The organism is Streptomyces gottesmaniae (assembly GCF_031845845.1).
In the GTDB taxonomy this organism is placed as follows: domain Bacteria; phylum Actinomycetota; class Actinomycetes; order Streptomycetales; family Streptomycetaceae; genus Streptomyces; species Streptomyces akebiae.
In genome coordinates this window covers 1-57,671 of record NZ_JAVRFJ010000022.1, presented here as the reverse complement: position 1 = coordinate 57,671, position 57,671 = coordinate 1, and the positions used below count along the sequence as shown (strand labels likewise).

At 71.9% G+C, this 57,671-nt stretch carries 47 protein-coding genes and 3 tRNA genes (1 of these 50 running past the window's edge); 29 read left to right on the top strand and 21 right to left on the bottom strand.

Annotated elements, in window-relative coordinates; genetic code table 11:
• Together RM704_RS24275 and RM704_RS24270 are read left to right on the top strand one after the other, a co-directional pair.
• On the top strand, positions 1–3,385 hold the 3' portion of the coding sequence (locus RM704_RS24275; protein WP_033526690.1) for an nSTAND1 domain-containing NTPase. The gene continues 404 nt to the left of window position 1, outside the view; 3,385 of the gene's 3,789 nt are visible here — the last part of the coding sequence; its start codon lies off the left edge, out of view; it ends in the stop codon at positions 3,383–3,385.
• Between the two features lie 174 nt (positions 3,386–3,559).
• On the top strand, positions 3,560–4,417 hold the full coding sequence (locus RM704_RS24270; RefSeq protein ID WP_033526691.1) for a hypothetical protein: 858 nt from the start codon (positions 3,560–3,562) through the stop codon (positions 4,415–4,417).
• Positions 4,418–4,530: 113 nt separating this feature from the next.
• On the opposite strand, the gene gap is transcribed toward RM704_RS24270, so the two are convergent.
• The 3 genes from gap to RM704_RS24255 all read right to left on the bottom strand — a co-directional run bounded on the left by gap (position 4,531) and on the right by RM704_RS24255 (position 7,125).
• The gene (gap, locus tag RM704_RS24265; RefSeq protein WP_033526692.1) at positions 4,531–5,541 is read right to left on the bottom strand and encodes a type I glyceraldehyde-3-phosphate dehydrogenase; all 1,011 of its coding nucleotides are present in this window, start codon (positions 5,539–5,541) and stop codon (positions 4,531–4,533) included.
• Positions 5,542–5,644: 103 nt separating this feature from the next.
• A complete protein-coding gene (locus tag RM704_RS24260; RefSeq protein ID WP_033526693.1) occupies positions 5,645–6,604 on the bottom strand; it encodes a GlxA family transcriptional regulator in 960 nt (319 codons plus the stop codon).
• Between the two features lie 77 nt (positions 6,605–6,681).
• Entirely contained in the window at positions 6,682–7,125 is a 444-nt protein-coding gene (locus tag RM704_RS24255) for a hypothetical protein (protein ID WP_033526694.1), read from the bottom strand.
• Positions 7,126–7,508: 383 nt separating this feature from the next.
• On the opposite strand from RM704_RS24255, the gene RM704_RS24250 reads away from it, so the two are divergent.
• Entirely contained in the window at positions 7,509–7,994 is a 486-nt protein-coding gene (locus tag RM704_RS24250) for a cation:proton antiporter regulatory subunit (RefSeq protein WP_033526695.1), read from the top strand.
• 135 nt (positions 7,995–8,129) lie between these two features.
• The gene (locus RM704_RS24245) at positions 8,130–9,380 is read left to right on the top strand and encodes a cation:proton antiporter (protein ID WP_033526734.1); all 1,251 of its coding nucleotides are present in this window, start codon (positions 8,130–8,132) and stop codon (positions 9,378–9,380) included.
• Between the two features lie 116 nt (positions 9,381–9,496).
• Here RM704_RS24245 and RM704_RS24240 read toward each other — a convergent pair whose 3' ends face one another.
• Entirely contained in the window at positions 9,497–10,390 is an 894-nt protein-coding gene (locus RM704_RS24240; RefSeq protein ID WP_033526696.1) for an NAD(P)-dependent oxidoreductase, read from the bottom strand.
• A gap of 223 nt (positions 10,391–10,613) precedes the next feature.
• Between RM704_RS24240 and RM704_RS24235 the strand changes: the two genes are divergently transcribed.
• Complete coding sequence (locus RM704_RS24235; protein ID WP_033526697.1) at positions 10,614–11,591, top strand: TauD/TfdA dioxygenase family protein; 978 nt, start codon at positions 10,614–10,616, stop codon at positions 11,589–11,591.
• Positions 11,592–11,713: 122 nt separating this feature from the next.
• On the top strand, positions 11,714–12,610 hold the full coding sequence (locus RM704_RS24230; protein WP_033526698.1) for a DUF72 domain-containing protein: 897 nt from the start codon (positions 11,714–11,716) through the stop codon (positions 12,608–12,610).
• Between the two features lie 18 nt (positions 12,611–12,628).
• On the opposite strand, the gene RM704_RS24225 is transcribed toward RM704_RS24230, so the two are convergent.
• The 4 genes from RM704_RS24225 to RM704_RS24210 all read right to left on the bottom strand — a co-directional run bounded on the left by RM704_RS24225 (position 12,629) and on the right by RM704_RS24210 (position 18,897).
• Complete coding sequence (locus tag RM704_RS24225) at positions 12,629–14,785, bottom strand: copper resistance CopC/CopD family protein (RefSeq protein ID WP_033526699.1); 2,157 nt, start codon at positions 14,783–14,785, stop codon at positions 12,629–12,631.
• Positions 14,786–15,205: 420 nt separating this feature from the next.
• Positions 15,206–15,715: a cupin domain-containing protein gene (locus tag RM704_RS24220; RefSeq protein WP_033526700.1), complete on the bottom strand. Its 510-nt coding sequence runs from the start codon at positions 15,713–15,715 to the stop codon at positions 15,206–15,208.
• A gap of 28 nt (positions 15,716–15,743) precedes the next feature.
• Positions 15,744–16,307: a GNAT family N-acetyltransferase gene (locus tag RM704_RS24215; protein WP_052145968.1), complete on the bottom strand. Its 564-nt coding sequence runs from the start codon at positions 16,305–16,307 to the stop codon at positions 15,744–15,746.
• A 109-nt stretch (positions 16,308–16,416) separates the two neighbouring features.
• The gene (locus tag RM704_RS24210) at positions 16,417–18,897 is read right to left on the bottom strand and encodes a penicillin acylase family protein (RefSeq protein WP_052145969.1); all 2,481 of its coding nucleotides are present in this window, start codon (positions 18,895–18,897) and stop codon (positions 16,417–16,419) included.
• A gap of 79 nt (positions 18,898–18,976) precedes the next feature.
• Here RM704_RS24210 and RM704_RS24205 point away from each other — a divergent pair, with 79 nt between their 5' ends.
• The 5 genes from RM704_RS24205 (at position 18,977) to RM704_RS24185 (ending at position 23,318) form a co-directional block, all read left to right on the top strand.
• A complete protein-coding gene (locus RM704_RS24205; RefSeq protein WP_033526701.1) occupies positions 18,977–19,885 on the top strand; it encodes a siderophore-interacting protein in 909 nt (302 codons plus the stop codon).
• Between the two features lie 106 nt (positions 19,886–19,991).
• A complete protein-coding gene (locus RM704_RS24200; RefSeq protein ID WP_033526702.1) occupies positions 19,992–20,585 on the top strand; it encodes an HhH-GPD-type base excision DNA repair protein in 594 nt (197 codons plus the stop codon).
• Positions 20,586–21,257: 672 nt separating this feature from the next.
• Complete coding sequence (locus RM704_RS24195; protein WP_157856674.1) at positions 21,258–21,644, top strand: hypothetical protein; 387 nt, start codon at positions 21,258–21,260, stop codon at positions 21,642–21,644.
• A 574-nt stretch (positions 21,645–22,218) separates the two neighbouring features.
• Positions 22,219–22,515: a type II toxin-antitoxin system VapB family antitoxin gene (locus RM704_RS24190; RefSeq protein ID WP_003999914.1), complete on the top strand. Its 297-nt coding sequence runs from the start codon at positions 22,219–22,221 to the stop codon at positions 22,513–22,515.
• Positions 22,516–22,664: 149 nt separating this feature from the next.
• Complete coding sequence (locus RM704_RS24185) at positions 22,665–23,318, top strand: LytR C-terminal domain-containing protein (protein WP_033526705.1); 654 nt, start codon at positions 22,665–22,667, stop codon at positions 23,316–23,318.
• 74 nt (positions 23,319–23,392) lie between these two features.
• On the opposite strand, the gene upp is transcribed toward RM704_RS24185, so the two are convergent.
• A complete protein-coding gene (gene upp, locus RM704_RS24180) occupies positions 23,393–24,028 on the bottom strand; it encodes a uracil phosphoribosyltransferase (protein ID WP_033526706.1) in 636 nt (211 codons plus the stop codon).
• 313 nt (positions 24,029–24,341) lie between these two features.
• On the opposite strand from upp, the gene RM704_RS24175 reads away from it, so the two are divergent.
• The 8 genes from RM704_RS24175 to RM704_RS24140 all read left to right on the top strand — a co-directional run bounded on the left by RM704_RS24175 (position 24,342) and on the right by RM704_RS24140 (position 29,480).
• The gene (locus tag RM704_RS24175) at positions 24,342–24,575 is read left to right on the top strand and encodes a hypothetical protein (protein ID WP_052145970.1); all 234 of its coding nucleotides are present in this window, start codon (positions 24,342–24,344) and stop codon (positions 24,573–24,575) included.
• 398 nt (positions 24,576–24,973) lie between these two features.
• Complete coding sequence (locus RM704_RS24170) at positions 24,974–25,498, top strand: tRNA adenosine deaminase-associated protein (RefSeq protein WP_033526707.1); 525 nt, start codon at positions 24,974–24,976, stop codon at positions 25,496–25,498.
• Between the two features lie 148 nt (positions 25,499–25,646).
• Positions 25,647–26,078 carry a tRNA adenosine(34) deaminase TadA gene (gene tadA / locus RM704_RS24165; protein ID WP_033526708.1) on the top strand — a complete coding sequence of 144 codons (432 nt, stop codon included), beginning with the start codon at positions 25,647–25,649 and terminating at the stop codon, positions 26,076–26,078.
• 77 nt (positions 26,079–26,155) lie between these two features.
• Positions 26,156–26,240, top strand: a tRNA-Ser gene (locus RM704_RS24160).
• A gap of 147 nt (positions 26,241–26,387) precedes the next feature.
• The gene (locus RM704_RS24155; protein ID WP_033526709.1) at positions 26,388–26,564 is read left to right on the top strand and encodes a hypothetical protein; all 177 of its coding nucleotides are present in this window, start codon (positions 26,388–26,390) and stop codon (positions 26,562–26,564) included.
• A 62-nt stretch (positions 26,565–26,626) separates the two neighbouring features.
• Positions 26,627–26,920, top strand: coding sequence for a Dabb family protein (locus RM704_RS24150; RefSeq protein WP_033526710.1), 294 nt, complete (start codon positions 26,627–26,629; stop codon positions 26,918–26,920).
• A 238-nt stretch (positions 26,921–27,158) separates the two neighbouring features.
• On the top strand, positions 27,159–28,034 hold the full coding sequence (locus RM704_RS24145; RefSeq protein WP_033526711.1) for an RNA polymerase sigma factor SigF: 876 nt from the start codon (positions 27,159–27,161) through the stop codon (positions 28,032–28,034).
• A 525-nt stretch (positions 28,035–28,559) separates the two neighbouring features.
• On the top strand, positions 28,560–29,480 hold the full coding sequence (locus RM704_RS24140) for an RNA polymerase sigma factor SigF (RefSeq protein WP_033526712.1): 921 nt from the start codon (positions 28,560–28,562) through the stop codon (positions 29,478–29,480).
• A 321-nt stretch (positions 29,481–29,801) separates the two neighbouring features.
• On the opposite strand, the gene RM704_RS24135 is transcribed toward RM704_RS24140, so the two are convergent.
• Complete coding sequence (locus RM704_RS24135) at positions 29,802–30,002, bottom strand: hypothetical protein (protein ID WP_033526713.1); 201 nt, start codon at positions 30,000–30,002, stop codon at positions 29,802–29,804.
• 173 nt (positions 30,003–30,175) lie between these two features.
• On the opposite strand from RM704_RS24135, the gene RM704_RS24130 reads away from it, so the two are divergent.
• The 4 genes from RM704_RS24130 to RM704_RS24115 all read left to right on the top strand — a co-directional run bounded on the left by RM704_RS24130 (position 30,176) and on the right by RM704_RS24115 (position 34,776).
• Positions 30,176–30,646, top strand: coding sequence for a MarR family winged helix-turn-helix transcriptional regulator (locus tag RM704_RS24130; RefSeq protein ID WP_033526714.1), 471 nt, complete (start codon positions 30,176–30,178; stop codon positions 30,644–30,646).
• 150 nt (positions 30,647–30,796) lie between these two features.
• Positions 30,797–33,253 carry an MFS transporter gene (locus tag RM704_RS24125; RefSeq protein WP_033526738.1) on the top strand — a complete coding sequence of 819 codons (2,457 nt, stop codon included), beginning with the start codon at positions 30,797–30,799 and terminating at the stop codon, positions 33,251–33,253.
• Between the two features lie 86 nt (positions 33,254–33,339).
• Positions 33,340–34,221, top strand: a complete 882-nt coding sequence (locus RM704_RS24120; protein WP_033526715.1) for a YceI family protein — start codon at positions 33,340–33,342, stop codon at positions 34,219–34,221.
• A gap of 84 nt (positions 34,222–34,305) precedes the next feature.
• Positions 34,306–34,776 (top strand): PPOX class F420-dependent oxidoreductase, encoded by a 471-nt coding sequence (locus RM704_RS24115; protein WP_033526716.1) that lies wholly within the window; start codon positions 34,306–34,308, stop codon positions 34,774–34,776.
• Between the two features lie 40 nt (positions 34,777–34,816).
• On the opposite strand, the gene RM704_RS24110 is transcribed toward RM704_RS24115, so the two are convergent.
• The 8 genes from RM704_RS24110 to RM704_RS24075 form a co-directional block, all read right to left on the bottom strand.
• On the bottom strand, positions 34,817–35,578 hold the full coding sequence (locus RM704_RS24110) for a TetR/AcrR family transcriptional regulator (protein WP_033526717.1): 762 nt from the start codon (positions 35,576–35,578) through the stop codon (positions 34,817–34,819).
• Positions 35,579–35,642: 64 nt separating this feature from the next.
• The gene (locus tag RM704_RS24105) at positions 35,643–37,154 is read right to left on the bottom strand and encodes an MFS transporter (protein ID WP_078937067.1); all 1,512 of its coding nucleotides are present in this window, start codon (positions 37,152–37,154) and stop codon (positions 35,643–35,645) included.
• A 107-nt stretch (positions 37,155–37,261) separates the two neighbouring features.
• Positions 37,262–39,499 carry an ArnT family glycosyltransferase gene (locus tag RM704_RS24100; RefSeq protein WP_033526718.1) on the bottom strand — a complete coding sequence of 746 codons (2,238 nt, stop codon included), beginning with the start codon at positions 39,497–39,499 and terminating at the stop codon, positions 37,262–37,264.
• Complete coding sequence (locus RM704_RS24095; protein WP_033526719.1) at positions 39,496–41,040, bottom strand: bifunctional glycosyltransferase family 2/GtrA family protein; 1,545 nt, start codon at positions 41,038–41,040, stop codon at positions 39,496–39,498. The genes RM704_RS24100 and RM704_RS24095 overlap by 4 nt, the downstream gene beginning before the upstream one ends.
• 26 nt (positions 41,041–41,066) lie before the next feature.
• Entirely contained in the window at positions 41,067–42,758 is a 1,692-nt protein-coding gene (locus tag RM704_RS24090) for a sensor histidine kinase (protein ID WP_078937068.1), read from the bottom strand.
• Positions 42,755–43,495 (bottom strand): response regulator transcription factor, encoded by a 741-nt coding sequence (locus RM704_RS24085; RefSeq protein ID WP_033526721.1) that lies wholly within the window; start codon positions 43,493–43,495, stop codon positions 42,755–42,757. The genes RM704_RS24090 and RM704_RS24085 overlap by 4 nt, the downstream gene beginning before the upstream one ends.
• 325 nt (positions 43,496–43,820) lie before the next feature.
• Positions 43,821–44,708 (bottom strand): DUF2797 domain-containing protein, encoded by an 888-nt coding sequence (locus tag RM704_RS24080; RefSeq protein ID WP_063774472.1) that lies wholly within the window; start codon positions 44,706–44,708, stop codon positions 43,821–43,823.
• A gap of 177 nt (positions 44,709–44,885) precedes the next feature.
• Positions 44,886–45,107, bottom strand: coding sequence for a hypothetical protein (locus RM704_RS24075; RefSeq protein ID WP_033526723.1), 222 nt, complete (start codon positions 45,105–45,107; stop codon positions 44,886–44,888).
• 532 nt (positions 45,108–45,639) lie between these two features.
• On the opposite strand from RM704_RS24075, the gene RM704_RS24070 reads away from it, so the two are divergent.
• The 4 genes from RM704_RS24070 to RM704_RS24055 all read left to right on the top strand — a co-directional run bounded on the left by RM704_RS24070 (position 45,640) and on the right by RM704_RS24055 (position 48,808).
• Positions 45,640–46,059, top strand: a complete 420-nt coding sequence (locus RM704_RS24070; protein WP_157856675.1) for a hypothetical protein — start codon at positions 45,640–45,642, stop codon at positions 46,057–46,059.
• A gap of 241 nt (positions 46,060–46,300) precedes the next feature.
• On the top strand, positions 46,301–46,906 hold the full coding sequence (locus RM704_RS24065; RefSeq protein ID WP_052145971.1) for a SigE family RNA polymerase sigma factor: 606 nt from the start codon (positions 46,301–46,303) through the stop codon (positions 46,904–46,906).
• 64 nt (positions 46,907–46,970) lie between these two features.
• Complete coding sequence (locus RM704_RS24060) at positions 46,971–47,279, top strand: hypothetical protein (RefSeq protein ID WP_033526726.1); 309 nt, start codon at positions 46,971–46,973, stop codon at positions 47,277–47,279.
• Between the two features lie 671 nt (positions 47,280–47,950).
• Positions 47,951–48,808 carry an SCO4651 family lipoprotein gene (locus RM704_RS24055; protein ID WP_311591188.1) on the top strand — a complete coding sequence of 286 codons (858 nt, stop codon included), beginning with the start codon at positions 47,951–47,953 and terminating at the stop codon, positions 48,806–48,808.
• Positions 48,809–49,607: 799 nt separating this feature from the next.
• Here RM704_RS24055 and RM704_RS24050 read toward each other — a convergent pair.
• The 3 genes from RM704_RS24050 to RM704_RS24040 form a co-directional block, all read right to left on the bottom strand.
• Positions 49,608–50,207 carry a hypothetical protein gene (locus RM704_RS24050; protein WP_157856676.1) on the bottom strand — a complete coding sequence of 200 codons (600 nt, stop codon included), beginning with the start codon at positions 50,205–50,207 and terminating at the stop codon, positions 49,608–49,610.
• A 522-nt stretch (positions 50,208–50,729) separates the two neighbouring features.
• Positions 50,730–50,802: transfer RNA gene (locus RM704_RS24045), tRNA-Arg, on the bottom strand.
• A 201-nt stretch (positions 50,803–51,003) separates the two neighbouring features.
• Positions 51,004–51,094 (bottom strand) — tRNA-Ser (locus RM704_RS24040).
• A gap of 212 nt (positions 51,095–51,306) precedes the next feature.
• On the opposite strand from RM704_RS24040, the gene RM704_RS24035 reads away from it, so the two are divergent.
• Together RM704_RS24035 and RM704_RS24030 are read left to right on the top strand one after the other, a co-directional pair.
• Positions 51,307–51,822, top strand: a complete 516-nt coding sequence (locus tag RM704_RS24035; RefSeq protein ID WP_052145973.1) for an SSI family serine proteinase inhibitor — start codon at positions 51,307–51,309, stop codon at positions 51,820–51,822.
• Between the two features lie 299 nt (positions 51,823–52,121).
• Complete coding sequence (locus tag RM704_RS24030; RefSeq protein WP_311591185.1) at positions 52,122–57,554, top strand: PAS domain-containing protein; 5,433 nt, start codon at positions 52,122–52,124, stop codon at positions 57,552–57,554.
• Positions 57,555–57,671 lie beyond the last annotated feature (117 nt).

Genomic DNA, 57,671 nt, shown 5'->3' with positions numbered 1-57,671 from the left:
GTTCGCGGTCGTGTTCGGGCCGTCCGGCAGCGGCAAGTCCTCGCTGCTGCGGGCCGGGTTGATACCCCGGATGCGGGAGGAGATCGCGGAGCAGGGCGGCCCGGCGGTGCTGCGCATCCTCACCCCGGGCCCACGGCCCGCCACCACGTACGGCCATCTGCTCGCCCCGGCCGAGGACGAGCCGGACAGCTGGGTGGTGGTGGACCAGTTCGAGGAGGTCTTCACCCTCTGCCGGGACCGGGAGGAGCGCGGCCGGTTCATCGACCTGCTGCTCGCCGCCCGGGTTCCGGGCAGCCGTGTGCGGGTGGTGATCGCCGTACGCGCCGACTTCTACGCCCGCTGCGCCGAGCACCGGGAGCTGGCGGACTCCCTGAGCCGCGCGTCCCTGCTGGTCGGTCCGATGAGGGCGGAGGAGCTGCGTGAGGCGGTCGTCAAACCCGCCCAGGCGGTCGGCCTGCTCGTCGAGCGGGAGCTGACCGCGCGGCTGGTCGAGGAGGTGCTCGACGAGCCCGGCGGCCTGCCGATGCTCTCGCACGCCCTGCTGGAGACCTGGCGGCGGCGCCGGGGCCGGATGCTCACCCTCGCCGGGTACCAGGCGGCGGGCGGGGTGCGCGGCGCGATCGCGGCGACCGCGGAGGCGGTGTACGGGCAACTGTCACCGGAGCAGGCCCGCACCGCCCGGCACCTGCTGCTGCGGATGGTCGAGCCGGGACTGGGCACCCCCGACACCCGGCGCCCGCTCACCCGGGCCGACCTGGCGGAGTGGGCCGCGTCCGACGTACCGGTGGTCGTGGACCGGCTGACCCGCGCCCGGCTGCTGACCGCCGACGAGGACGGCGTGCAGCTCGCCCACGAGGCGCTGATCACCTGCTGGCCGCGGCTGCACGGCTGGATCGAGGAGGACCGCGAACGGCTGCGCCACCACCGCCGTCTCGCCGAGGCCACCCGCGCCTGGCTGGAGCACGACCGCGACCCCGGCGCCCTGTACCGGGGCACCCGGCTGGCGCGCGCGGAGGAGCTGTTCGCGGACGACGACAGCATGCTCACGACGACGGAGCGGGCCTTCCTCACCGCCGGGCTGGACGGCCGCGAGGCCGAACTCCGCGCCGCCGCCCGGGCCGCGCGGCGGTCCCGGGCGCTGCTGGCCACCCTCTCGGCCGTCCTGGCCGTCGCGCTGGTAGCCGGTCTGGCCGCCTGGGCGGAGCACCACGACAACCAGCGGCGTCGTACCGACGCGGCGGCCCGCCGTGTCGCGGAGGTCGCCGAGTCCCTGCGCACCACCGACCCGCGCACCGCCCAACTGCTCGGCGTCGCCGCCTGGCGCGTCGCCGAGTCGCCGGAGACCCGCCGCGCCCTGCTCGGCGCCCTCGCCCAGCCCGAGACGGACGCCTTCACCGACCCGACCCCCGGCAGCGACCCCGCCCGCTTCCTCACCCGCTCCGGCCGCACGCTGCTCAGCACGGACGGCGACACCTGGCACGCCTGGAACGTGACCACGCACCGCCCGCTCGCATCGGACCGACTGCCCGACGGGATGCTCGTCGGAGCCGGCCCCGACGGGCGGCTGCTCGCGATCGCCGGGGACGACGGCGTACGGCTGTGGGACAGCTCCGCCGGGCGGTGGACCGGGCCGGCCCTCCCGGTCGACGCCACCGTGGACTTCGGCGCCGACGGGCGCAGCTACGCGGTGAGCGGCCCGGACGACGACCTGGTGCGGCTGCACTCGGCCGCCGACGGCACACCGCTGTTCGAGACCCGGGTGACCGGCCTCGCGAACGTCGCGCCGAGCACCGACGGCCGCCTGACGGCCGTCTGCCCCGCCGGCCGCGCACCCCAGGTGTGGGACACCGCCCGCCACCGCACCCTGCCCGGCGCCTGGGAGGACGCGGGCGCCTCCTGCGACGACTACTCGACGCTGGTGTTCGGCGGTCCGGGCGACGGCGCCGACCGGTTCGCCGTGGCCTCCGCCGGCGGCGTCCACGTCTGGGACGCCGCGTCCGGGCGCCTGATCGCCGACCTCCCGGGCCCTCGCGTGCACAGTCTCGCCTTCAGTGCGGACGGGACGTTCCTGGCGACCGCCGACGACGGCGAGATCAGGGCGTGGCGCCTCACCTCGTCCACGACGGACGACCCCGCCCCGGTCTTCCGCCACCCCCTGCACAACGAGCGCCTCTACGGCGGCCTCGCCTGGGACCCCGACCGGCCGCTGCTGCGCTACCTCGAAGGCGGCACCGTCCACACGCTGGACCTCGCGGGCGCCGTCAGCCCCACATGGCGCGAGCGCCCCCTGGACGCGGTACTGCTCAGCCCGGACGGCCGTGTGCTCGCCACCGCCGAAAGCACCAGGGACACCGCCTACCGCTTCCAGCTCCTCGACACACGCGACGGGCGGGTGCTGTGGACGCCGCCGCCGGTGCCCCTGCCCGTGTCGCGCGACCCCGAGCTGCCGGTCGTCGCGCGGGACACCATGGCGCTGATGGCGTTCAGCCCCGACGGCGGCACCTTCGGCTACGGCGTCTCCGCACCCGGCCGTCCGGTCGCGCCCCAGCGGTTCGTCCTCTGGGATCTGGCGCGCGGCCGCGCACGCACCACGCTGGACCTGACGACACCGCGGTCCGACGGAGCGGTCGTCACACTCGCCCTGGGCCCCGGCGGCCGCACCCTGTACGCCGCGCGCACCTCCGGCATCGGCGGACTGAGCGACGAGGTGTGGGACACCGCACGGCACCGGCGGGTCGCCGTGTACCCGGACGCGGCCGGTCCAGGGCTGGCCGTCCGCCCCGACGGACGGCTCCTCGTCGCCGACGACCGCTCGCTGCGCCTGCCCTCCGGCACGTCCCCCAAGCTCTCGACCTCGCCCTACCGGGAAGCCGCCCCCGTCGCCCACGGCCTGGTCCAGGGCGACGAGATCGGCGCCCTCGCCTTCGCCCCCGACGGCTCCCGGCTCGCGGCGGGCGACGAGACCGGGCGGGTCACCCTGTGGGACGGCGACCTGAAACACCGCCTGGGCACGCTGCGCAGCGTCTTCCCCACCGCGCCCGGCGACACCGCCGAGGCGGTCGGCGCCCTCGCCATCAGTCCCGACGGCCGCACCCTGGCCGTCGGCGGCGACGCCGGCACGCTCCAGCTGTGGGACATCGCCACCCAGCAGCCCCTCGGCGGCCCGCTGACGACCCCCGGCGACGCCATCACGTCCCTCGCCTTCAGCCCCGACAGCACCACCGTCCACGCGGCCGGCACCCATGTCCCGCTCCAGCGCCACACCATCGACCCCGCCCGGGCCGTCACCCGGATCTGCGCCCGCACCGGCGACGCCGACCTGACACCCGCCCAATGGCACACGTACGTACCCGACGTGCCCTACCGCGAAGTGTGCGGCCACTGATTCCGGGGGCGCCGGGCCGGGCCGCCGGGGTCCCGGACGAGTTGATTCCTCCCTCGGACCGGGTTGGGCACCAACGCGCGCCGCCAAAAGACTGCTCGCAGCCGGTCCCACGGCTACCGACCGCCCGGCCCGCACACGGTGGTCCCGCAACCAACGCGCAAGGACGTAAGAATCATGCCCACCATCAAGAAGTGCCTCGTGACAGGCGCCGCCTTCGGCATGGCGATCAGCGGCCTGACCCTCGCCTCCGCCCCGGCCGCGACCGCGTCGACGGACGTCAACGGCGCACACGACTGGCTGCTCCCGAACATGTGCCAGAACGGCTCCAACCGGAGCGGCCAGAGCCTCTGGTACTACAACGTCGACACCAAGCAGCTGCTCGACAGAAGCCGTGGAAGCGTGGGGAAGACGCCCGTCTGGCGGTACATCGGCGGCAGCAAGGCGGGAAACCGCTACGCCATGAACCCGGGCTGGCGCGAGATCAAGGGCCACTGCTACTACCCCGCGTCGTCCTCCTGGACGTATGAGGGGAAGCAGACCGCGTACTCCGACGAGGTGGTCAACTGCTCGAAGGGCGGCAACGCCACCGAGCGGGTCGACCAGGCCTACAGCACGACGACGACCACCACGAAGACGGTGAACGGCAGCCTCAGCGTCAGCCCCAACATCAGCAAGATGTTCGGGGTCGGCCTCGGTGCCGAGTTCTCGTACTCGTGGTCCTACGCCAAGACCGTCGGCTGGGGCCGTTCCGTGAGCATAGACGTCCCGCCCGGCCGGGTCGGGTGGCTCACCGCGGCGCCCATCAAGCGCGTGGTGCGCGTCAACCCGCACTTCTGGATCGACGAGTACAACTGGTACGACGGGACCGAGAAGAAGGGCCACGACAAGTGGGGCATCTACGGCACCCAGCGGGACATCGTGGACCGCAACTACTACTACGACGGCACGTCCGACGTGCTCCGCAACGGTCAGCCGGTGTTCAAGTTCTACAAGCACGACCGTGCGATCAGGTCGGGTGAATGCCGGCGCTGAGCGCCGCCGCGTCCACCTCACCAGGCACGATGCCGAAGGGCCCCACCGTTCGCGGTGGGGCCCTTCGCGTGCGTGGCGGGGCACGGCCCGGGGTCGGCCCGTCCTCGCCGTCGTCAGCGGGTGGCGAGGAGGTCGAGGGTGTCTATCACTCGGTTCGAGAAGCCCCACTCGTTGTCGTACCAGGCGACCACCTTGATGTGGCGGCCGTCGACGCGGGTGAGGGCCGAGTCGAAGATCGACGAGGCCGGGTTGCCCGTGATGTCGGCGGACACGAGCGGGTCGTCCGAGTATTCGAGGACGCCGGCGAGCGGGCCCTCGGCCGCCGCGCGGTACGCCGCCAGCACCTCGTCGCGCGTCACGTCGCGGGCGACGGTCGTGTTGAGTTCGACGATCGAGCCGACCGGGACGGGAACCCGGATCGAGTCGCCGGACAGCTTGCCGTCCAGGTTCGGCAGGACCAGCCCGATCGCCTTGGCGGCGCCGGTCGTGGTCGGCACGATGTTGACGGCGGCGGCGCGGGCGCGGCGGGCGTCGCGGTGCGGGCCGTCCTGCAGGTTCTGCTCCTGCGTGTAGGCGTGCACCGTCGTCATGAAGCCGTGCTCGATGCCGGCGAGCTCGTCGAGCACCGCGGCCAGCGGCGCGAGCGCGTTGGTCGTGCACGAGGCGTTCGAGACGATGGTGTGCACGTCGGGGTCGTACGCGTCGCTGTTGACCCCGAACGCGAGTGTGACGTCGGCACCGTCCGACGGTGCGCTGACGAGCACCTTCCTCGCACCCGCGTCGAGGTGCGCCCGGGCGGCCTTCGCCGAGGTGAAGCGGCCGGTGGCTTCCAGGACGATGTCGACACCCAGGTCGGCCCACGGCAGCCGCGCGGGCTCGCGCTCGGCCAGCACCGTGATCCGACGGCCGTCGACGACGAGGGTGTTCCCCTCGACGGTCACCGGACGCCCGAGACGGCCCGCCGTGCTGTCGTAGGCCAGCAGCCGGGCGAGGGTGGCGGGCTCCGTGAGGTCGTTGACGGCGACGATGTCGAGATCGCCGGCGCTGTCGCCGTCACGTTCGAGCAGAGCGCGGAGCACGTTGCGTCCGATGCGGCCGAATCCGTTGATCGCGATGCGAGTCATGAGTGGTGTCCCTTCGATTCGCCACCAGCGTCGCGTGCGGCACACGGCCCTGACAGCGGCGTGATCGCCACGGTTCAAAAGGATCGCGCCACGTGGCGGCGGGCTACTCGCCCCGGGTGAAGGTGCGCCGGTACTCGCTCGGCGTGGTGCCGAGGATGCGCTGGAAGTGCGTCCTCAGATTCGCGCCGGTGCCCAGGCCGACATCGGCGGCGATCTGCTCGACGCTGCGCTGCGAACGCTCCAGCAGCTCACGGGCCAGGTCGATACGGGCGCGCATGACCCACTGCATCGGCGTGTACCCCGTGTCCTCGACGAAGCGCCGCGAGAACGTACGCGGCGAGACCGCCGCATGCCCGGCGAGAACCTCGAGGGTGAGGGGCTCCCCGAGCCGGTGCAGCGCCCATTCGCGGGTGGCGGCGAACCGCTCACCGAGCGGCTCGGGCACGCTGCGCGGCACGTACTGTGCCTGGCCGCCGCTGCGATACGGGGCCGCGACCAGCCGCCGGGCCGCGTGGTTCGACGCGGCCACTCCGAGGTCGCCGCGCAGGATGTGCAGGCACAGGTCGATGCCCGAGGCGGCACCCGCCGACGTCAGCACGCTGCCCTCGTCGACGAACAGGACGTTCTCGTCGACCCGGACGAGCGGATGCTTCGCCGCGAGCGCCCGTGCGTAGTGCCAGTGCGTCGTGGCGCGCCGGCCGTCGAGCAGGCCCGTGGCGGCGAGCGCGAAGGCGCCCGTCGAGATGGCGGCGAGCCGCGTGCCCCGGGCGTGGGCTTCGATCAGCGCGTCGACGACGGCCCGCGGCGGGTCGTCCCGGTCCGGGAACCGGTAGCCGGGGATGAAGACGATGTCGGCCCACGCGAGCGCGTCGAGGCCGTGGGCGACGTAGTACGACAGGCCGTCGCCGCCGGTCACGAGACCGGGGGTCGCCCCGCACACGCGCACCTCGTACGGCATGCTCGCGCGCGTCGTGAACACCTGCGCGGGAATGCCGACATCGAGCGGCTTCGCACCCACGAGCACCAGGACGGCGACGCGGTGCAGGCGGGAGGACGACGGCACGGGGACAGGGTACGAGGATCACCGGGCAGTGCGGTGACGCTTGCGCCCTGGCCGCAGGACCGTGGGCGTAGTCGTGGTCAGAGGGTGTGCGGCCAGTCCGGCGGCTCCGGCGTGGGGTCGGGGTGAGCCGTGGTGAGGCGGCGGTAGGCGGCGCGGGCCTGGAGGAGGCGGGCCAGGGTCGTGCCGGTGAGGGCGGCGGTGAGGAGGCAGACCAGCCAGAAGGTGTCGCGAGGGTTGGCCCAGGTCAGGACACCCGCGGGTGGGATGGCGAAGCCGTTGAGGAACAACCAGCACAGGGCGGCCGTGCCGGGCGCCGCGATGAAGCGGGCGTAGACGCCGAGCAGTGCGGAGAGCAGGGACAGGGCCGCCAGGGCGAGGCCGGGGCGGTCCGTGCCCACCAGTGCGTTCAGGACGGCCACCAACGCCATCGCGCCCCCGAAGGCCGTCGCCCACACCAAGGGGGTGGCCACGGGCTGGGGGACGGGGCGCGGGCCGCTCCCCAGAGACACCCACTGGATCACGGGCGCGCTCCCTGGGTGCGGGGGCCTCCGGCCTCGGGCGGCAGGGGTATCCGCGCGGTGTGGAGTCTGCCTGCCCCACTTCTCGGGTGGGCGGTCGGTTCGCTGGTGGTGAGGGTCATGGCAGTGCTGGTGCCGGTTCGGGAGGACGTTCCGTGTGCCGTCGGGGTGCCCGCTGTGCGGGGCGTGGGGACACCCGTGGGAGTCATGGCGGTGGTTCCTTTCGGTCAGCCCTCGGTGCCGGGGTGGGTGGGCCGGTCCCGGGATTGAAGGGGATTGTTCCATCGGAGGGCCAACCTGGCGGTCGGACGCCGGTTTTCGAGGTCTCGTTAGGGTGGCACCGACGGTTGTCCGATGACATAGCCGATTCAGACAGGGGGCCAGCCGTGGGTGCTCCACGCCTCAGTAGTACGCCGTTGCCGGGGATCGGGGTCCGGTACGACCTCACGACCAGGGAGCAGCGGCGGATCTCGGTGGTCGCCCATCGGGACGGTGCGCGGACGTTGAGCGCGTACCGGCAGGACGATCCGGACGCGTGCGCGCTGTCGGTTCGGCTCACGTCCGGTGAGGCGACCGCCCTCGTCGACGCGCTCACGCCGGACCACCACAGCCCGAACCTGTTGTCCACCACGGAGTTGGGACTGGTGGCGGAGCGGATCGAGCTGGCGTCGACGTCTCACTGGAACGGACGGGTGCTGGGCGACACCCGGATGCGGACCGAGACGGGCGCGTCGATCGTGGCCGTACTGCGGCGGGCCGAGGCGATCCCGTCCCCGACTCCGGACTTCCGGCTGGCCGGCGGTGACACGCTCATCGTGATCGGCACCCGGGAGGGCGTGGACACCGCCGCCGCGATACTCGGGCGGGAGTGAGCGGTCGTGCACGTCTCCGCTCAGGCGGCGGCCCAGTGGGGCGGGGAGGCCGCGGCTCGGTCGGCAGGGCAGGCCGACGAGTCCGTCGGACGCTTCCTCGCCGAGTCGGCCACCACGCACTCCTCCGCCGTCTTCCTGATCGAGTTCGGCGCGATCATCCTCGGACTGGGGCTGCTGGGGCGGTTCGCCGGGCGGTTCCGGTTGTCGCCGATACCGCTGTATCTGCTGGCCGGACTCGCCTTCGGAGAGGGCGGGTTGCTGCCGCTCGGCACGAGTGAGGAGTTCGTGGCGATCGGCGCCGAGATCGGCGTGATCCTGCTGCTGCTCATGCTCGGCCTCGAATACACCGCCAGCGATCTCGTCTCCAACCTCAGGACCCAGTACCCCGCCGGACTCGTCGACACCGCCCTCAACGCCCTGCCCGGCGCCGCCATGGCACTGCTGCTCGGCTGGGGACCCGTCGCCGCCGTCGTCCTCGCCGGCGTCACCTGGATCTCCTCCTCCGGCGTCATCGCCAAGGTCCTCGGCGACCTCGGACGGCTCGGCAACCGCGAAACCCCCGTCATCCTCAGCATTCTGGTCCTCGAAGACCTCTCCATGGCCGTCTACCTGCCGATCCTCACCGCGCTGCTCGCCGGCACGAGCCTCGCCGCCGGAAGCGTCACCCTGGCCGTCGCCCTCGGTACCGCCGGGCTCGTGCTGCTGGTGGCCGTGCGCTACGGCCGGCACATCTCGCGGTTCGTCTCCAGCGACGACCCCGAGAAGCTGTTGCTGGTCGTGCTCGGTCTGACGCTGCTCGTCGCCGGGCTCGCGCAGCAGTTGCAGGTGTCTGCGGCGGTCGGCGCGTTCCTGGTGGGCATCGCGTTGTCGGGTGAGGTCGCCGAGGGGGCACACAGTCTGCTGGCGCCGCTGCGGGACCTGTTCGCCGCCGTGTTCTTCGTCTTCTTCGGGCTGCACACCGATCCCGCCAGCATTCCGCCGGTGCTGCTGCCCGCGCTCACCCTCGCCCTGGTCACCGCGCTGACGAAGATCGCCACCGGGTACTGGGCCGCGCGCCGGGCCGGTGTCTCCACCAAGGGGCGCTGGCGGGCGGGCGGCACGCTCGTCGCACGCGGCGAGTTCTCCATCGTCATCGCCGGCCTCGCCGTCACCGCCGGCATCGAACCGTCCCTCGGGCCGCTGGCCACGGCCTACGTCCTCATCCTGGTGATCGTCGGCCCGCTGACCGCCCGGTGGACGGAGCCGGTGGCGATGTGGGTGACCGGCCGACTGCGCGGGCCCGCGCCGGCCGGCCCGGGAGAGGGAGGCGCTTCGTCGGAGACGAGCCAATCGGCGCCGCGAGCGCACGAGGCGTTGGACGAGCAGAGCGCGGCCGATCGGGCCTGAGGGGCCGGAGCGGCCGCGTCAGCCGCGTCCACGTTCACGTTCACGTCCACGTGCGAATCCTCCGGTGCCCACACCCTCGCCCCTCCCCCTCCCCCTCCCCCTTCCTCTCACCCTTCCTATTCCTCGCTGCCGCCCTCCTCGAAGCTGGCGAAGTACGCGGCGGCCATGTCCTCGTCGGCGTGGCCCTGGGCGGCGGCGCGGGCGAGGCGGTCGGCACCGGCGGCGGCCACGTCCAGGCGTACGCCGTACCGCTGCCCGGCCTCGACGATCAGGCGGGCGTCCTTGGCGGCGGTGGAGACCGCGAAGGAGGCAGGGGAGAGGCGGCCGTCGAGGATGAGCGCGGACTTGGCCCGCAGATAGCCCATGTCGAGCGGGCCGCCCTCGATGATCTCGAAGAAGGACCGCGGGTCGACGTCGAGGGCCTTGGACAGGGCCAGAACCTCTCCGGCCGCGTTGGTGGCGGCCAGCACCCAGCTGTTGGCCACCAGCTTGAGCCGGGTCGCGGTGCCCGCCGCGCCGTCCTCGCCCGTCCACACCGTACGGGCGCCCACGGCGTCGAACACCGGCGTCACCGTGCCACGGCCGGCGACCGGCCCCGCCGCCAGCACCGTCAACTGCCCCGCCTCCGCGGGCTGCCGTGTGCCGAGGACCGGGGCGTCGTAGAAGACCAGGCCGTGTTCGTCGGCCAGCGCGGCCAGTTCGGCGACGGCCTCCACCCCGGCGGTGGTGGACTGGACCCAGGCCGTGCCGCGGCTCAGCGCGGGCCCCGCCTCACCCATCACGTCCCGGGCCGCGGCCCCGTCGTACAGCACCGTGAGCACCACGTCGGCGCCCCGCACGGCCTCGGCCGGGCTTCCGGCGACCTGGGCACCGTCGGCGGCGAGCGGCTCGGCCTTCGCACGGGTGCGGTTCCACACCCGCACGGTGTGACCGGCGCGGACCAGGTTGCGGGCCATCGCGGCCCCCATGATGCCGGTACCCAGGACACTTACGGTGAGCTTGTCAGTCATGACGTCAACTTCCTGCCGCGTACAGTGCGTTGGCATTTTCGCAGCTCGGGGAGGGGCGGGGGCGCCACGACACCGGCCGGGGAGTCACTTCGCGGCCGCCGTGACGCGGCCTTCGGGCCGGTCGGGTACCGCCGGGTCCGGGCCGTCGGAACTCCGATGAGGGATCAGGACAGGTCCCGCCCGGGCCGCATGCCCGGCCGGTGCCGTGGGAAGACCGGGCCACGTGAGCATCGACACGCACTGGTCCTCGACGGGACCCACGGGCGGCCTGGACGTCCGCCCGGCCTCCGGGTACATCGGCGCCGACATCCACGGCGTCGACCTCGCCGCCCCGCTCGACGACGAGACGGTCGCCGGTATCCGGGCGGCGCTGCTCCGCTGGAAGGTCGTGTTCTTCCGGGGGCAGCGGCTGGACCACGCCGCGCAGATCGCGTTCGCGCGCCGCTTCGGCGAGCCGATCCGGCTACGGTCGCGGGGCTCGGTCTCCCCCACCGGACACCCCGAGATCGAGACGACGGCCGACCGTCAGGAACTGGGCCGCAAGCACGGCATGGACCAGGCCGAGTGGCTGGAGCGCCGCCGCCACTCGACCCTCCGGGGCTGGCACGCCGACCACACCGCGCGCATCGACCCGCCCGCCCTGACCCTGCTCCGCGCCGAACGCGTGCCGCCGTACGGCGGCGACACCACCTGGGCCAACCTCGCGACCGCCTACGCGGGCCTGTCCGAACCGGTCCGCCGGTTCGCCAACGGGCTGCGCGCCGAGCACCGGCTCGGCGTCGGCTACCTCGCGCGTTCCGGGCCCGACCCCTACCTCCGCCACCTCCAGGACCACCAGGTCGCGTCCGTCCACCCGGTCGTCCGCGTCCACCCCGAGACCGGCGAACGGGTCCTGTACGTCAACCCGTACTACGTCGAGAACATCGTCGACGTGACCAGGGCGGAGAGCCGGCTCCTGCTGGAGATGTTCGTCGAGCAGATCACCCGCCCCGAGTACACGGTCCGCTTCCGCTGGGAGCCGGGGTCGGTGGCCCTCTGGGACAACCGCGCCACCGTCCACCTCGCCCCCAACGACACGGCCCACCTGGACTTCCCACGCATCATGCACCGGGTCATGGTCGCCGGGGACCCGCCGGTCGGCGTGGACGGCACCCCGTCCAAGTCCCTGTGCGGCGCGCCGCTGCACGACCGGAGCGCATAGCCGCGGCCGGTGCGCGGGCCGCGACGGACAAGCCGGCCCGACCGGTGCGCGGGCCGCCGTCGTCGGCAGGTGCCCACCGGTCGACGCGTGGTCAGAACCCGATTCCGGGTAACCGGCACCCCATGGGTGATCTACTCGTCGGAACCTGCTCCTGGACCGACCGCGCGTTGCTGGCCAGCGGCTGGTACCCACGCGGCCACCGCGACGCCGAGCCCCGACTCCGTTACTACGCCGACCGATTCCCGGTCGTCGAGGTGGACTCCGGCTACTACGCCCTGCCCAGCCGCCGCAACAGCCTGCTGTGGGCCGAGCGGACACCACCCGAATTCCGCTTCGACGTCAAGGCGTTCTCCCTTCTCACCGGCCACCCGACCCGCCCGGCGGCCCTCCCCGCGGATCTGCGTGAATCCCTCGGGGCCGACCTGCGCCGCAGGGCTCCCGCCGCCGTACTGGACCGGGTCTGGGACCGGTTCGCCCACGCCATCGAGCCGTTGCGGGAGGCGGGCCGGCTGGGTGCGGTCCTGTTCCAGTTCCCCCCGTGGTTCGCACCGGGACGGCGGACGGAGGGGGCGGTGGACGGGAACGGGTCGGAGAAGACGCTGGAGGAGTGCGCGGCGCGTACGGCCGGCTGGCCCGTCTCGGTCGAGTTCCGGCACCCGGCGTGGTGGCGGGGCGAACAGGCCGACCGCACGGCGGCGTTACTGTCCCGGCTCGGCTTCGTCGCCGTGGGGGTCGACATGGCCCAGGGCCTGGAGTCCTCCCTGCCGCCGCTCATCCCCGTCACCTCCCCGGAGCTCGCCGTCGTACGGTTCCACGGCCGCAGCCCCGTCTGGGGCACCGGCAGCAAGGAGGACCGCTTCCGGTACGCGTACTCCGAGCCCGAACTCGCCGCGTGGGCGCCACGGTTGCGGGAGGCCGCCGAACAGGTCGACGAGTTGCATGTCCTCTTCAACAACTGCTGCGCCGACGCGGCCGTGAGGGCGGCGGAGACGATGCGGCGGATACTCGACACGAGGTGACCCCCGGCACGACAACTCCTAGCTCACCCGTACCGACTTCTCCACCGTGACCTGGTCGATCTCCGTCGTACGGACCGTGAGCTTCATCGTCCACTTGCCGGGCAGGGGGAGTTGGAGGGTGTCGGTGGCCCAGTAACCGCCGCGATCGGTGAGCTTCGCGTCGATCGGGCCGATCTTCTGGGACTCCAGGGTGAACGTGAGCCGCAGTTCCGGGACGGTGGCGATGCCGTCGTCGGGGCCGAAGACCACGGCCTGCACGGAATTCTTGCCCACCCGCCCCGGGCCGAGGTCGATCTGGACCTTGCCGTGACCGTTCGGGGTGCCGACGTCGAAGGGGACCGTCGACGAGGAGGCCGTGACCCCGCCCGCCGCCTGGCCAGCGCTCTCCTCGGCGATCTCCGCCGCCGCGCGCCCCGGCAGGGTGCCCGTCAACACGGTGGTGATCACCAGCACGACGACCGCGACGGTGAACTCCGCGAGCACGGAACGCCTGAGTCCCTGGCGCGGTAGATCACCGGGGGAGTTGTTCGACGTGTTCGACGTGTTCGAAGCGTCATCGCCCTCACCCTCGTCGCCCGCGTCCCCGGAGGGCCGGTCGGCGGTGGGGTCGGCGGTGGGGTCGGCACTGCGGTCGGAAGCGTCGGCTTCGACGGCTCCCGCCCGCTCGGGCACGCGCGCCGTCACCGCCACAGCCGCCGAGGACGCGGGCGAGGGCGAGGGCGAGGATGAGGACGCCACAGCCGCCGGCACCGCCGCGCTCGCCCGCTCGCGGACCTCACCCCGCTCCCTGCCCTCGGCGACGACCTCACTGTCCTCGGCCACCGACTCACTGCCCTCGGCCACCGACTCACTGCCCGCGGCCACCGACTCACTGCCCGCGTCAGTCAATTCACCGGCCTCGGCGGTCAGCTCACCGGCCTCGGCAGTCGACTCACCGGCCTCGGCAGTCAGCTCACCAGCTGCGGCAGTCGACTCACCGGCCGAAACGGCCCGCCCGGCGGGCTCCGCCGCCCCCAACCGCCCCGTCCAACGCCGCGAGAACGCCGCCGCCGCCAGCAGGAGCAGCACCGCGACCAGCTTGGCGACCAGGACCTCCCCGTACGCCGTGGAGGTGAAGGCGGACCAGGATCCTAGGCCGCGCCACGACTGGTAGGCGCCGGTGACGACGAGGACGACCACCGAGGCGAACGCGAGCCGGGAGAACCGGTGGACCACGGCGGCCGTCAGGGTCCTCGGTTCCCGGTACAGGACGGTCAGCAGCGCGGTCAGCCCGCCCAGCCAGACGGCCATGGCAAGCAGGTGCAGCACGGAGGAGGTCATCGCGACCGGCACCTGGATGCCGGCGGAGGCGTGCTCGGCGGCCGCCCAGGTCCCGGCGAGACCGACGGAGAGCAGCCCCCCGCACACGAGCGCGCCCTTCCCCCACTGCTGCCGGTCCCCCTGGCGGCGTACGCGTACGAGGAGGAGGGCCGCCCCCGCGAGCAGACCCAGCCGGGCCAGCAGCGCGAGTCCCGGCCGGCTGACCAGGGTGTCGCGCAGGACGGAGAGGTCGAGGGCGGCCCCGATCCCGCTGCCCCGCTCGTACGGTCCACGGAGCAGCAACAGGGCCGCCGAGGCCAGCAGCAGAGCCAGCCAGCCGGCGAGCAGCAGCTTGCGCAGCACCTCGCTGGGCCCGCCGAGCACGACCGCCAGGAAGAAGGTCACGCCGATGAGCAGGGCGAGGGCGCCGTACGCGAAGTAGCGGGTGATGTCGTAGAGGGAGGCGGTGAGGGGGTCCTCGGCGAGGTCGGCCGGGAGGACCGCGGCGGTCGCGGAGGGCTCGCCGACGGAGAAGATCAGGGCACCCGAGATGGGGTGGCTGTCGGCCGAGACCACTCGCCAGGCGATCGTGTACGTGCCGTCGTCGAGGCCGGTGGGGAGGGTGATCCGAGCCGTGTCGGCCCGGCCGTCCGCCCGCCCGGGTCTGCCCGTGTCGACCGCCCGGTTCTCCGGGTCGACGACGCGGATGGAGTCCGCCAGGAGGCTTACCGACTCGGTGAAACGGAGGGTGACGTCCCGGGGAGCGGTGTCGAGGACGCTTCCGTCGACGGGATCGCTTCCCTTGAGAGCGGCGTGCGCGGACGCGGTACCCGCCCCGCCGAGGAGGAACAGGACCAGCACGGTGCCCAACAGCACCAGGCGCTGAACCCCTCGCCCCCGCCCGCCGGCCCGCCCTGCGGAGCGGACTGCGAAGCGGCCCGCGGGTCGACCTCCGAGGCGACCTCCGAGGCGACCTCCGAGTCCGCCGGTGGCCCCGCCGGTTCCGTCATGTCGCTTCGCGCCTCTGTCCTCGCCGCGGGTCTCGACCCGGTCCCGGGTTCGACCCCTGCCTTCGTCCCAGCCCCCGATCCCGTCGTCGACTGGGTCGCTGTACCTGCCTCGGTCCACGTAGTGCTCCGGATCCACGGTCGCCGGCTCTCGGACTCCTCGAACAGGTACGCACACCACGAACGCCGCGTTCAATGCGATCCCCGTCCCTACCGGCCGCTCCGGCCCCGGCCACGTCCTGCCCGGGCACCCGCCGCGGGCACCCGCCCGGGCTCCCGGCCGCCGTCCCTACGCCCGCCCGAGCTCGCCTATCTCCGCTGCCCGGTCCGGGTACAGCCGCGCCAGCTCCGCGGCGTCCCCGTGCTCGTACCCCTCGAACGTGAACCCCGGCGCCATCGTGCACCCGAACAACGTCCAGCCCTCACCGCCACCCCCGGGCTCACCCGCACCGGGCCCGCCCAGAACCCGCGCCCCCATCCAGGTCCCCGCGGGCACGACGTACTGCACGTGCTGGCCGCCGAGCACGTCCGGCCCGAGGACGACGATCCGCGAGGACCCGTCCGGGGAGAGCAGCAGCATCCGGAGCGGGTCACCGAGGTGGAAGTGCCAGATCTCGTCGCCGGGCAGCCGGTGCAGGGCGGAGTAGTCGCCGGGTTCGGTGGTGAGCAGGGCGACGATCGCGGTCCCCTCGGGCCGCCCGTCGCCCCGCTCGGGCCCGGCCCACGTCTGACGGAAACGTCCGCCCTCGCGCGGTATGGGCTCCAACTCGTAGTGCGCTATGAGGTCTTCGGGAGTCATCCGCCCGAGGCTACGCCCACCACCTGAACTATTGACCGAACACGGCCTCCCGCCGCAGAAACGCCAAGCGGGCCCGCTTCTCGGGGAGATAGACCTCCGGCAGATCGATCTCCGGCAGGACGACGACCGGCCCGGACTCGAACCCCTGGCGGGTGAACCGCGCGATCGCCCTCTCGTTCCGCTCGTCCGGATCCACGACGACCCGCCGCCGGTCCAGCCCGACGAACACGTACGACGTGAAAGCCGCCAGCACCATGGACGACCACCCGGGCCGCGCTCCCCCGTCCCCGGCGGGCGCCAGCAGCACATGGACGCCGATGTCACCGGGCTCGACGTCGTAGCACTCACCGACCCGGTCGGCCTCCGGCTCGTACGTCTGCAGCAGTCCGACGGGCTCGCCGTCGCACACCGCGAGATAGGCGTGGTGGGTGTCGAAGGCCTCCAGTCCCTCGTAGACCTCCCGCACCTGCTCCTCCGTGAGCCCGTTCATGCCCCAGAACGCGGCCCTCGGTTCCCGGACCCAGCCATGCACCACCCCGGCATCGGCCTTCGCGTCCAGCGGCAGGATCCGCACGGTCCCGAACCCGTCCACGACCTGCTCATGAACGGCCGCACGACCGGCGTACGGCGGACAGGACCCCTGCGCCCCCTGAACGTCAGGGCGTCCTGGGAAGTCCTGCTGCCCTCGGGGCCTCCGGGACTCAACGGTCATGGCGCTTCTCCTCGCTGGTGTGGTCGGTGTCGTCGTCCTTGGTGAACCGGTCCCAGTCGGTGACGACCGGTACGAGATCCCCCCTGAGCCACAGGGGCAGTTGATCGCGTTGGTGAGCCGAACCGCCGACGCCGGAGGCCCCGAACGGCACCACCCAGAGGCTGTCCTCGCGCCGGGCCAGATCCCAGACGTACCGGGCGGCGGGCCCGCGAGCGCTGAGGTCGGTGATGCCGGGGACGGCGGAGGTGCAGAGCACGCAGTCGTGGTCACCGGCGAGCCCGGTCTCGGGCGCGGGAGCGGGAGCGGGAGCGGGGGCGACGTGCGGACGACCGTCGGAGCCGCCGGTGCCGGTGCCGATGCCTGCGCCGGGGCGCTCGTCCGCACCGTCGTCCAAGCCGTCGTCCAGGCCGTCGTCCGTGCCGTCGTCCAAGCCGTCATCCAGGCCGTCGTCCGTGCCGTCGTCCAGGCCGTCGTCCAGGCCGTCGTCCAGGCCGTCGTCCGTGCCGTCGTCCGGAAGCGCGCGCCACGGCACGAGCTTGTGGCTGTCGCCCCAGCGCCCGGTCTCGCGGCCGGCGACTTCCTCCAGCGCCTCCCGCACCAGGGCGACCCGGTCGATCCCGTACAACTCCTCGGCCCTGAGCAGATGTTCGAGGGCGAACCCGATCCGCACGGTGAGCGACAGCCACGGGCGAAAGACCTCGGGGTACAACGGCGGCACGGCGAGCGCGGCGAAGGCGGGCTCCGCGGCGAGCCGCCGGACGACGGCCCCGCGCAGCGCCGCGTACTCCGCCGCGTCGACGCTGTCGGCCGCCATCCGCCGATCCCAACGCAGCAGCCGCGCGCGGAGCGCGGCCGCGGCCGGGGTCAGGGCCGGGCCCTCTCCCGGGTCGCCGTTCGTACGGCCGATCGCGTGGTCCACGGGAGCTTCGGCGAGGGCATCGGAGGCCACGATCTCCAACAGAGGTGTGGCGGAGGCCAGATGGGTGTCCATGTGGATCGTGGGCATGTCACCGGCGGACCACACCGGCTTCTCGTCCAGCATCGCGCGGATGCGTTCCGCGCGATGCGGCGGGGCGAACTCGACGCCCAACGGGGCCGCCGGTCCACGCTGGTTGGCCATCACCGCGACACCGTCCTCGAACGTGCCGTACGGCGTCTCGTGCCATCCCTCCCACTCGTGCCCCGGCTCCCAGGCCGCGACGACACGCGTCCGGTTGTCCCGGCTCCGCACCGGAACCCGGCCCGCCACCCGATGCAGGACCCCACCCCGCGTGTCCGCGGCCTGGACGACGTTCACCGGCTCGGCCCACCGGTCGAACGCCCGGTCCACGTCGGCGACTTCACGGGCCCGGAGGAGGGGCAGCAGCGCCCCGATCCCGAGGTCCTCGGTGACCCGGGGCGGATACCGGAGACTGAGGGGACCGACCGGGTCGGGTCCGCCGACGTCACAACCGGGCCCAGACCTCTCCCCAGCGGCGCTGTCCAGGCCCCCGATGACGACCGGACCCCGAGCGGTCTCGATCACCTCCACCTCGACGGGATCCGCGCCCGCGACCTCGATGACCTCCACATGCCTGTGCGCGGCCCGCCACACCCCGTCGGGGTCGAGCGCCTCGACGACACCTGGGCCCCCCTCCCCGTCCCGGTGCCGCAGCCGCTCCCGGTACAGGTCCTGGTAGTCGGCCATGGCGTTGGTGATGGCCCAGGCCACGTCGCCGGTGTGACCGAAGTGGGCGATGCCGGGCATCCCCGGGACGGCGAGGCCGACGACGTCGAACTCCGGGCACGAGAGGTGGATCTGCTGGTAGACCCCGGGCTCCTCGATGAACCGGTGCGGATCACCGGCGATGACGGCCTGTCCGGTGGTCGTCCGGGACCCGTCGACGAGCCACCCGTTGCTGCCGGAGGTGGCGGGCCCGTCGGTGGCGAAGAGCCCGATCGCGTCCGGGCCGAGGTGCCGTACGGCCTCCTCGCGCCAGAGCTTGGCGGGGAACCCGGCGAACAGGATGTGCGTGGCGAGCCAGACCCCGAGCGGGTGCCAGGCCTCCCAGCGCCCGGGCACGAGCCCGACGCGATCGAACTCGGGCGCGCGCCGACCGCCCTCGACGAGTCCGTCGTTGACGCCCTCCACATACGCGCGGACCCAGTCGGCGCTCTCCGGGTCCGTGCTCTCCAGCCGGGCGAAGCATCTTCGGGCCGTGTCCTCCAGACGGGCCCGTCTCGCGAACCGGTCCCAGCCGAGGGAGTCCACGCCGAGGAAGGCGGCCGAGGTGCCCTGGACACGGTGGCGCTCGACCTCCAGCTGCCAGGCCCGGTCGAGGGCGGTCACCCGACCCTGGGCGTGGGCGAGGGCCCGGGCGTCGGCGGCGCGCAGGTGCGGAATGCCCCAGGCGTCACGGAAGATCCCGTACGTCGTCCGGCTCGAATTGCTCCCCCGCGCCTGCCCCTGCGCACCACTGATGTCCCGCATCCCTGTATCCCGCCTGTGATTTAGGTTAGCCTCACCTAAGCAATCTGTGATCAAAGCGTACGTGAAGGGTGCAGAAGCCATGGGGCAGGGGCACGGTTGGGAGGGGGCGGTCCTCAAACTGCTCCGCGGGAAGGACTTCGTCCTCACGGTGACCGGTGCGGAACAAGTCACCGAGCACTATCGCCGGATCCACCTCACCGACGGCGGCATGCTCGCGGTGACCGGCGTCCACCCGACGATGTGGGTCCGCCTCTGGTTCGACGCCGCCGGCAAGCCGCACCAGCGGGCGTACACGCTGGTCGACCCCGATCCGACCGCCGGCACCTTCAGCCTGGAGTTCGCCCTCCACGACGGTCACGCCAGCGACTGGGCGCGCGCCGCGAAGCCGGGCGACACCATCGAGGCCACGGTCCAGGGCACCGCCTTCACCGACCCCGACCCGGCCCCCTCCCACATCCTCGCCATCGGCGACCCGGCCTCCCTCCCCGCGATCAACTCCCTCCTCACCGCGCTCCCCTCGATCCCGACGACGCTCTGGTTCGAGACACCCACGGAAGCGGGGACGGCGACCGAGGTGCGGGCCCCGGAGTCGGTGGGGGCACCTGAGTCGGTGCGGGCCCCGGAGTCGATGGGGGCCCCGGAGTCGATGGGGGCCTCAGAGCCGGTGGGGGCCCCTGAGCCGCCAGGGGCGTCGGGGTCAACGGCCGCACCGGTCGGGGCGTCCGCCCCCGTCCCCGGCGCGGGTGGCCTCCCCCTCCGTCTCGATCCCTCCCACCACGACTTCCGCCCGATCCCGCGCCAGGGCGCCGGCGCCCACCTGATCGCCCAGGTGAAGGCCGACGCCCCCGCACTCCTCGCCGACACCCCCGACCCCTACGTCTGGATCGCCTGCGACACGGCGACGACCCGGTCCCTGGCGGCGTACTTCCGCAAGGAGCTGGGCCTGCCGAAGCAGCGCATGCACGCTCTGGGCTACTGGCGCCCGTGACGACGCCCGACCACGCCACCCGCACCGGCACGGGCACCGCCCGTGCCGAGAGCCGGGGGCCGGGGGCCGGGCTGCGGCTCGGCGGTCGACGGGTGATCATCGGGGCATGAACGTCACTCTTCACCTCGCCCAGGACCCGGAGGCGGACGACCTCCTCGGCCGCAGTCCGCTCGCCGCGCTGGTCGGCATGCTGCTGGACCAGCAAGTACCGATGGAGTGGGCGTTCAAGGGCCCCTGGACCATCGCCCAACGCCTCGGCGCGACCGACCTGGACGCCCACGAGATCGCGGCGACCGACCCGGAGTCCTTCGTCGCGCTGCTCTCCACCAAACCGGCCGTCCACCGTTATCCGGGCTCCATGGCGAAGCGGATCCAGCAGCTGTGCCAGTACCTCGTCGAGCACTACGACGGCGACGCGAGCGCGGTCTGGCAGGACGTGAAGACCGGCAAGGAACTCCTCTCCCGCCTCGAATCCCTCCCCGGCTTCGGCCATCAGAAGGCCCAGATCTTCCTGGCCCTCCTCGGCAAGCAACTCGGCGTCCACCCCACCGGCTGGCGCGAAGCCGCCGGCTCCTACGGCGACCCCGACTCCTTCCGCTCCGTCGCCGACATCAAGGGACCCGACTCCCTGGCCAAGGTCCGCGCCCACAAACAGGAGATGAAGGCAGCAGCCAAAGCGGCGAAGGCTTCCGGCAAGTAACGCCGGACCACTGGGCGGCCCGGCGGCCCGGAGCACGGCCCAGGGGGTCAGGGGGAGGCGGTGGGGGGCCTGCGACGGGAGAGGGAGCCTGGCCGGGGCCGGTCCAGGAGGGCCGGCTCCCTCCAGCCACCCCGCAGACCGTCGAACCGACGGAACTCCACGGGGCCCGTACCGGGAAAGCTGTCTGGGCTCCGCCTCCGGGGCCTTGAGGTCCGTCCTGATGGCCTTGACCGGGGGCCGTTCCGAGGACCCTCGGGCCCCCTGCCGGTCCGTCCGAAGCCCCGCCCAAGGGCCTCGCCCCCCAGCACCGGTCCGCCCGAAGCCCGCCCCCGGTGGCTCCCCGACCTGTCCGACCACCCGCAGCCCCGTCCCGGGGTAACGCCCCGACCTACCCGTCCGTCCGGGACGCCTCTGCCTGCGGGCCCATCCCCGAAGCCTCGGCGCGCGGGGGCGGGGGCGGGCTCGGCGGCGCGCCGCCAGGCCAGGGCCGACTCGCCGAAGGCGCTGCGCCGCGCCTATCCGGATACCCCCGACAACGACGTCGTCCGTCAGGCCTGATCCTCGGGTTCCGACCCGAGAGCCCTGCCCAGAGCCCTGCCCCCTCGTACGCCGAGCGAGCGGATCCCCCGCCTCAGCCGGTGCGCGGACCTCCGCCTCGGGAAAACATCCCCCGTGCACCCCGTCGCCCGCTCCCGCCCCACGGACACCCCCCGTGCCCGAGCGAGGCGGTACGCCCGGCGCAGAACCTGGCTGCGGGCGCTCGCACTGACCATCGCGCTCCTCGTCCCCACCGCGCACGCCGCCACGCACGCCGCCGCCTCCCTCCCACCCACGCTCTCGAGCGAACTCCCCACGACCGAGTACGACCTCCTCGAGAACGCCCCCCGCCCCCAGGCCCGCCACACCCACCGCCCGGTCGCCCCACCGCGCTCCACCCCGGCCGTGTCCCCCCTCCCCACACCGACGGCCCCGCACGGTCGCCCCTTCGCCCCCACCCCACCCTGGCCCCGGCCCCCGCACGCCCTGCACGCCCTGCGCTCCGTGGTCCTGCGCTGCTGAGAGAGCCCCTGCTCGCTCACCCAACCGACCACCCCCAGCACAGGACAGGAGACCCCCATGCCCGCAGACCCCTATACGGTCCTACGCGCGCTCCTCCAGGCAGAGGCCCTACGCAGCGCCCACAATTCCGAATCCGAACGAACGTCCGATCGCCCCCACGCCTCGGACACGGACGAGCAGCCGCGGCAAGACCCGAACCACACCTGATCCACCCGCACCAACCCCCCTCACCCACCTATGGTGAAGCGCCCTGGACCCCACCGGTTCGAGGGCGTTTCACCCTCCACCCCACGGCCCCACGGCACCCCGACCGACGAAGCCCAGCGGGAGCCGCACACAAGTGCGCCGGAAGTGCACCAGAAGCCCGGCCGAAGTCCGGACGACGGCCCGGAGAACCCCCGACGACACCTCGTGGCGAACTCTTCGCGCCCCCAAAAGCACCCCACCGAGCGCCCACGACCCCCACCGGACCCCCACAGAATCACCTTTTCGCCCCACTTTGAGGCACCTTTTCCGGGGTCGCACTCCGTCGCCATGGCTGCGCCCGGAACGTCTCGACCGGTAGGCTTTCCGTGTGATCTTCAAGCGCATCGGAAACGGCCGGCCGTACCCCGACCACGGCCGGGAAAGCACCCGGCAGTGGGCGGACGTCGCGCCGCGCCCGGTCCGCCTCGATCAGCTCGTGACGACCAAGGGGCAGCTGGACCTGGAGACCCTCCTCGCCGAGGACTCCACCTTCTACGGCGACCTCTTCGCGCACGTGGTGAAGTGGCAGGGCGATCTGTACCTGGAGGACGGCCTCCACCGCGCGGTCCGCGCGGCCCTCCAGCAGCGCCAGGTGCTCCACGCCCGCGTCCTCGAACTGGACTAGCCCTTCACCGCGGGCGGCTCCCACCCGCGCCCGACCGATGGCCCGTTGGCCCTTTCGGGTTGGACTGCAGCGCGGTGAATGATCATCTAGTAGGCATCGTCGTCCAACGGCACTACGCTGCGCCCATGAGCATGCTGACTCCTCCTGGCATGGGCGGCCAGTACCGGATCACGGGGGACAAGTACCCGAGGCTGCGCCGGCCCAAGAGGCGTCGCAGGCTCGTCCTCGCGGTCGTCGCGTCCGCGACCGCACTCGGCCTCGTCGGCTGGGGAACCCTGCAGCTCATCGACGTCTTCACCGGCGACGAGGACCAGGCCGCCGCAGCCGGCCCCAAGGCGGACTGCGCGAGCCGGGTGAGCCCGTCCCCGAAGGCGAGTGGATCGGCCGGGAAGTCCGGCAAGGCCGGTGCGTCGGCGAAGGGCTTCCCCGCCCCCGGCAAGATCACCGTCAACGTCCTCAACGCCACGCCCCGCGCGGGCCTCGCCAAGGACACCGCCGACGAGCTGAAGAAGCGCGGCTTCCGCATCGGGAACGTGGGCAACGCGACCAAGGAGTACGACAAGAAGGTCAAGGACGCCGCGATACTGCTCGGCGCGAAGGCCGCCGAGGGCGCGGCGCTGCAGGTTCTCAACACGCAGCTCACCGGGGCGCGGCAGAAGACCGACGGTCGCACGAAGGCGACCGAGGTGGACCTGATCATCGGTACCGGCTTCAAGGCCCTCAGCAAGCGGAAGGACGCCGACAAGGCACTGGCCGACCTGACCAGTCCCAAGCCGACGCCCTCCACGACGAAGACCTGCTGAGCCGCGACGGAACCCGCTGAGGATGAAACGTGGGCGCCGCGCGCTCCCGTGGACTCCCGTACGGGTTCCGCCGGCTACTCGGCGGCGCCGTACAGCCGGTCGCCCGCGTCCCCCAGGCCCGGCACGATGTAGCCGTGCTCGTTGAGCCGCTCGTCGACCGCGGCGGTCACGACCGTCACGGGGGTGCCGGCCAGCTCGCGCTCCATGACCTCGACGCCCTCGGGGGCGGCGAGGAGCACCACGGCGGTCACGTCGTCGGCGCCGCGGGCGATCAGCTCACGGATCGCGGCGACCAGGGTGCCGCCGGTCGCGAGCATGGGGTCCAGGACGTACACCTGGCGCCCGGAGAGGTCCTCCGGCATGCGGGTGGCGTACGTGGAGGCCTCGAGCGTCTCCTCGTTGCGGATCATGCCCAGGAAGCCCACCTCGGCGGTCGGCAGCAGCCGGACCATGCCGTCGAGCATGCCGAGGCCCGCCCGGAGGATCGGCACGACGAGCGGGCGCGGGTGGGAGAGCTTGACGCCGGTCGTCGCGGAGACCGGCGTCGTGATGTCGACGAGTTCGGTGCGCACGTCCCGCGTGGCCTCGTAGGCGAGCAGGGTGACCAGTTCGTCGGCGAGACGACGGAAGGTCGGGGAGTCGGTGCGCCGGTCGCGCAGCGCGGTGAGCTTGTGAGCGACCAAGGGGTGGTCGACGACGTGGAGACGCATGTCCACAACAGTAACGGGGGTGACACCCGTGAGCGCCCCCGCATGGTCCGTCCCTCCCGATGGCATCAAACCCGCCATCGGAGGGAAAGTGGGATGAACGGAGCGGCGCCTGAACGAGCCGAGGCCTGACGTTCGCCCACTCGGAACCGCCGCCGATCAACAGCCGACGGCCGAGCGGGGGCACATGATCGACAAGCCAGTACGAACGGCGGGCGGAGCCGCGAGGACCAGGAGCGGACCGGCTGGAGCACCCCGCAGGGCCGAGCGGGCGGCGGGCCGTGCGCCGCAGAGGGTTCCTCAGGAGGTTGACGACGTGGCGGGGACGGCCGAGGGGACCCGCGAGACCGGACGGGAGACCGGACGGGACAACGGACCGGAGACCGGTCGGGAGGCCGGACGGGAGACCGACGCGGCGCGACGGCGACGGCGGGCGCAGTTCCTGCGGGAGCTGACGGAGGCGCGCGAGTTGCGTGACCGCGTCCAGCCCCGTCGCGCCAAGGCCGCACGCCTTCGCCACGCCATGCGCATGCGTACGTTCCGCTGGTGAAACCCGAGGCCCCGAGGAACCGACCCACCTCCACCGGTGGACCCCTCGTACGCCTCCTCGCCCCGCCTCACCGGGCGTCTCCGGACCGCCTCGGACGCACCCACGGGGACCCATGTGCCGGGTTCGTGGGGTATGTGTGGGGCGTTCACGGGGTGGTCGTGCATATGCGGCAAGGAACTCCGCGTACGATCCGCTGGTGGCGGCAACAGGTGCGCAGGTGAACGGCGGACCCACCGGCGATCAAAAGAGCCGGACACAGGGAGCCGAAGACGTCCCCTGTGCGCTCTGTTTCTGCCACGATTCCGAGTGGGTGGGGCTCGGACCGCAAGCCTCCCCATCCGCAACCTCCGCCGGGGGGACCCCCAACCGGCACACCTATGACCAGTGGGAGAGTCACGGTGTACTTCGCCGCACTGCTCGCGCGCACCGAAGACGGGTGGGAAGCGAGCGACACAGAGCTCGACGATGTGGAAACCCTGTCGGATCTGGCCGACCTGGCCCGTGAAGCCTCGCCCGACGACGACACGGTGCTGGTGCTCATCGAGCAGGAGGACGCGTGGTTCGGCGTCGTCCGCATCGATGGCGAGGAAGACCCTCGTATCTACGTCTCGGACGCCGCAGCCGCTGCCCGCAGCAGCTACGGCGAGATCCTGCTCACCGACGAGCTGCTCGGGAGAGAGCCCGGCGACGACGAGGCCGACCTGGACGCCCTGGACCTGGACGGCACGGAGGACGGGGAATCGGACGACGATGACGACGACACGAGCGCCGAGGCCGTGCCGCACAGCCCGGTCGGTGACACCGAGATCCTCGACGACCTGGGGGTGAGCGAGAAGGAGCTGCGCGCTCTCGACGCCGACGACGCCCTCGGCTCGATCGCCGACGCCCTCGGAGCGTCGGAAGTCCTGGAGACGGTCCGCTGACTCCGCTGACTTCCCTGACTCCGCCGAATCCGTCCGCTCCGCCGCCACGACCGCCTGGGGCCTTCCCCCGGTGACCGAGGCAACCGGCGCGACGGACGCAGAGGCATCGGACGGAACCGACCCCGTACGCGACCCGTGGCGGGCCGCGATGCGGCTCGCCCTGGTCGAGGCCGGGCGGGCCGCCGAGGGCGGGGACGTCCCCGTCGGCGCGGTCGTCCTGTCCCCGGACGGCACGACCGTACTGGCCACCGGTCACAACGAACGCGAGGCGACCGGCGACCCCACCGCCCACGCGGAGGTGCTCGCCGTCCGCCGCGCCGCCGCTGCACTCGGCGAGTGGCGACTGACGGGCTGCACCCTGGTCGTCACCCTCGAACCCTGCACGATGTGCGCGGGCGCCCTCGTGCAGTCGAGGGTCGACCGCGTCGTCTACGGCGCGCGCGACGAGAAGGCCGGAGCCGCCGGCTCCCTCTGGGACGTCGTACGCGACCGTCGCCTCAACCACCGCCCCGAGGTCGTCGAGGGCGTCCTGGCCGATGACTGCGCCCGTCTCCTCACGGACTTCTTCCGCACCCGCTGACACCTGTCGGCACCGGCCTCCGGCCCCGCCCGATACCGATTTCAAACCACGCCGCACCTTGCTGTAAGGTCTCCCTCGGTAGCGTGTCCGAGCGGCCGAAGGAGCTCGCCTCGAAAGCGAGTGTGGCGCAAGTCACCGAGGGTTCAAATCCCTCCGCTACCGCTGAAGAAGGGCCCCGTCGTCAGACGGGGCCCTTCCTGCGTTCCCCGGCTCCGCCGCCTCTCCTACGAACGCATGATCGGGTTACACTCGCCGCCGACAAAGGGGACCCATGCGGCCCACAGGGCACAAGAGGCGGGGGAGGCCGCGGTGGCGGTGCAGGGGAAGAAGATCGCGCTGTACGTGCTCGTGGTCTTCGTGCTCTACGTGATCATCACGGACCCGGCCAAGGCCGCCGACTACGTCCAGATAGGCTTCGAGGGCGTCTCGAACGCCGCCCAGTCCATCGGCGACTTCTTCACCTGGATCGCCGACGGGGCCGAGTAGGGCCCTGGGCCCTGGCCTCTGGCCCCTCTCCCAGCACCTCGTACGACCATTCCGGAGCGCCCATGATCCGCCACCTGGTCCTCTTCAAGCTCAACGAGGGCGTCGAGCGTGACGACCCGCGGGTCGTGAAGGGCGTGGAGGCCTTCCGCGCGCTCGACGGCACGATCGAGGAGATCCGCTCCTGGGAGCTGGGCTGGAACCTCAGCGACCGCCCCATCGCCTACGACTTCGCGATCAACTCGGCGTTCGACGACGTGGACGCGCTGCGTACGTACGTCGAGCACCCGGACCACCAGGCGGGTGTGGCGCTGTGGGGCCAGTTCGCGACGTGGATCATCGCCGACTACGAGTTCTGAGCCGCGCGCCCATCCCACCTCCGCCCCCTCCCGCCCCCTCCCGCTCCCTCCGCCCCTCCGCCCCTCCGCATCGCCCTCCCCTCACTTTTCTCGTCGCCTTCCCCGCGTTCACTCCACGCGTCTTCTCCGCCCCGCGCTCTCGCAGCCCGGGGCGTTTTTTCTCAACACGGCTATATGTGGTGCTTGATCACAGTGCACATGTCTTGTGATGCTATGACCGCTTTTGACGGTTGAGTTGATGGATGAAGAGGTGGCGTTGACCGTGTCGGCCAGTACTGCGCCTCCCCAGGAAGACGTCCCCGCTCCCGATGCCGCACCGGCCCAGGTCACGGCCCCCGTCCCGGAGAAACGTCGCGGCGCCGACACCCGGGCCCTCACCCAGCTCCTGTTCGGCGAGCTGAAGCATCTGGCGCCGGGCACTCCGGAGCACAACCGCGTGCGCGGGGCGCTCATCGAGGCGAACCTTCCGCTCGTGCGCTACGCGGCCGCCCGCTTCCGCTCCCGCAACGAGCCCATGGAGGACGTGGTCCAGGTCGGCACCATCGGACTGATCAACGCCATCGACCGGTTCGATCCGGACCGTGGCGTCCAGTTCCCGACCTTCGCCATGCCGACCGTCGTCGGGGAGATCAAGCGGTACTTCCGCGACAACGTCCGCACGGTCCACGTCCCGCGCCGACTGCACGAGTTGTGGGTCCAGGTGAACAGCGCGACCGAGGACCTCACCACCGCCTTCGGCCGCACGCCCTCCACCGCGGAGATCGCGGAGCGGCTGCGCATCACCGAGGAGGAGGTCCTGTCCTGCATCGAGGCGGGCCGCTCGTACCACGCGACCTCGCTGGAGGCCGCCCAGGAGGGCGACGGGCTACCGGGTCTGCTCGACCGGCTCGGCTACGAGGACCCCGAACTCGACGGCGTCGAACACCGCGACCTCGTACGGCATCTCCTCGTCCAACTCCCCGAACGCGAGCAGCGGATCCTGCTGCTCCGCTACTACAGCAACCTCACGCAGTCGCAGATCAGCGCGGAGCTGGGGGTCTCCCAGATGCATGTGTCGCGGCTGCTGGCCCGGAGCTTCGCGCGGTTGCGGTCGGCCAACCGGATCGAGGCGTAGGAGCTCCGCTCGGGGCGCCGGGGATCCGCGGGTTCGCGGTACCCGCCTCGGAGTGGCTTCGGAGTGGCTTCGTAGGGGCTCCGCTCGCGCGGTTCCCACGCGTCTTTCGGGTCGCCGACCCCGGGCAGGACGGGTGACCGTCGGTAACCAGAACCCCTGGCGCAGGCGTGGATGGACCATGGGGCACACGGGGCGCACGATGGCAGGCGGGGCGCACAGAATTGGCCATCGGTACGCGTGTGCAGGCCATGGGCGTGACCGAATGCGCTGTCGAGATATCACCGGTGAGAGCGAATCGCTCATCGAGGTCCGTTCAGGATGATCTGCGCTGAAACCCTGTCAGAACGTCTGTTTCCAGGGCCTATTCACCCTCTCCATGTCGACATGTCACTACATCGCGTTGCCGACGTGTGACATTCTTCCCCCAGCGCGTTTGCCGTGGCCTCGCCGCCGGTATTCAGGTGGAGGCTGCGTTCCTTACGACGGAGCGTCCGCCGCGACCGTCCGCGACCCAAAGGGGGTGGCATGTCCGCAGACCAGGGCAGCTCGAAGGTGCTCACACTCGCCAAGAGCGAGACCGCGCCCGACGCTATCCAGGCCCCTCAGGACCTTCAGACGCTTGAGGACCTTCCCGGTCCCCAGGCTCCGCCGGCGTCTGAGTTCCCGGCCTTGTCGGCCTCGGCGAACATCGACACCCGCACCCTGTCCCGCTCCCTGTTCCTGCGGCTCGCCGCGTTGGACGAGAACAGCCCCGAGCGCGCCTACGTCCGGGACACACTGATCGAGCTCAACCTCCCACTGGTGCGTTACGCGGCCGCCCGTTTCCGGTCGCGCAACGAGCCGATGGAGGACATCGTCCAGGTCGGAACGATCGGCCTGATCAAGGCGATCGACCGCTTCGACTGCGAACGGGGCGTCGAGTTCCCGACGTTCGCGATGCCGACGGTCGTGGGCGAGATCAAGCGGTTCTTCCGCGACACCTCATGGTCGGTCCGCGTCCCGCGCCGCCTCCAGGAGCTGCGGCTGGCCCTCACCAAGGCCAGCGACGAGCTCTCCCAGAAGCTCGACCGCTCTCCGACGGTCACCGAACTCGCCGCGGTCCTGGGCGTGTCGGAGGAGGACGTGGTCGACGGCCTCGCCGTCGGCAACGCCTACACGGCGTCCTCGCTCGACTCCCCGGCCCCCGAGGACGACGGCGGCGAGGGCTCCCTCGCGGACCGCCTCGGCTACGAGGACACGGCGTTGGAGGGCGTGGAGTACCGGGAGTCCCTGAAGCCGCTGCTGGCGAAGCTGCCGCCGCGCGAGCGCCGGATCATCATGCTCCGCTTCTTCGCGAACATGACGCAGTCCCAGATCGGCGAAGAGGTCGGCATCTCCCAGATGCACGTCTCCCGCCTCCTCACCCGAACCCTGGCCCAGCTGCGGGAGGGCCTGATCTCCGACTGAGGGGCCATCGGCCTCGCGTTGACACGTGACCGCCGGGTTGCCCAGCTCTGGGGCAGCCCGGCGGTGGTCGTGTGCGCGTGCGCGCGCTGGACGGGGTACTTGCTGCTGGTGCGTGGGCGGGTGCAGGTGCGGGTGCGTCGTGGGTGCTCGCGCAGTTCCCGCGCCTCTCAGAAACCGGGGCTGCGCCCGCGCCTTCAACCCCGCTGGGAGCCGGGTCCTTCAGGGGCGCCAGGACAGCGCGAGCAACCCCCACCGGAGCCGCACCCGCCGAACCCACAGCACCCGGCAGTCGGGTAGGCGCTCAGAAGCCGCCCCGCGGGCTCACGCCAGCGCGAGCCATACCACCGCGGCCACGACCGCCACCGCCGCGATCACACCGACGATCACACCGACCCGCGGGCCGGACGACCCGGTCGCGGCGGCCTGTCGGCCCCCCGCCGGCGTCTCGTCGACGAAGGCGCGGAACATCTGCGTGCTGCCCGCGGGGTCGTAGTTGCCCTGGGGGCCCTGGTTGTCAGCCATGGCCCGAGACCTTAGCGAATCCGGGAGGACGGACCCAAGCGGGGTGGTCCGCCCGAGACGCTCCGAACGTTCTCCTTTGCCAAGACTTGGGCCGCCCCCACCCCGTTTTCATTTGCCTGTAGCAACCATCCAGACCTATGGTTGCCCTAAGCAACAAACGCGGGAGGGACTCCATGGCCGGGCAAGCGCACTACGAGGAGCTGGCCCGTCAGCTCAGCGCCATCGGGGCCGTCAAACGGGAGATCGCACGGATGCTCCCCCACGAGTGCCCCGGCGGATCGGCCGGAGTGTTGACGCTGCTCGGCCGGCACGGCGAGATGCGGATGAGCAGGCTCGCCGAGCTGCTCTCCGTCGACATGTCGGTGACCAGCCGACACGTCGCGCACGTCGCCGAGCGGGGCTGGATCGAACGCCTCCCCGACCCGGCGGACAAACGCTCACGCATCCTGCGCCTGACCCCCGAGGGACGGGCCGTGGTCACCGAGCTGTACCGGCGCACCAGTCGGCTGATGGCCGCCCGGCTGAGCGACTGGTCCGACGACGAGGTCGGACAACTGGCCCGGCTCCTGGGCCGGCTGCGGCAGAGCTTCGACGCTCCCGCGCCGCCCCGGACGCCCGCCCCACCGACCCGCACGTCCGTGTAGCGGCCAGCCCCACAACCCGTACACCCGCAAAGACCCGTAGGAAAAGGAAGCCCCATGGCAACGACCACACCAGCCGGTGTGCGGGCTCACGCCAAGCACGGAGGAGGACCCGCCAAGGGTGCCCCCCACAGCGGTGGCGACCACGCCCCGATGACACACCGGCAGATCATGGAAGCGCTGACCGGGCTGCTGCTCGGCATGTTCGTGGCGATCCTGTCGTCGACGATCGTGTCGAACGCGCTGCCGGACATCATCAAGGACCTGGGCGGCGGACAGAGCGCGTACACCTGGGTGGTGACCGCGTCGCTGCTGGCGATGACCGCGTCCACCCCGCTCTGGGGCAAGCTCGCCGACCTGTTCTCCAAGAAGCTGCTGATCCAGCTCGCTCTCGTGATCTTCGTGCTCGGATCGGCCGCCGCCGGACTCTCCCAGAACGCCGGGATGCTGATCGGGTTCCGCGCGGTCCAGGGCATCGGCATGGGCGGGCTCTCCTCGCTGGCCCAGATCATCCTCGCGGCAATGATCTCCCCGCGTGAGCGCGGCCGGTACAACGGCTACCTCGGCGCCACCTTCGCGACCGCCATGGTCGGCGGTCCGCTGGTCGGTGGTGTCATCACCGACACCAGCTGGCTGGGCTGGCGCTGGTGCTTCTACGTCGGCGTGCCCTTCGCCGTCATCGCCCTCGTCGTGCTCCAGCGGACACTGCACCTGCCGGTGGTCAAGCGCAAGGTCAAGGTCGACTGGGCCGGCGCCTTCCTCATCACCGCCGCGGTCTGCCTGCTGCTGGTCTGGGTGACCTTCGCCGGTGACAAGTACGACTGGGTGTCGTGGCAGACGTACACGATGGTCGGCGGCACGGTCGCGCTGCTCGCGGTGTTCCTGCTGGTCGAGTCGAAGGCGAGCGAGCCGATCATGCCGCTGCGGCTGTTCCGCAACCGGACGATCGCGCTGGCGTCGCTGGCCTCGCTCTTCGTCGGTGTCGCGATGTTCGCGGGCACGATCTTCTTCAGCCAGTACTTCCAGCTGGCCCGCGACAAGTCGCCGACCATGTCCGGCGTCATGACGATCCCGATGATCGCCGGTCTGTTCGTCTCCTCGACCGTCTCCGGGCAGGTCATCACCCGCACCGGCCGCTGGAAGGCCTGGCTGCTCGCCGGCGGTGTGCTGGTGACCTCGGGCCTCGGCCTGCTGGGCACCCTGCGCTACGACACCGAGTACTGGCACGTGGCGATCTTCATGGCGCTGCTCGGGCTCGGCGTCGGCATGATGATGCAGAACCTGGTGCTGTGCACCCAGAACCAGGTCGCGCCGGGTGACCTCGGCGCCGCCAGCTCGGTCGTCACCTTCTTCCGCTCCCTCGGCGGCGCGATCGGCGTCTCGGCGCTGGGCGCGGTGCTGAGCCACCGGATCACGCACTACGCCGAGGAGGGCCTCGCCAAGCTCGGGGTCTCGGGCTCCACGACGGGCCACGGCGAGATCCCCGACCTGGACGCGTTGCCCGCGCCGATCCGCACGGTCATGGAGAGCTCCTACGGCCACGGCATCGGAGACGTCTTCCTCTACGCCGCCCCCTTCGCCGTCCTCGCGCTCGTCTTCTCCATCTTCATCAAGGAGGTCCCGCTGCGGACCACCGGGGCGCTGGCCCAGGCGAGCCAGGCGAACCAGGAGACCGAGGCGATCCCGGTCAGCCCGGTCAGCCCGGCGGAGACGCCGGCCATGGTGTCCGCCGACTCCGCCGACTCCGCCGCGACCGCCGCGCCCGAGGCAGCGGTCACGGCCTCGGGCGCGGCCTCGGCCGCCGCCCCGGTGTCGGGCGTCGGCGGCGGTGCCGGTGGCCGTGGCGGCACGGGCATTCCCGTCCGGGGGCAGGTCCGCGGGGCCGAGGGCGTGCCCGTGCCGCGGGCCGCCGTCACCCTGATCTCGCTCGGCGGGCGGCAGCTCGGCCGTTCGGTCGCGGGGGCCGACGGGGCCTACGCGGTGGACGCGCCCGCCGCCGGGTCGTACGTCCTGATCGCGGCCGCCGACGGCTTCCAGCCGCAGGCCTCCACGGTCGTCGTGAACGACGAGCCGGTGGCCTACGACATCCTGCTCAGCGGGACGAGCGGGCTGAGCGGTGTGGTGCGGGTCGCCGGTGCCGGGCAGGGCGTGAAGGACGCCATGGTCGTGGTGACCGATGTGCGCGGCGATGTGCTGGCCAGTGGAGTCACCGGTGAGCAGGGTGAGTTCGGCTTCGGCGAGCTGGTGCCGGGCGGGGTGACCGTCGCGGTGAACGCCGCCGGGTTCCGCCCCCGCGCCCTGCCCGTCGAGGTCGGCGGCACCGGGGTCACCCGGATCGAGATCGACCTGGAGGCCGGGGCCCGGCTCCAGGGAGTCGTACGGGCGCCGGGCGGGGTGCTGGCCGACGCCCGCGTGACCCTCGTCGACGCGGCGGGCAACGTGGTCGGCACGGCCACCACCGGCGTGGACGGGGCGTACGCCTTCGCCGACCTGGACGGCGGCGAGTACACGGTCATCGCGACCGGCTACCCGCCCGTGGCCACGGCCCTGACGGTCAGCGGCCCCGGCGTCGACGGCCACGACATCGAACTCGCCCACCCCGGCGAGTAGTTCGCACCGAGACGACAGTTGAACCACCGGCCGGTGGAGCCTCCCCCCGCTCCACCGGCCGGTCGCACGCTGAGGAGTTGACGGAGATGGCACCGACAGGACGGACCGGGCTGACCGCGAGGATCCGTACCCGGGACGGCTGGGCCGTGTCGCACGCGGTCGTCACGGTGACCGACATGACCGGTACGCAGGTGCTGCGGGCCGAGGCGGACGCCGAAGGGGACGTGCACGACCCCACGCCACTCGCGCCGGGCGCGTACACGGTGATCGTCACGGCGGTCGGCTACACGCCGATGGCCTCCACCGCCCTGGTGACGGATGGGGGTACCTCCCGCTCGAGCGAAGCCGAGAGTGGGGGAGGACGGGCGGAGATCGGCACGGTCACGCTGGCCAGGCTCGGCGGCACGGAACTGCCCCCGCCGGGGCCGTGGACCGTCGACCCCGCCCACTCCACCGTCGCCGCCGTGGCCCAGCACCTCGGCATCTCCAGCGTCCACGGCCGCTTCACCGACTTCACGGCCTCCATCGAGATCGCCCCGACCCCCGACGAGGGGACCAAGTCCCGGGTGGCGGCGGTGATCCGGGCCGCCTCGATCGACACGGGGAACACGGTCCGGGACCAGCACCTGCGCTCCGCGGACTTCCTCGATGTCGAACGGCACCCCGAGATCACCTACGTCTCGACCGGCCTCACGCCCGTCGGCCCGGACCGCTGGACCGTCCACGGCGAGCTGGGCATGCACGGGGTCGTACGACCGGTGGACCTGGACCTGGCGTATCTGGGCACCGGCGCGGATCCGTGGGGCGGCACCCGCGCCGCCTTCCGGGCCACCGCAGAACTCCGCCGCGAGGACTTCGCCATGAACTACAACCAGGTGGTGCAGGCGGGGATCGCGGCGATCGGTACGACGCTGAAGGTGGAGCTGGACGTGCAGGCGGTGCGGGGGGAGGCGCTGCCGCAGACGTGAGCGTGGGCACGCGCCGACGTGGGCGTGTGGGTACGCCTGGCAGGGTCAGGCTCGTGGACCGGGCGAGGCCCTACGCTGAGCGCCATGGCACGGAACATCGCGACCAACACGTCGGTATCCCTCGAAGAGCTGCTCGACTTCGTACGCCCCCGGCACCGGGCGCTCCTGCTCACCCGGCGATCCGACGGCGGCCCCCAGGCCTCCCCGCTGACCTGCGGTGTCGACGACTCGGGCCGGATCGTGGTCTCCACGTACCCCGAGCGGGCCAAGACCCGCAACGCCAAGCGGGACGAGCGCGTGAGCGTCGTCGTGCTGAGCGACGACTGGGACGGCCCCTGGGTCCAGATCGACGGCACGGCCGAGGTCCTCGACTCTCCGGACTCGGTCGAGCCCCTGGTGGAGTACTTCCGCAACATCTCGGGCGAGCACCCGGACTGGGACGAGTACCGCGAGGCGATGATCAAGCAGGGCAAGTCGATCATCCGGATCACCCCGGTGAAGTGGGGGCCGGTGGCGACCGGCGGCTTCCCGGCGCGGCTGGCGCAGGAGGGCTGAGGGACCGGGGGCTGAGGGGTCGGGCGCCGGGGGCTGGGGTTCAGCCCCTCGTCGCCATCACCTCGATGCCGGCGACGAGGGTGTCCAGGGCGTAGGCGAAGTCACGTTCGCGCATCTCCTCGACGGTCTCGCCGCCGCGGGCCTCCATCAGGTCGGCGGAGTGCCGGATGACCTCATGGGGTTCCAGGGAGTCGGACACCGCGCTCATGGCGTTGCGGAAGTACTCCTCCTGGGTCATCCCGGCCGCGGCACAGCGCTGCGCGAAGTGGCCCTCGATGGTGCCGAAGCCGTACACGAACTGGGAGACCGCGGCGATGGCACCGGCCTGGCCGCGCGCGGGCAGCCCGGTGCGGCGGATCACGCGCTGCACGGCGAGCGAGAAGTCCAGCGCGTGCGGGCCGATGTTGAGGAAGGTGCCCGCGAGGGGTGACACCCAGGGGTGGCGGACCAGGACCGCCCGGTACTCCCCGGCCAAGCCGCGCAGTTGGTCCCGCCAGTCCTCGTCGGAGTCGGCCGGGGGCAGCCGCATCTCGTCGAAGGCCTGGTCGAGGGCCAGTTCCAGCAGGTCGTCCTTGGTGTCCACGTACCAGTAGACCGACATCGCCGTCACGTTGAGCTCGGCCGCCAACCGCCGCATCGAGAACTTGGCCAGCCCCTCGGCGTCCAGCAGCCGCACGGTCGTCACCGTGATCCGCTCCCGGTCCAGCCCCGTGGGCTGCCCACCTCGGCCGGCCCGCGCTTTCTCGTCCAGCCAGACACTGGCCCGCGCGGCTCCTTCGGACCGACCGGCTCCCTTCACCATGACGCACCTTCCGAGACACATGTTTCTCCGCCGGTGACGATGCTAGGCGGGTGAAGCCCCCAAGCTATGCGGCGCCCACCAACTCCCGCTCCCCCTGCTCCGCCCTGCGCAGCAACCCCGCCGCCACCATCCCCCCGAGCAGCACAGCCACGGCTCCCACCAGCAGACTCGTCTCCAGCCCGGAGGAGAACGCGGACACCACCTCGGCCCGCTCGGCAGCCGTGTCCGCCCCCGCCAACGCCGCCGGCAGCGATGCCGCCGCCACCGGAATCAGCGCCGTGAACCGGGAGTTGAGCACAGCCCCCAGCACGGCCACCCCCAACCCCGTGCCGAACTCGGCCAGCGTGCCGTTGATCCCGGCTCCCGCCCCCGCCTTGGCCGGCGGAATCGCGCTCATGATCGCGTGTGCCATCGCGGGGTTGGCGATCGCGCAGCCCACCCCGATCAGCACCAGACCGAGCAGCGTCCCGGCGTAGCCGCCGGTGGCCATCGTGGCGATGGAGACCAGCCCGCCCGACATCAGCACCATCCCCAGCGCGATGGACACCGGCGTCCCGAGCTTCGCCGTCCACTGCGCCGACAGCCCGGAGAAGTTGAGGACGACGACGACCAGGGCGAGCGGCGCGATCCGCAGCCCCGCCTCCAACGCGTCGTAACCGAGCACGAACTGCAGATGCTGAGTGAGGAGGAAGAGCGCGCCCCCCATGCCGAAGGTGATGAGGACGGCCCCGGCGACGGCACCCGTGAACCGGCGGTCGCGGAAGAAGTGCAGGTCCAGCATGGGGTGAGGGATACGGCTCTCCCAGTAGGCGAAGGCCGTGAGGACGACCGCGGCGACGGCGGCCGTGGCGAGCACCCGGCCCGACGTCCAGCCGTGTTCGGGACCCGAGATGATCGCGTAGACGAGGGCGGTCATCCCGATGGTCGACAGCAGCGCGCCCAGCAGGTCCGGCCGGTCGCCCTGCGGGTTCTTCGACTCGGGGACCAGCGCGATCACGGCCACCACACCCAGCGCGGCGACCGGCAGGTTGATCAGGAAGATGGCGCCCCACCAGAAGTGACCGAGCATGAAACCCCCGAGGAGGGGGCCGGCCGCGAAGCCGAGCGCGTTGACCGCCGCCCAGATGCCGATCGCCTTCGGCTGCTCCTCGGACGTGAAGATCTGCATGGCGACGGCGAGGGTCGTGGTGAGCAACAGGGCGCCGCCGACACCCATCCCGGCCCGCGCGGCGATCAACTGCCCGGTGGACTGGGCGAGTCCGGCCGCGAGCGATCCGATGCCGAAGAGCACCAGGCCCGCGATCAGCATCTTCTTCCGGCCGTAGCGGTCGGCCGCGCTGCCGGCGGTGAGCAGCAGACCCGACTGCACGAGCGAGTACGCGTTGATCATCCACTGGATGTCCGAGGTGGCGGCCCCCAACTCCTCGGTGAGGGACGGGATCGCCACGTTCAGCACGGTGTTGTCCAGCAGCACGGTGAGCTGCGCGAGACAGATGACACCGAGGATCAGCCAGCGCTGCGGATGCCCCTGGGTGGACGGCGCTGTGGAGAGGGCGGGGGTCGACATGCCGTACACCGTAGAACACCTCCTATACGGCGTACAACGCGGAACGTGGAAAGGGGCGGTGGCCCGGGGTCGTCCGCACCCCGGGCCACCGCCCCGTCCCTCTCGGCGGCCTCGGCCTACTTCGCCTGCGTCAGGTCGTAGAACGTCGTGCCGTCGACCGTCACCGACGCGAAGTTCTCCTGGACCCAGGAGCTGATCTGCGAGGAGGTGCCGTCGCTGTTGCCGCCCATCCCGCCACCGCCGCGGGAGCCGCCGGAGATGAAGTAGTGGATCTTGCCGTCCTCCACGTACTTCTTGAACTCGGCGAGGGTCGGGGACGGGTCGGTGCCGTTGAAGCCACCGATCGCCATGACCGGTTCGCCGGTGGAGAGCTGGTAGCTCGCCGCGTTCTGGGCACCGATGGCCGCGGCCGCCCAGGAGTAGTCACTCGCGTTCTTCGCCAGCAGTTCCTTGGCCTCGTCGCTGACGGAGGTGCCGTTGATCAGGCCACCCATGCCGCCACCGGCGCCGCCACCCATGCGCCCGCCGTCACCGTTCTGGGTCTGACCGCTGCCCTGGCCCTGCTGCTGGTTCTGCTGCTGGTTCTGCTGGCCCTGCGGGTTGTTCTGGCCGCCGCCGAAGCCGCCGGTCGGGGGCTGACCCATCTGACCGTTGCCCTGCTGGTTGTTCCGGCCCGGCATGCCGCCACCGCCGCCGGCGGGACCGCCACCCATGCCGCCACCGGGGCCACCACCCATTCCGCCACGGGTCGACGGACCGGCCGTCACGATCGAACCGGTGTGCCCCTCGTTGAGGGTGGTGAGGGTGTACGCCGTCGGGCCTGCCACCGCCGTGACGAAGCTCAGGCCGACCACCGCCAGAGCCAGTCGCCGGCCCAGCCTGGCCACGAAGACCAGGCCGAGCGCGGCGACCAGACCGCCGACGAGCACGACCCACTTCAGCCAGGGCAGGTAGTCGGAGGAGCGGTTGAGGAGGACGTAACCCCACACGGCCGTGGCCGTCATGGCGGCGGCCAGCGTGATCGACGCCCAGAACCTGTCCCGCTGGTCCCAGAGCAGCGCCGCGCCCATGCCGATCAGCGGCGCGAGGTAGGGGGCGAGGGCCACGGTGTAGTACTCGTGGAAGATGCCCTGCATGAAGCTGAAGACCACCATGGTGATCAGCAGCGAGCCGCCCCAGAGGAGGAAGGCCGCGCGGATGGTGTCCGTGCGCTTGAGCTTCCGCGTGGCCCAGATCGCGGCCGCCAGCAGGATCAGCGCGGCCGGGATCAGCCAGGAGATCTGACCGCCGATGGAGGAGCTGAACATCCGGTCCCAGCCGGTCTCGCCCCAACCGCCGCCACCGCCACCGCCGCCGCCGCCCCCGCCCCCGCCCCCGCCGACGCTGCCGGTCTCCTCGCCGTTCAGGCGGCCGAGACCGTTGTAGCCGAAGGTCAGCTCCAGGAAGGAGTTGTTCTGCGAGCCGCCGATGTACGGACGGGAGGACGCGGGCCACAGCTCGACGATCGCGACCCACCAGCCGCCGGAGACGACCATCGCCAGCCCGGCGAGCAGCACCTGGCTGACCCGCTTCTTCACCGAGGCCGGTGCGAGGACGACGTACACGATCGCGAGCACCGGCAGGATCAGGAAGGCCTGGAGCGTCTTGACCAGGAAGGCGAGACCGATGGCGACGCCCGCCCAGACCAGCCACTTCGTCTGGGCCTTCTCCGTCGCGCGCAGCGTGCAGTGGACCGCGGCGGCCATCAGCAGCGCGAGCGCCGCGTCCGGGTTGTTGAAGCGGAACATCAGCGCGGCGACGGGCGTGAGCGCGAACACCGCCATGGTGACGAAGCCGGCCGTGGCGTCGAAGCGACGGCGTACGGCCGCCCACAGCACCCCGGCGGTGGCGACGGCCATCAGGACCTGCGGGAACAGGATCGCGAAGGAGTTGAGGCCGAAGAGCCGCACCGACAGCGCCATCGGCCACAGGGAGGCCGGGGGCTTGTCGACGGTGATGGCGTTGGCGGAGTCCAGCGAGCCGAAGAAGAAGGCCTTCCAGGACTGGCTGCCCGCCTGTACGGCCGCCGAGTAGAAGGAGTTGGCGTATCCGGAGGCCGTGAGGTTCCAGGTGTAGAGGCCGCCGATGAGCAGGAGGGTGAGGAGGAAGCCGGGGCGGATCCAGCGGTGGTCCTCGGGCCGGCCTCTCCACAGGCGCTTGGCGAAGGGCTGCCCGGGCTCGCCCGAGTCGGGGGCCGGGGGCTCGGCGGGCGCCCCCGGAACCACCGGTTCCTGTTCGGCGGTCGAGGTGGGCGACGGGCCCCGGTCGGGGCCGGGGCCTCCCGGCCGGCTCGTCGTCTCGAACTGCGTCGTCATCGTGCGTTCCTCGAATCCTGATCGTGCGGGCGCACCGGCCGCATCTGCGTGGTCGGCTCCCCCCAGGTGCGGTCCGCGGCTTCTCCAACGCGGAACGGGGTCGTGGTGTACGTCGGCTGGAAACGGTCCTGGTGGCCGTACGGCCCCGGTTGTCCCGGACGTACCGTCGCCGCGGTCGCGCGGAGCGGCGAGGAGGCGTGGTGCGGGGCCGGTTGGTACGAAGAGGTGTGGTACGCGGAGGCGTCGTGCGGGGCCGGGTGGTGCGCGGCGACGACGGTCGAGCCCTCCGCGGGTGAGCCGTCGCGCCCGTCCGGGAAGACCCAGGCCCGGAAGAGCAGGAACCGCAGCACCGTCGCCGCGAGGTTGGCCGCGACGAGGACCGCCAGTTCCGTGGAGTGGGCGGGGTCGGAGGTCGCCGCGTTCAGGGCGGCGAGCGAGCCGCTGGTGAGGGCCAGTCCGATGCCGAACACCACCAGCCCCTGCGCCTGGTGCTTGACGACACCGGCGCGGCCCCGGACGCCGAAGGTCAGACGCCGGTTGGCGGCGGTGTTGGCGACCGCCGAGACCAGCAGGGCGAGCGCGTTGGCGATCTGCGCCCCGGAGAAGACCCGGAAGCCGCTGTAGAGGAGCAGGTAGAACAGGGTGGAGAGGCCGCCCACCACACAGAAGCCGAGGAGTTGGCGGGCGAGGCCGCGCGGCACGTCCTGGATCTCACGGTCCCGGGGATCGTCCCCGAACGGCCGTGCGAGCCGGTCGAGCGCGAGGGACCCGGTGGCCAGCGCCTTGCCCACCCGCCAGACACCCTTGAGGTCCTCGGTGGCCGTCTTCACGATGTGGACCGTCGAGTCCGGGTCGTCGACCCAGTCCACCGGCACCTCGTGGATCCTGAGCCCGGCCCGCTCCGCGAGCACCAGCATCTCGGTGTCGAAGAACCACCCGGTGTCCTCGACCAGCGGCAGCAGCACCTGGGCGACGTCCCGGCGTATCGCCTTGAACCCGCACTGCGCGTCCGAGAACCGGGCCTGGAGCGAGCCGCGCAGGATCAGGTTGTACGCGCGGCTGATGAACTCCCGCTTGGTGCCGCGCACCACCCGCGACGAGCGGGCGAGCCGGGAGCCGATCGCGAGGTCCGAGTGGCCGGAGATCAACGGGGCGACGAGCGGGAGCAGGGCGTTGAGGTCCGTCGACAGGTCCACGTCCATGTAGGCGAGGACCGGCGCGTCGGAGGCGGACCACACGGTCCGCAGGGCCCGCCCCCGTCCCTTCTGCTCCAGCCGGAAGGACGTCACCTCGGCAAGCTCGGCCGCCAGCCGCGCGGCCACCTGCGGAGTGGTGTCCGTCGACGCGTTGTCCGCGATCGTGATGCGGAACGCGTACGGGAACGTGCGCGCCAGGTGCTCGTGCAGTCTGCGCACGCACGGCTGGAGGTCCTTCTCCTCGTTGTAGACGGGGATCACTACGTCCAGGACAGGCGTACCGGCGTTTCCGGCCGGGAGGTGCTCCCGCGCCGGCAGGGTGCCGGGAGAAGAGTCGGTTCGCATGTCCACCACATTCGCGAGCCGCTCTGTTATGCCCGTGTGCTCACACTGTGGTGCGCCTGTGAGTCCGATTGCCGACGTGTCGCGCCGGTCACCAGGTCGTTCCCGTCGAACGCGCCGTCGTGCTCGCCGTCGTAGCGGAGGTCGTCGAGCTCCCAGTTCGCGACGTCGTCGAGCAGCGGTACGTCCCGGCCGAGGGCCGGCAGATGCACGGTGAACACGGTCCTGCCGGGCACGCTGTCGACGGTCACGGCACCGCCGTGCGCGTCGGCGACGGCCTGCACGATGGCGAGCCCGAGTCCGGTCGAGCCGGAGGCCCTGGACCGCGACGAGTCGCCTCGCGCGAACCGCTCGAACACGTGCGGCAGCAACTCCTCGGGGATGCCCTGTCCGTCGTCCTCGACGTCGACGCACATCCACGGCCCACGCCGCTGCACGCGCGCGGTGACGGTCGTGCCCGGGGGCGTGTGCGTACGGGCGTTCGCCAGCAGGTTGACGAGCACCTGTTGCAGGCGCGCCGCGTCCGCCGACACGAGCGCGGGCATGTCCGGCAGGTCGAGCCGCCAGCGGTGGCTCCGCCCGGCGACCCGCGCGTCGCTGACGGTGTCCACGACGAGGGGGATGAGGTCGGTCTGCTCGAACTGCAACGGCCGTCCGGCGTCGAGCCGCGCGAGCAGCAGCAGGTCCTCGACGAGCATGGTCATCCGCCCGGACTCGGACTCGATCCGCCCGAGCGCATGCCGGGTGTCGGGCCCGATCTCCTCGCGGCCGCGCCGGGTCAGCTCGGCGTAGCCACGGATGGACGCGAGCGGCGTCCGCAGTTCATGACTGGCGTCGGCGACGAACTGCCGTACGCGCGTCTCGCTCTCCTGCCGCGAGTGCAGGGCGCCGTGGATGTGGTCGAGCATGCGGTTGAGCGCGGCACCCACCTGGCCGACCTCGGTGTGCGGATCGGTCTCGGAGACCGGCACGCGCTCGTTGAGGGTCACCTCGCCGGTGTGCAGCGGCAGTTCGGAGACCCGGGTCGCGGTGGAGGCGACCTTCCGCAGGGGCCGCAGGGCGACACCGACGAGGACGGACCCGGCGATACCGGCGGCGATGAGACCTGCGGCGGTGACGCTGAGTTCTACGGCGATGAGGGTGCTGAGGGTGTTGTCGACGGACTCGGTGGGCAGGGCGACGTAGAAGTTGCCCCGGTTGCCCTCGATGTACTTGACCCGGTACTCGCCGAGACCGGGAATCTCCACGGTGTGGATGCCGGTCTTGGACACGTTGGCGAGAGCAGCCACCTTCCCGGCACTGAGCGCGACGGCGCTCATGCCCTGGAAGCCCTCGCTGTCGGAGTTCTGCGCCTTGGCCACGACGGCGTCGGTGATCCCTCCGGAGTCACTCACCTGGGCGACGACGGTGTTCTCCTCGGTGCCGCCCTTGGTGACGAACCCGAACGGTCCGTCCGGCGGGGGCCCGACATCATCGCCACCGAGCTTCATCGGGCCGCCGGAGGCGCGCCTGGCGACCTCCTCGACCTGGGTGTTCAACTGGGTGTTGAGATGCTCGCTCAGCGCGACCGTCGTCACCGTCCCGATCACCGCACACACCACCGCGATCAACGCCACCGCGGAGACGACGAGCCGCGTACGCAGCGTGCGCGGCTGTCCTCGCCTCAGCCACGCCCTCGGCCTCGACTGCCTCTGCGTACGCGTCCGTCGCCGCCCGCTCATGACGAGGCGGGCTTGATCAGGTAGCCGGCCCCACGCCGGGTGTGGATCATCGGCTCGCGCCCGGCGTCGATCTTGCGCCGCAGGTACGAGATGTAGAGCTCGACCACATTGGCCTGGCCGCCGAAGTCGTACGACCACACGCGGTCGAGGATCTGCGCCTTGCTGAGCACGCGCCGCGGATTCCGCATGAGGAAGCGCAGCAGTTCGAACTCGGTGGCGGTGAGGTGGATGTTCGCCCCGCCGCGCGACACCTCGTGGCTGTCCTCGTCGAGCATGAGGTCACCGACGACGAGCACGGAGTCGGAGCGGCGGTCGGCGGCGCCGGAGCGCCGGATCAGCCCACGCAGCCGGGCGACGACCTCTTCGAGGCTGAACGGCTTGGTGACGTAGTCGTCGCCACCGGCGGTGAGCCCGGCGATCCGGTCCTCGACCGCGTCCTTCGCGGTCAGGAAGAGCACGGGCACGTCCGGCAACTCGCGCCGCAGCCGACCGAGGACGGTCAGGCCGTCCATGTCGGGCAGCATCATGTCGAGGACGACGGCGTCGGGCCGGAAGTCGCGGGCGGTCTGGAGGGCACCCGTGCCGTCCCCCGCACTCCGGATCTGCCATCCCTCATAGCGCAGGGCCATGGACAGCAGTTCGGTGATCGACAGCTCGTCGTCCACCACAAGCACTCGGACGGGGCTCCCGTCCGGCCTCAGCAGTTCGGTGCGCCCCTGGGGCGAGGTCGTGGTCATGCTGGACACCTTGTCGGGGCCCCCTGAGAACACCCTTTCCGGAACCTGTGATTTTTCTGAGAAACGCACAGGCGCCTCTCAGGGAACGCCTGGGAAGATCCCCGACTTCTCGGACGCCACCCCCACCGACCAGCACTTCTCTGATCGCTTCCACGGCGTTCCCCAGGCCGCCTCACCGGGGGTCCACAGCCCTGCCACCACGACCAGGGGCAGTGGGCCGACCCGCCCTGACAGCACTCTTACGCAAGCGCCGTCATGATGCGCCCTCCTCACTCGGAGCACCGTGGCCCACGCACCACCTGCCTGGGAAAGCCCTCTCCGAGCCTCAGAACAACCCGTCCTGCACGCTCTCGTCCCCCCTGCTTCGCAACTCCCGTACGGGCAGGGTGAGGACGTCGCGGGGGTCCTCGCCGACGGGTCCGGTGAGCTCCCACCCGGTCATGAGCCGTGTGTCGAGCACCACGACCCCCCGCCCGGTGGCCAGATGCAGATCGGGCCCGGCGACCGCGAGAATCTCTCCGCCCACGGCCCCGCCCGTGACCAGCTCGGTCACCACGCCGTCGGCGGCCGGCAGCTCGTCCAGCCCGAACGTCCCGAAGTGATCGACTGCCTGGAAGGGAACGCGCTCCAGCGACTCGGGCCAGCCCGCGAGCGCCTGGGCCCGCGCATGCAGCTCGGCCAGTTCCGCGACGCGCTCCTCGATCGCCGGCAGACCGGCCCGCCCGACCCGCTTCTCGGCGTACGGGATCCGGTCAGGCACCCCGAGCGCGGCCCGCAGCATCTCCTCCGATCGCCGCGCGGCCATCAGCGGCCCCCGCCCGAGCCATCCGAAGCAGACCGCCCCCTGCTCCAACAGCCGCGCCGGTCCCCGCTCGACGGCGGTGATCCCGACCTTCACCATGCCGGGCCCGAACCACGCGAGGTACACGTGGTACGGCCGTGGGTCGTCGGCGATCGTGTCGGCGGCCACGGAATGCGCCCGGTCGAGCCGCGCACACTCCTCGCACCGGGCCCCGGTACTCCGCCCCGGCACCTGAGCCCGCACCGGACACGGGTTCCCGCGAGCGCCGACGCACGTCCGCGCGTCGCTCACGACCCGGAACGCCACCGACTTCCCCCGCGGCAGCGGACTCCCCCGTCCACCCGCCCACTCCAACGACGGCGCCCCGCCCTCGCTCCAGCGCAGCCCCGTACATCTCCACACACGTGCCATCCCCCACGACAGTAGAGGGCACCACTGACAACGCGTCCGCACAACGGCCGGGGTGTGGACCTCGGGGCGGCACGACGGGGCCGTGGGCATGGCAAAGCTGGAGGGCGCGCCCCTCCGGAGCGAAACCCAGCGGCGTCGCAGGTCAAGCGGTCGTGCGGCCGTCCGGCCGCCGCCGTCCTACAGCTTGCTCATCTTGCTGTACGGGCTGAGGATCCGCTGCCGTGCCGACCCGAAGTCGACGAGCGCGGCGATCCCGTCCTCGATACCGATCACCCGGCCGAGACCGTACATGTCATGCGTGACCTGGTCGCCCACCGCGAAGTGCTTGGGAGGCGGGGCGACCGGGGCCTTGAAGGGACTGGTGGGCAGATAGCGCTTCGGTGCACCTGGCTTTGTCATTGCGACCAGTATGCGCCAACCATCGAGGACCCGGACTTGCTCCGACCCTCTTGATCTTGGTCGCCGGAAAGCCGCGCAGGGCACGGCCCCCGGAACGATCTCCGTCGACGACGCCGACCACTCGCGACATACCGGCGCCGAGCCGAGCAGCGGCCCAGTGCCGGTCCAGGTCATCGCTTCCGCCGCCCTCAGTCGCTCAGTCGAAAGCGGGAGCGTCCCGCGCTGTTCGAGAAGTCCGTCACAGCCCCGGCCGAGGCCGCTCCCGGACCGGAGGACTCGCCCCCGTCCTCCCGCCTGACGGACATGCCCGCCCGGATCAGGACCACCGTCGTGGAGACGGGCGTGGCGTCAGGCGCCCCGAGTGACGCAGATCACTGCAACAGCCCTGGGTCCGTCTCTCCCGACCCGCAACCGTGAGGGCCTTCGGGCGTCTGTCGGGGTGGATGCGCCTCCAGTACAGAGCCGCCGCAGGGGAAGCCACCCATGACGGACGGTCACCAACCGCCAAGACCGATGATCTCGAGGACCGAACATGTCAGTACGTCACGCCGCTGTCCGCAGCCCCCTTCCGAGCCGGGTTCGCGCCGCCCTGGGCGCCTCGGTCGTGGGCACCGCCCTGGCCCTGGGCGGAGCCTTCACCGCTCACGCCGCGGCCGCCTCGCCGGATGCTCCCGCCGAGGCGCACAAGGCACAGGCCGCGTCTCCGGCGGCGTCCACGTCCACCGGGAAGCACGCCAAGCCGTACGTTTCCGGATCGGAGACGCCCGCCCGGGGCTCGGAAACGGACGTCCCGGGCGACGCCAAGCCCGCACAGCCCCACGTGCCGGGCTCGGAAACGGACGTCCCCGGTGACGCCAAGCCCGCACAGCCTCACGTGCCGGGCTCGGAGACCGACGTCCCGGACCACGCCAAGCCCGCACAGCCCGTGCAGCCTGCGGCTGCGGCCGAGTGAGGTTCTTCAGCGTTTGACCCGCTGATCGACGCCAGGTCGTTCGGCGACAGCACGTGAACGCCTACTGCGGGCTCAGGCCGGCAGCGGTCCGTCCGCCCGGGCCCCTGGGCGGACGGACCGTACTGTGACGTTCAGGAGACATGTGAGAACAGCGGCGATCCCCACCGCAGCACCGTCACACGCCTGGTGGCGCACCACGTTCAGGCCGGTGCACCCCTTGCTCTGCGGCGGAGTGAATCTGATGCGCCGAACGCAGCGCGGACTCGTGCTGCGTTCACTGGCCGGCCGGAAGGACAGCCGGAAAGGCAGCGGAAGGAGACCGTCCGACACCGGGCCCCCCAGCACGGTGACAGCCGGCGAGGAGCCGGGCTTCAATGAGCTCTACCACCACCGTCGACTGGCGCTCGTACGGCTGGCACTGCTTCTGGTGGACGATCTTCCGACGGCGGAGGACGTCGTACAGGACGCCTTCGTCGCGCTCCTGCGCCGCCACGGCCGCCGACTGGCCGAACTGGACGACCCCGAGGCGTACTTGCGGACCAGTGTGGTCAACAGAGCCCGCTCGGTTCTGCGCCGGCGCCGTACGGCACGCGCCTACGTCCCTGAGCGTGAACGCCATGTCCCGTCCGCTGACAGGACCGTGCTCCTTGCCGAGACTCACCAAGAAGTGATCGACGCGCTGCAGCGCCTCACCCGCCGACAACGCGAGGTCTTGGTCCTGCGCTACTGGTCGGATCTCACCGAAGCTCAGATCGCCGACACCCTCGGAGTCTCCCGTGGGACGGTCAAGTCAACCGCCAGCCGGGCTTTGGACGCTCTCGGCAGACAACTGGAGATACCTCGATGACCGAGCACACCTCTCACCCGCGCTCCCGCTCTTCCCGCCGCGGGCGCCTCGCGGAGATCTAGCGATGAGCCGCAGCCAGATCCAGCACGCGGAGGTCGAACAACGACTGCGCGAGGCCTTGGGAGCCCGGGCCGACAGCGTCGAGTCGCCACACCTGCGGCCCGCCGCCCTTCCCACCAGGTCCAGGCGGTCCTTCCTGCCCCCTCGCCGGGCCGTCATCGTGTTGTTCGGCCTGGTCGCGGCTGCTGCCTGCGCACTGCTGGCCGTCACGGACAGCGATTCGGACAGCCCGGTCCGTCCCGCCGACATCCCCTCGCATTCAGTCAGCCCCTCCACGTCCCAGGCGCCGGCTTCCCCCGTCGCGACACCTTGATCCGACAGCACCGCACTCAGCGACTTCTGCCGCGACCGTTTCGTCGACCGCTCCTGCGACATCCCGGAGTTTCCTCCGGGCCCCGGGATTCCGCCACGCCGACGACACGGCCCGGGCTGCGGCTCAGCCGAGTGCGGCCCTGAAGTCGCGAAGCTCGTTCCGGTCCCGATCGAGGGCGGCCCGGGTTGCCCCACCCGTGCCCCCGCTGGCCCGAACCGGCGAAGCGGGTCGCCGGGCCTCCCCCGCCTCGGACGCCACCGAGCCGTCGACCGGCTACACCGCGCACCCGCACCCGCACCCGCATCCGCATCCGCATCCGCATCCGGTGCGCGAACACGGCGAGTTCTGGCTACTGACTCAGCGAGATCACCGATCCGGAATACAGAACTCCAAATGCTGGAATGGATTCCGGATTCCGGCGAAGGTCGTGATGACCTTCCACTGCCGGAATGCGCGCATGTTTCCCCCGATCGCAAGGTCCATTCACGCTGAACGGCTTGTTGTCTCAGAGAGCCCGCCTGCACCTCGCCATACCCGCATTTTCGCGCCAAGGCGCGTAGGCGACAGGCGTGTTCAGCTGGGTCTTGGGAATTCGGGACGACAGAAAGTCGGTCTGCAGAAGTCGGCCGGCGGTCGATGAGGGGATGGGTATTCACATGCACAACAGGAGGATGAAAGCCGCGGCGATCGGGACGGCCGCGGTGATGGGCAGCATCGTTCTGACGGGCTGTGGAAATGACAGTGAACCGGCGTCGGACAAGGCCGACTCCTCGTCCGGTGCAAGCCGGAGTGCGGGCGCCCAGGAGGACGGCACCACCGCGGTACGGGCCGCCTACGACAAGACGGCCGAGGCTGAGACGGCCAAGGTCACGATCGACATGAAGGTGTCCGCGAAGGGCCAGTCGATCACCACGGACGGCCAGGGCGCGCTCGACTTCCAAGAGGGCGAAAGCGTCATGACCGTCACCGCCGAGGGCAAGAGCATCGAGCAGCGCGTCGTCGACCAGGTGCTGTATCAGAAGGTGCCCGGGCAGAAGGCCCAGGGCGGCAAGCCCTGGATGAAGATCGACCTGGAGAAGGCCGCGCAGGCGCAGGGGGTGAGCGGCCAGCACATCGGCGATCCGGCCCAGTCCGCCGCGTACGCCAAGGCGATCACCGACAAGGATGTCACCGAGGTCGGTTCCGAGAAGGTCGACGATGTCGAGACCACCCGCTACCGGGTCTCGGTGAACGTCGCCGAACTGCCGGGCGGCGCTCAGCTGCGCGAGCAGGTCGGCCCGACGGTGCCGATGCACGTCTGGCTCGACGACGACGGCCGGCTGCGCCGCCAGCAGATCGACATGACGGTCAAGGCTCCGGCCGGGGCCGGCGCGAAGGCGGACAACAGCGCCTCGCCCGAGCAGGTCAAGATGACCATGGTGATGAACTACTCCGACTTCGGCACCGAGGTCGACGCCGAAGCACCGCCGGCAGGCCAGGTGACCGACATGACGGACGAGGCCATGCGGCAGGGACAGCAGCAGAGTTGATCCGAACGCAGGACTGACGGTGGCGGCCCGACAATGGCTCGGGGCCGCCCCTGTGTGAACCGCTCCAGGATCAGTGGAGGCGCTACGCATCGACTCCAGTCGCCGGCTGGGGCTGGTGTCGAGCAGTGGTGGTCTCGTGCTCATGGGGTGGGACGTCTCCGATCGCGGTGTGAGGCGCTGGTTGGTGAACCAGTCGAACCAGTCGACCGGGACTCCCCCCTTGCGTGTCCCGCAGCTGGTCGGCGTCGACGCTGTCATCCGTTGCCACCCCACCGTGGAGCAGGCCCTGTATCCCTGACCACACCCAGGCGATCAGTGTCTCCGCGACCACGCGATTGATGTGGGTTGGTCTGCAGGGAGACCTCGCGCAGCACCTCGAACCCGGCCGTCGGCGGTAGCCGGTGGGACGGGACGCGAGGACGGGGCATTCGACACCTACCGCGCTGAGCGACCGCGGGCCAACCATGCGGCACTGTAGGTTTTCGCTCCTGAAAGCAGTCTGCTTCCTTCGACCGAGGTTCCCGCAGAGATTTGAGGGCATTCTGAACCACCGCAAACGGTCGCCCCTGTCCCCGCTTCCGGTGAGCGAGGGTTTGCGAGATAGCGGCTTCCTTCAACGTCGAGTACACCACCGGCTACGGCCCCGTGCTCTGCGTGCACGTGATGATCCCCGCACCTTCGTGCGGCTCGACTCCCAGCGCTTGGCGTTCGACCGCGTCGGGGACGCGCTGAAATAGCAAGAGCGCCCACTCCACCTATCGAGGCCCGCGCCAAGCAACATCGGCGCGGCCTCTGCGTCCTACCGGCAGCCGCCGGGCGGACACGGGTTGTAGCAACCGCCAGGCGGGCATCCACCCTTATCACCGGGGTGGTAGTCCTCCTCACTGCTACCACTGCCACCACTGCTTCCGCCGTCCGCAGATGATTCGTCGTCGGGGTCGACATAATCGGGGTCGACGTAGCCGGGATCGTTCGTGGGGTCCTTGTAGAGCCCCTTCGATGACGGACACGCCTCGCCCTTCTCCACGGCGTGCAGAGTGACATCTGGTTCAAACGGCAGGGCAGCCCCAGCCTTGACGCTCTGGAAGCACACCTTCCAGTTCGCGTAGTCACCATCATCGTTGTTCGTGTCATAGGCAGCCTCGTCCGCGTAGGCAGCCTCGATGTCTACGTCACCGACGGCATCCCCCAGCTTCTCCACTGCCCTGGCGTACGTGGCGCCCTTGACGTTCGGCATCTTGGGCCAGGGAATGCGTCGACCGTCCTTCTTCGGGCACGGCGCCCCGTCCGGGACGGCAGCGAAGTCGACCTTGCTCAAGGTCGCTTTCTCGAAGCACACCGTCCAGTCCCCGCCTGGAGCCTCGTCCTGATTGCTGGCGTCGTGGACGGCAACGCTCAACCCGCTCTGCCGTGCTCTCTCCGAGGCGCTGTCGACACTTTCCCGATCTGGCTCCCAGCCGGGCCCGGAGTGGCCGTGACGGTCACCGTCGCGCCCAGCGCCGCTGCCACGTCCTCACAGTCATCGCCACAAGAGCTGAGGAGCAGCAGAAGCAGCACCACGGCCAAAGCGCTTACGCCACCGAACCATCCCTTTTCACCTCTGGTCATTGCCAATGCGGTGATACCCCCCTGGCGCCCATGATCGACCCCGGGAGCCCCACCGGGGTGCGGGACTGCCGTCCGTCCGAGACATCCGCCAGGAGGACGGCGTGCGCACGTCGCATCCAGCAGCGGCCAGGGCATGACGATCCGCGCGTATCGGGTTTATCGGAATGAGAGAGGTGATGGCAACAGATGAGACGAAAGCGGCGGCCGGAGCGGCGGCCCTGTCACCGCGCGATCCACGGTTGCCGTCAAACACTGCCGTCAACACAAAAGCCAGAGGCCCTGTGGATCACTCCACAGGGCCTCTGGTCTGCTGTGCACTCGGCAGGATTCGAACCTGCAACCTTCTGATCCGTAGTCAGATGCTCTATCCGTTAAGCTACGAGTGCTTGTTTTGTTTTTCCGCCGCTCCCGGCCCTTTCGGCCCGCTCGCGGCGACAGGAAGAACATTACATGACTGCCGTCGCCATGTGAAATCCGTTTGCTGTACCCCTTGTGACCTGGGAAAACACCTCATAGAGGTGGTCTCGGGGCGAGGCCGGGAACGACGAAGCCCCGGTCGCGGGGACCGGGGCTTCGGTGATCAAGCGCGGAGGCGGAGGGATTTGAACCCTCGATGGGATTGAAGTCCCAAACCGCATTAGCAGTGCGGCGCCATAGACCGGACTAGGCGACGCCTCCAGCACAACCGCCCGCGCGAGCGCGAGTGGTGCGTGCAGATGATGACACAGCCGGGTGGGCTGTCACCAATCGCCTCCCACGGTACTAGGCGGAGAGGCCGCAGGGCAAAGCCGTATGGCACGTCGGGAGTGGTGCGTCGCAGCGTCGGCGCGGGCGTACGCGGCGCGCGGCGGCAGCCGCAACCGTGGGGCGGGCGTGGCGTTAGTCAGGTCATGTCGCAGAGCCTTTCCGGCCCCCACCCGAGCCGCCCCGCCGCCGCCCTGAGCCGGCTGTTCCTCGGCGCCCTCACTTCGATCGCCGCGGCCGCCGCCGGCACGCTCGCGCCGGTGGCGTCGGACGCGTACGCCGCCGAGCCGGTCTCGCAGCCGTCGCTGCCCATGCCCACCCCCGCCGCCGGCCCCGGTGACCGGTTGACCGTCACGGTGCGCCAGGCCGGTGGCGGGGCGGACGGGACGTTCGAACTGCGGTGCCATCCGGAAGGGGGCAACCACCCGGACGTGCGGGAGGCGTGCGGGCGGCTCGATCGCCGGACGACCTGGGGGACGGATCCGTTCGCACCGGTCCGGTCCGGCACCGTGTGCACGATGCAGTACGGCGGACCGGCCACCGCGCAGGTGACCGGGACCTGGGCCGGACGCCGCGTCGACGCCCGCTTCGACCGCGGCGACGGCTGCGAGATCGCCCGCTGGGACGCCCTGGTTCCCGTGCTGCCAGAGCTCCGCGCATAAAGAGGAAGGGCGCGAAACCGGCCACCCCTCGCGCGGCGCGGACGCTCCCCTCGACGCCCGCGCACAGCCCGTACATATGTGCCTCCGTCAAGGTCCTCCGGCAAAACACACGGTCACGGCATCCCCGTCCGCGCGGTCACGGCATCTCCGTATGTTCGGTGTGCGACCTCCCTCTCATCCGGCGTCGCGAGCGCAACCTCTGCCCGTAGACTCCCTCGCGTGACACGTTGCGGGCCGGTTGGCAAGATGGCCACGGGCCCAGCGGTCGGCAAGGTGCGGTAACAGGGAGGAAGCGTCTCGTGAGCAGCAGGCCATCCCGAGGCGCTGCTCGCCTCGCAGCCATACTGGACGCACTGCCCGATGCGTTGGTGCTGGTCAACGCCAATGGGACCGTCGTCAACGCCAACACGATCGCGCTGGAGGCCTTCGAGGCACCCGGCACCGCGCTCGTCGGGCGCGGGTTGTTGGATCTGCTGCCCGAGTTCGACTCCCGGCTCATCCCGGGCTCGATGCGGCGGCCCGACACCATGGACCCGACGGGGCGGACCAAGCCGACCCGGATGATCGCCCGCCGGACCGACGGCAGCGAGTTCCCGGTCGAGGTCACAAGCGCGAATCTGGAGAACGGCCAGCAGGCGTACGACGGTTACGGCTACGCCAACGACGAGCTGCTCATGCTGGTCGTACGGGATCTTTCGGGCACTGTCGACACCGAGGCCGAACTCGCGCGTTCGCAACGGCAGACCGAGATGATCCTGCGGGCCGCCTCCGAGGGTGTCGTCGGGACCGATACCGACGGGCGGATCGTCCTCGTCAACCCGGCAGCCGCTCAGATACTGGGGTATCGGGCCAGTGACCTCGGCGGACGTGAGCTGCACACGCTCGTGCTGCACTCCCGCGAGGACGGCGCCCCCTTCCCGTACACCGAGTCGCCGCTCGCGGACACCCTGAAGTCCGGGCGCAAGCACCGGGTGCGCGGTCAGGTGTTGTGGTCGAAGAACGGCGAGAAGGTGTCGGTCGATCTGACGACCGCGCCGGTGCGCGACGGCGATCAGCTCGTCGGCGCCGTGATGACGTTCACCGACCGACGGCCGTACGACAAGCTCGCCGAGGAGAAGGACGCCGAGGCCGAGACGCACGCGGAGGAGCTGGAGCGGCTCGCCAAGGAGCACGCCGAGGAACTCGCGGGCGTGCGCGAGGAGCACGCCGCCGAGCTGGCCGAGCTGAGCGAGCAGCACGCCGAGGAACTCGCCGCCGGCGACGAGCGGTACGCGGCGCTCGGCGAGCGCGAGAAGGACCGGTACGAGGCGCTGGCCGCGCGGCACGAGCAGCTGCTCGCCGTGCTGGGCACCTCGCTGCGTGGCCCGCTCGACCAGCTCCGCAGCGAGCTGGGCACGCTCGCCGCCGACGACGCCGGGCAGCTGTGGCCCGAGGCGAACCAGGTGCTGCACCATCTGACCGCCGGGTACTCCCGGATCACGACGCTCATCGACAACGTGCTCGGCTACCAGCGGATCGACGCGGGCGAGGACGACCTCGTGCGTACGGCCGTGATGCTCGACGCGGTCGTCGCGGCCGGGGTCGACGGGGCCGTGGAACTGGTCGGGCCGGGACGGGTGCAGTTCGCCGTGCACGCGCCGCCCATCGAGGCCGAGGTGGACCAGACGCGGCTCGCGACCGCCCTCGCGCATCTCGTCGCCGATGTCGCCGGTGTCGACGCGACGGGCAACGCGCCCATGTCCGTCGGCGGCTACATGGACAACACCGTCGTCGTGGCGGCCGCGCAGCGTGGTGAGGTCGTGCGCATCGAGGTGCGCGGGCCGTACGCCGGCGGCGACCCGGTGCACCAGCCGATCGTCCAGGGGATCGTGCGGGCGCACGGCGGTGTGCTCCAGACGGTCGAGGTACCGGGGATGAGCGGCAGCGCGTATGTGCTGGAGGTGCCGCTCGGCGGTGGTGCCGGGGCGGTGCCCGCAGCGCAGTTGCCCGCAGCGACGGTCGTCGAGGCCGATGCCGGGCCCGTGGCCACCGGCGCCGAGGTCGCCCTGCCCGAGCAGGCCCCCGTCGGTGGTGGGCGGCGGCGGGCGCGACGTTCGTCGGTGGACGCGTTCCTGGAGAGCGAGGACGCTGCCGAGGGCCTGGAGGCCGAGGCCGCCGCTGTCGCCCCGACCGGGCGACGTCGGCGCAGGGCGGAGGAGGCGGCCGGTGCGCCGGGCGCGGCCGTCGGCGCGGCCGGTTCCGATGAGGGCGCCGGGCCCGCGCAGGGCGCCGAGGGCGAAGGCTCCGGGGGTACCGGACGGCGGCGTGGCAGGGCCTCCTCGGCCGAGGAGGCAGGTGAGGCCGTGGCCGCCGAGGGTGCGGTCGTCACCGCGGCCGAGCACGCGGCGGGTGCCGCTGCCGCCGCCACCGGCCTGGGCGGGACCGTGCCGCCGCAGGGCGTGCCCGCCCCCAGCGGACGGCGCGCGCGCCGGGAGCCCGCCGCACAGAACGCGTTGCCGCCGGCCCTGCCCGCGGGGCCGGTCCCGGCCGCCGCCGAGGCGACCGACGACGACGAGGCAGGCGGTGCCCAGCAGCCCACCGGCCGCCGCCGTCGCGCCCTCGGGGGCAGCGAGGAGCGCGCCGCCGCGCCCGAGCCGGGTGCGCGAGCCGTCTTCGCCCTGCCACCGGCCGCGGCCGACCGGGGCCCCGATTACACAGAGGCCCCCGGCCTCGGCCCGGTCCCGCTGCCCGCGGCGCCAGCTGCCCCCGGCACACCCATGCCGATGCCCCTGCCCGCCGCGACGACCGCTACCGCCGGGCCCGCGCAGGCCGGGGAGGGGTACGACGGCGAGGGCGGCGGCCAGGGTGCCGCGGCCGCTGCGGGCGCAGTTCCCGCCGTGGGCGGGCCGGTGCCCGTAGGAGGGCAGGTCCCCATCGGTGGGCCCGTGCCGCCCGGGGGAGTCGCGCCTGCCGGAGGACCGGTGCCTGCCGCCGGTGTCGGGCAGCAGTTCACCGGGGTCGGACAGCAGCTTCCCCAGAGCGGTCCGGGGGCGCCGGGTGGCGTCGCCGGGCCGGCCTCGGGGCAGGGGGCCGACGCGGGGCAGATGGCCGCTCCCGGTCAAGCCACCGCCGAGCAGGCACCGGTTGAGCAGGCACCCGGTGAGGGCCAAGTGGCCGCCGCGGCGCCGATGTCGGGTGTCCCCGTCGGGGAGGCCGACGACGGTCGCCATGACGCCGCGCTCCACAACCCAGGTGGCGACCACACCCCGCCGCAACCGCACCCTGTGCCCACACCCACGGGCCGCCGCCGTGCGGTACGGCAGCCCGCCCCCCAGCAGGGCGACGGCGTGGGCACCATGGCGCCGGGGCAAGGGGTGCCGGCACAGAACGCTCCCGCTCAGGGCGTCCCCCCGCAGGGAGGACCCGGGCAGCCGGTCCCCGCGCAGGGGGCGCCGATGGCCGCCGCGCAGCCCGTTTCCGCCCAGGGGGTCCCGGGCGGACCGCAGGCCGTGCCTGTGCAAGGTGTCCCCGGCGGACCGCAGCCAGTGCCCGGCCAGGCCGCTGGGGTAGCCCCCGGTCAGCCCGTCCCGGCGGGGATCGCGGCCGCGCAGTCCGTCGCTCCGCAAGGGGTTCCGGGGGGCGCCGCCCAGGCGGTCGCCGGTCAGGCCCTTCCCGGTCAGGCCCTTCCCGGACAGGCGGCCACCGGGCAGCCTGTCGCCGCGCAGGCCGCTGCCGCCCAGCACACCCCGGGGCACCCTGCCGTCGGCCAACCCGGTGCCGTCCAGGGAGTCGTCCCGCCGCAAGGGGCACCCGGTGGCCGCCACCAGGTGCCCGCTCAGGCCGGAGCCCTCGGACACTCCGTCGTCGTACCGGGAGCGCAGGGCGTACCAGGCATCCAGGCCGTCCCGGGGATCCCGGCCGTCCCGGGGACGCAGGGCGCGCAGCCGGTCCAGGGCGTCGCTCAGCCCGTGCCCGCAACGGGGATGCCCGCACCAGGGATGCCCGCAACGGGGGTGAACGCAGTAGGGATGCCCGGCGCCCAGCAGCCCGCCCCCGCTCAGGTCGCCGCCCCCGGAGCGGCCCATCCGCAACAGCAGCCCCAGTCCTGGCCCGATCCGCGCCACGAGACCTCCGCCGCCGGTATCCCCGTGGTCGCTCCTCAGGCGCCCCTGCCTCCGCAGTCCACCCCGTCCTCGGGCACCCCGCTGCCGCCGGAGGTCGCGGTCCAGCAGCAGCCGCGCGCCGCACAGCCGTTGCCTGCCGAAGCCGCAGCCCCGGCCCCCGCACCGGCACCGGCACCGGCACCGGCACCGGCCCAAGCTCAGGTGCAGGCCGCGCCGAAGCCCCCCGCGCCCACCGGCCCCACGGCCCCCGCGCCTGTCGACCCCAACTCCACCCAGGGCCGGTCGATCAGTGTGCGGACGCTCGGCCAGGGTGTCCCCTTCTCCCGCCAGGGCGGCCCCCAGGCACAGGTCCAAGCCCAAGGTCAGGCTCTGACCCAGGGACAGGCACACCCACAGACAGCGCAGTCCGGCGTACAGGCCGCCGCGCAGGCGCAGCCCCAGGCCGGGTCCACACCCGCCCCGAACCAGCCCGGTGGTTCCGGCAGGCGCCGCAAGCTGGGGACGCCGCCCCAGCCGACCGGCGACCGCCCCGAGACGGCCGCGCGCCCTCACCCGCAGTCCACGCCGACCAACGGCACGGGTGTGCGCCTCGGCACCGGCCAGACCCCGCCGCCCCCCGGCCAGGCGGCGGCCCAGCCGCAGGCGGCCGCGCAGGTGTCACAGCCCTCCCTCGCCGGCCAGGTCCCGCTACCGGCGCAGCCCTCGCTCGCCGGACAGGTTCCGCTCCCGCCGCAGCCGTCCCTCGCCGGGCAGTCCCGGCTGGCGGGTCGTACGGAGGGTGCCGGACGGTCGTACGCCATAGGGGCGCCCGACGAGAACGCGGCCGAAGGCCCCGAGCCGCTCGACGGGCCCGGCGGCGCGGTGGAGATCCCCGACCGGCCGCATCCGCAGCCGATGGACGACGAGTTGCCGCCGGAGCCGCTGGACAACCCGCGCCGGTTGCTGGTGTGGCCCGCGCCGGACGCGTCGACCCACCAGGCGCTGAGCGACCGCGGCTACCGGCCCGTGATCGTGAACTCCCGCGAGGACGTGGACGCCCAGATCGCGGCGTACCCGGCCGCCCTGTTCGTCGACCCGCTGACCGGCCCCATCACCCGCACCGCACTGCAGTCGCTGCGCCAGGCCGCCGTGGCCGCCGAGGTTCCCGTCCTCGTCACGGCGGGTCTCGGCCAGGCGACGCGGGAGGCGGCGTACGGGGCCGACCCGGCGATCCTGCTGAAGGCGCTCGCCCCGCGCGACTCCGAGCAGCACCCGCCGCGCGTCCTGCTCATCGAGGAGCACGCGGAGATCGCGCTCGCCCTGACCGCGACGCTGGAACGGCGCGGCATGCAGGTCGCCCGGGCGGCGTCGGACGCGGACGCCGTCACCCTCGCCGCGCAGATGCGGCCCAACCTCGTGGTGATGGACCTGCTGCAGGTGCACCGCCGGCAGGCCGGGATCATCGACTGGCTACGGGCGAACGGCCAGTTGAACCGCACCCCGCTCGTCGTCTACACCGCCGCCGTCGATCATTCCGAACTCCCGCGCCTGGCCTCGGGGGAGACGGTCCTGTTCCTCGCGGAGCGCTCGACGAGCCCCGATGTGCAGACCCGGATCGTCGACCTGTTGGCACGAGTCGGCACGAACTGAACCGCGGGCGGCGCAGCTGGGCCGCGAACGGCACGAGCTGAGCCTGCGAACAGCAGCAGTCGGGGCGGGGGTTCACGGGGAACACCGCCCCCGCTGCGGCGGGTCGGCTGTCCGCGT

Excerpts from the sequence above, each read along its gene's own strand:
- RM704_RS24145 (WP_033526711.1), top strand. The coding sequence starts at position 27,159 with ATGGATGAAGAGGTGGCGTTGACCGTGTCGGCCAGTACTGCGCCTCCC.
- RM704_RS24080 (WP_063774472.1), bottom strand. The coding sequence starts at position 44,708 with ATGGCACGTGTGTGGAGATGTACGGGGCTGCGCTGGAGCGAGGGCGGG.
- gap (WP_033526692.1), bottom strand. The coding sequence starts at position 5,541 with ATGACTCGCATCGCGATCAACGGATTCGGCCGCATCGGACGCAACGTG.
- RM704_RS24120 (WP_033526715.1), top strand. The coding sequence starts at position 33,340 with ATGGCACCGACAGGACGGACCGGGCTGACCGCGAGGATCCGTACCCGG.
- RM704_RS24055 (WP_311591188.1), top strand. The coding sequence starts at position 47,951 with ATGAAAGCCGCGGCGATCGGGACGGCCGCGGTGATGGGCAGCATCGTT.
- RM704_RS24130 (WP_033526714.1), top strand. The coding sequence starts at position 30,176 with ATGGCCGGGCAAGCGCACTACGAGGAGCTGGCCCGTCAGCTCAGCGCC.
- RM704_RS24065 (WP_052145971.1), top strand. The coding sequence starts at position 46,301 with ATGCGCCGAACGCAGCGCGGACTCGTGCTGCGTTCACTGGCCGGCCGG.
- RM704_RS24270 (WP_033526691.1), top strand. The coding sequence starts at position 3,560 with ATGCCCACCATCAAGAAGTGCCTCGTGACAGGCGCCGCCTTCGGCATG.
- RM704_RS24090 (WP_078937068.1), bottom strand. The coding sequence starts at position 42,758 with ATGAGCGGGCGGCGACGGACGCGTACGCAGAGGCAGTCGAGGCCGAGG.
- RM704_RS24110 (WP_033526717.1), bottom strand. The coding sequence starts at position 35,578 with ATGGTGAAGGGAGCCGGTCGGTCCGAAGGAGCCGCGCGGGCCAGTGTC.
- RM704_RS24075 (WP_033526723.1), bottom strand. The coding sequence starts at position 45,107 with ATGACAAAGCCAGGTGCACCGAAGCGCTATCTGCCCACCAGTCCCTTC.
- RM704_RS24140 (WP_033526712.1), top strand. The coding sequence starts at position 28,560 with ATGTCCGCAGACCAGGGCAGCTCGAAGGTGCTCACACTCGCCAAGAGC.
- RM704_RS24095 (WP_033526719.1), bottom strand. The coding sequence starts at position 41,040 with ATGCGAACCGACTCTTCTCCCGGCACCCTGCCGGCGCGGGAGCACCTC.
- upp (WP_033526706.1), bottom strand. The coding sequence starts at position 24,028 with ATGCGTCTCCACGTCGTCGACCACCCCTTGGTCGCTCACAAGCTCACC.
- RM704_RS24060 (WP_033526726.1), top strand. The coding sequence starts at position 46,971 with ATGAGCCGCAGCCAGATCCAGCACGCGGAGGTCGAACAACGACTGCGC.
- tadA (WP_033526708.1), top strand. The coding sequence starts at position 25,647 with ATGCGGCTCGCCCTGGTCGAGGCCGGGCGGGCCGCCGAGGGCGGGGAC.
- RM704_RS24230 (WP_033526698.1), top strand. The coding sequence starts at position 11,714 with ATGGGTGATCTACTCGTCGGAACCTGCTCCTGGACCGACCGCGCGTTG.
- RM704_RS24085 (WP_033526721.1), bottom strand. The coding sequence starts at position 43,495 with ATGACCACGACCTCGCCCCAGGGGCGCACCGAACTGCTGAGGCCGGAC.
- RM704_RS24220 (WP_033526700.1), bottom strand. The coding sequence starts at position 15,715 with ATGACTCCCGAAGACCTCATAGCGCACTACGAGTTGGAGCCCATACCG.
- RM704_RS24205 (WP_033526701.1), top strand. The coding sequence starts at position 18,977 with ATGGGGCAGGGGCACGGTTGGGAGGGGGCGGTCCTCAAACTGCTCCGC.
- RM704_RS24100 (WP_033526718.1), bottom strand. The coding sequence starts at position 39,499 with ATGACGACGCAGTTCGAGACGACGAGCCGGCCGGGAGGCCCCGGCCCC.
- RM704_RS24115 (WP_033526716.1), top strand. The coding sequence starts at position 34,306 with ATGGCACGGAACATCGCGACCAACACGTCGGTATCCCTCGAAGAGCTG.
- RM704_RS24035 (WP_052145973.1), top strand. The coding sequence starts at position 51,307 with ATGTCGCAGAGCCTTTCCGGCCCCCACCCGAGCCGCCCCGCCGCCGCC.
- RM704_RS24185 (WP_033526705.1), top strand. The coding sequence starts at position 22,665 with ATGGGCGGCCAGTACCGGATCACGGGGGACAAGTACCCGAGGCTGCGC.
- RM704_RS24125 (WP_033526738.1), top strand. The coding sequence starts at position 30,797 with ATGACACACCGGCAGATCATGGAAGCGCTGACCGGGCTGCTGCTCGGC.
- RM704_RS24210 (WP_052145969.1), bottom strand. The coding sequence starts at position 18,897 with ATGCGGGACATCAGTGGTGCGCAGGGGCAGGCGCGGGGGAGCAATTCG.
- RM704_RS24135 (WP_033526713.1), bottom strand. The coding sequence starts at position 30,002 with ATGGCTGACAACCAGGGCCCCCAGGGCAACTACGACCCCGCGGGCAGC.
- RM704_RS24200 (WP_033526702.1), top strand. The coding sequence starts at position 19,992 with ATGAACGTCACTCTTCACCTCGCCCAGGACCCGGAGGCGGACGACCTC.
- RM704_RS24150 (WP_033526710.1), top strand. The coding sequence starts at position 26,627 with ATGATCCGCCACCTGGTCCTCTTCAAGCTCAACGAGGGCGTCGAGCGT.
- RM704_RS24240 (WP_033526696.1), bottom strand. The coding sequence starts at position 10,390 with ATGACTGACAAGCTCACCGTAAGTGTCCTGGGTACCGGCATCATGGGG.
- RM704_RS24070 (WP_157856675.1), top strand. The coding sequence starts at position 45,640 with ATGTCAGTACGTCACGCCGCTGTCCGCAGCCCCCTTCCGAGCCGGGTT.